This window comes from Ancylobacter pratisalsi (genome assembly GCF_010669125.1).
GTDB classification, from domain to species: Bacteria; Pseudomonadota; Alphaproteobacteria; order Rhizobiales; family Xanthobacteraceae; genus Ancylobacter; species Ancylobacter pratisalsi.
Genome location: NZ_CP048630.1, coordinates 1847260 through 1902826 on the forward strand (window position 1 = coordinate 1847260; position 55567 = coordinate 1902826).

The 55567-nt window shown below is 67.8% G+C and carries 56 protein-coding genes (2 of these 56 running past the window's edge); 29 read left to right on the forward strand and 27 right to left on the reverse strand.

Translation table 11 applies throughout. The features are described 5' to 3' along the window. From addB to trxA, 3 genes are all read left to right on the forward strand, one after another. Window positions 1-1722, forward strand: the 3' portion of a protein-coding gene (gene addB / locus G3A50_RS08745) for a double-strand break repair protein AddB (RefSeq protein WP_163074874.1). It extends 1347 nt beyond the left edge of the window; 1722 of the gene's 3069 nt are visible here — the last part of the coding sequence; the start codon falls outside the window, past its left edge; its stop codon occupies window positions 1720-1722. After that, a complete protein-coding gene (gene addA, locus G3A50_RS08750) occupies window positions 1719-5150 on the forward strand; it encodes a double-strand break repair helicase AddA (RefSeq protein WP_163074875.1) in 3432 nt (1143 codons plus the stop codon). The genes addB and addA overlap by 4 nt, the downstream gene beginning before the upstream one ends. 79 nt (window positions 5151-5229) lie before the next feature. Further along, window positions 5230-5550, forward strand: coding sequence for a thioredoxin (gene trxA, locus G3A50_RS08755; protein WP_163074876.1), 321 nt, complete (start codon window positions 5230-5232; stop codon window positions 5548-5550). 110 nt (window positions 5551-5660) lie between these two features. Here the strand turns inward: trxA and G3A50_RS08760 are convergent, their stop codons facing one another. The 5 genes from G3A50_RS08760 to G3A50_RS08780 form a co-directional block, all read right to left on the reverse strand. Continuing rightward, window positions 5661-8396 carry an HAD-IC family P-type ATPase gene (locus tag G3A50_RS08760; RefSeq protein ID WP_163074877.1) on the reverse strand — a complete coding sequence of 912 codons (2736 nt, stop codon included), beginning with the start codon at window positions 8394-8396 and terminating at the stop codon, window positions 5661-5663. A gap of 201 nt (window positions 8397-8597) precedes the next feature. Then, window positions 8598-9329: a DUF2076 domain-containing protein gene (locus G3A50_RS08765; protein ID WP_163074878.1), complete on the reverse strand. Its 732-nt coding sequence runs from the start codon at window positions 9327-9329 to the stop codon at window positions 8598-8600. A gap of 28 nt (window positions 9330-9357) precedes the next feature. Continuing rightward, a complete protein-coding gene (locus G3A50_RS08770) occupies window positions 9358-10080 on the reverse strand; it encodes a Bax inhibitor-1/YccA family protein (RefSeq protein ID WP_163074879.1) in 723 nt (240 codons plus the stop codon). A gap of 37 nt (window positions 10081-10117) precedes the next feature. After that, window positions 10118-10903: an anti-sigma factor family protein gene (locus G3A50_RS08775; protein WP_163074880.1), complete on the reverse strand. Its 786-nt coding sequence runs from the start codon at window positions 10901-10903 to the stop codon at window positions 10118-10120. After that, a complete protein-coding gene (locus G3A50_RS08780) occupies window positions 10887-11474 on the reverse strand; it encodes a sigma-70 family RNA polymerase sigma factor (RefSeq protein ID WP_163074881.1) in 588 nt (195 codons plus the stop codon). The genes G3A50_RS08775 and G3A50_RS08780 overlap by 17 nt, the downstream gene beginning before the upstream one ends. 156 nt (window positions 11475-11630) lie before the next feature. On the opposite strand from G3A50_RS08780, the gene G3A50_RS08785 reads away from it, so the two are divergent. Continuing rightward, window positions 11631-11873, forward strand: a complete 243-nt coding sequence (locus G3A50_RS08785; RefSeq protein ID WP_163074882.1) for a hypothetical protein — start codon at window positions 11631-11633, stop codon at window positions 11871-11873. Between the two features lie 149 nt (window positions 11874-12022). Here G3A50_RS08785 and G3A50_RS08790 read toward each other — a convergent pair whose 3' ends face one another. The 4 genes from G3A50_RS08790 to G3A50_RS08805 all read right to left on the reverse strand — a co-directional run bounded on the left by G3A50_RS08790 (window position 12023) and on the right by G3A50_RS08805 (window position 16332). Beyond that, on the reverse strand, window positions 12023-12217 hold the full coding sequence (locus G3A50_RS08790) for a DUF3008 family protein (RefSeq protein ID WP_163074883.1): 195 nt from the start codon (window positions 12215-12217) through the stop codon (window positions 12023-12025). Window positions 12218-12325: 108 nt separating this feature from the next. Further along, on the reverse strand, window positions 12326-12832 hold the full coding sequence (locus G3A50_RS08795) for a YciE/YciF ferroxidase family protein (protein WP_163074884.1): 507 nt from the start codon (window positions 12830-12832) through the stop codon (window positions 12326-12328). 450 nt (window positions 12833-13282) lie between these two features. Then, window positions 13283-14131, reverse strand: coding sequence for an endonuclease/exonuclease/phosphatase family protein (locus G3A50_RS08800; protein ID WP_163077467.1), 849 nt, complete (start codon window positions 14129-14131; stop codon window positions 13283-13285). A 2-nt stretch (window positions 14132-14133) separates the two neighbouring features. Further along, entirely contained in the window at window positions 14134-16332 is a 2199-nt protein-coding gene (locus G3A50_RS08805) for a VTT domain-containing protein (RefSeq protein WP_163074885.1), read from the reverse strand. A gap of 181 nt (window positions 16333-16513) precedes the next feature. Here G3A50_RS08805 and G3A50_RS08810 point away from each other — a divergent pair, with 181 nt between their 5' ends. Both G3A50_RS08810 and G3A50_RS08815 read left to right on the forward strand, forming a co-directional pair. After that, window positions 16514-17698, forward strand: a complete 1185-nt coding sequence (locus tag G3A50_RS08810) for a M20 aminoacylase family protein (RefSeq protein WP_210255255.1) — start codon at window positions 16514-16516, stop codon at window positions 17696-17698. 22 nt (window positions 17699-17720) lie between these two features. Next, window positions 17721-18959 carry an MFS transporter gene (locus G3A50_RS08815; RefSeq protein ID WP_163074886.1) on the forward strand — a complete coding sequence of 413 codons (1239 nt, stop codon included), beginning with the start codon at window positions 17721-17723 and terminating at the stop codon, window positions 18957-18959. A 13-nt stretch (window positions 18960-18972) separates the two neighbouring features. Here the strand turns inward: G3A50_RS08815 and G3A50_RS08820 are convergent, their stop codons facing one another. Together G3A50_RS08820 and tal are read right to left on the reverse strand one after the other, a co-directional pair. Next, the gene (locus G3A50_RS08820; protein ID WP_163074887.1) at window positions 18973-19731 is read right to left on the reverse strand and encodes a sulfite exporter TauE/SafE family protein; all 759 of its coding nucleotides are present in this window, start codon (window positions 19729-19731) and stop codon (window positions 18973-18975) included. 40 nt (window positions 19732-19771) lie between these two features. Continuing rightward, on the reverse strand, window positions 19772-20743 hold the full coding sequence (tal, locus tag G3A50_RS08825; protein WP_163074888.1) for a transaldolase: 972 nt from the start codon (window positions 20741-20743) through the stop codon (window positions 19772-19774). Window positions 20744-20943: 200 nt separating this feature from the next. On the opposite strand from tal, the gene G3A50_RS08830 reads away from it, so the two are divergent. From G3A50_RS08830 to G3A50_RS08840, 3 genes are read left to right on the forward strand one after another with little or no spacing between them, the layout of a single operon-like run. Then, window positions 20944-21786, forward strand: coding sequence for a hypothetical protein (locus G3A50_RS08830; protein ID WP_163074889.1), 843 nt, complete (start codon window positions 20944-20946; stop codon window positions 21784-21786). Window positions 21787-21796: 10 nt separating this feature from the next. After that, window positions 21797-22444 (forward strand): chromate transporter, encoded by a 648-nt coding sequence (locus tag G3A50_RS08835; protein ID WP_163074890.1) that lies wholly within the window; start codon window positions 21797-21799, stop codon window positions 22442-22444. Further along, window positions 22441-22986 carry a chromate transporter gene (locus G3A50_RS08840; protein ID WP_163074891.1) on the forward strand — a complete coding sequence of 182 codons (546 nt, stop codon included), beginning with the start codon at window positions 22441-22443 and terminating at the stop codon, window positions 22984-22986. Before G3A50_RS08835 ends, G3A50_RS08840 begins: the two co-directional genes overlap by 4 nt. On the opposite strand, the gene G3A50_RS08845 is transcribed toward G3A50_RS08840, so the two are convergent. Further along, complete coding sequence (locus tag G3A50_RS08845) at window positions 22977-23669, reverse strand: TIGR00266 family protein (RefSeq protein ID WP_163074892.1); 693 nt, start codon at window positions 23667-23669, stop codon at window positions 22977-22979. The two genes, G3A50_RS08840 and G3A50_RS08845, sit on opposite strands and share 10 nt — an antisense overlap. Window positions 23670-23944: 275 nt before the next feature. Between G3A50_RS08845 and G3A50_RS08850 the strand changes: the two genes are divergently transcribed. Then, the gene (locus G3A50_RS08850) at window positions 23945-24619 is read left to right on the forward strand and encodes a YoaK family protein (protein ID WP_163074893.1); all 675 of its coding nucleotides are present in this window, start codon (window positions 23945-23947) and stop codon (window positions 24617-24619) included. A 32-nt stretch (window positions 24620-24651) separates the two neighbouring features. On the opposite strand, the gene G3A50_RS08855 is transcribed toward G3A50_RS08850, so the two are convergent. Both G3A50_RS08855 and G3A50_RS08860 read right to left on the reverse strand, forming a co-directional pair. Beyond that, on the reverse strand, window positions 24652-24999 hold the full coding sequence (locus tag G3A50_RS08855; protein ID WP_163074894.1) for a hypothetical protein: 348 nt from the start codon (window positions 24997-24999) through the stop codon (window positions 24652-24654). A gap of 89 nt (window positions 25000-25088) precedes the next feature. Further along, complete coding sequence (locus tag G3A50_RS08860) at window positions 25089-25646, reverse strand: DUF6101 family protein (protein ID WP_246252275.1); 558 nt, start codon at window positions 25644-25646, stop codon at window positions 25089-25091. A gap of 256 nt (window positions 25647-25902) precedes the next feature. Between G3A50_RS08860 and G3A50_RS08865 the strand changes: the two genes are divergently transcribed. From G3A50_RS08865 to lpxK, 5 genes are read left to right on the forward strand one after another with little or no spacing between them, the layout of a single operon-like run. Beyond that, window positions 25903-26742 (forward strand): 3'(2'),5'-bisphosphate nucleotidase CysQ, encoded by an 840-nt coding sequence (locus G3A50_RS08865; RefSeq protein WP_163077471.1) that lies wholly within the window; start codon window positions 25903-25905, stop codon window positions 26740-26742. A gap of 44 nt (window positions 26743-26786) precedes the next feature. Next, the gene (locus G3A50_RS08870) at window positions 26787-27023 is read left to right on the forward strand and encodes a DUF4170 domain-containing protein (protein WP_163074896.1); all 237 of its coding nucleotides are present in this window, start codon (window positions 26787-26789) and stop codon (window positions 27021-27023) included. A gap of 15 nt (window positions 27024-27038) precedes the next feature. Next, window positions 27039-27758: a lysophospholipid acyltransferase family protein gene (locus G3A50_RS08875; protein WP_163074897.1), complete on the forward strand. Its 720-nt coding sequence runs from the start codon at window positions 27039-27041 to the stop codon at window positions 27756-27758. Between the two features lie 8 nt (window positions 27759-27766). Then, the gene (locus tag G3A50_RS08880; protein WP_163074898.1) at window positions 27767-29062 is read left to right on the forward strand and encodes a 3-deoxy-D-manno-octulosonic acid transferase; all 1296 of its coding nucleotides are present in this window, start codon (window positions 27767-27769) and stop codon (window positions 29060-29062) included. Window positions 29063-29067: 5 nt separating this feature from the next. Continuing rightward, window positions 29068-30072 carry a tetraacyldisaccharide 4'-kinase gene (gene lpxK / locus G3A50_RS08885; RefSeq protein ID WP_163074899.1) on the forward strand — a complete coding sequence of 335 codons (1005 nt, stop codon included), beginning with the start codon at window positions 29068-29070 and terminating at the stop codon, window positions 30070-30072. A gap of 23 nt (window positions 30073-30095) precedes the next feature. Here lpxK and G3A50_RS08890 read toward each other — a convergent pair whose 3' ends face one another. Together G3A50_RS08890 and xseA are read right to left on the reverse strand one after the other, a co-directional pair. After that, window positions 30096-30320: a DUF2093 domain-containing protein gene (locus G3A50_RS08890; protein ID WP_163074900.1), complete on the reverse strand. Its 225-nt coding sequence runs from the start codon at window positions 30318-30320 to the stop codon at window positions 30096-30098. A gap of 120 nt (window positions 30321-30440) precedes the next feature. Then, on the reverse strand, window positions 30441-31991 hold the full coding sequence (xseA, locus tag G3A50_RS08895; protein ID WP_163074901.1) for an exodeoxyribonuclease VII large subunit: 1551 nt from the start codon (window positions 31989-31991) through the stop codon (window positions 30441-30443). Between the two features lie 151 nt (window positions 31992-32142). Here xseA and G3A50_RS08900 point away from each other — a divergent pair, with 151 nt between their 5' ends. The 3 genes from G3A50_RS08900 to G3A50_RS08910 all read left to right on the forward strand — a co-directional run bounded on the left by G3A50_RS08900 (window position 32143) and on the right by G3A50_RS08910 (window position 35534). After that, window positions 32143-33087: a glycine--tRNA ligase subunit alpha gene (locus tag G3A50_RS08900; protein WP_163074902.1), complete on the forward strand. Its 945-nt coding sequence runs from the start codon at window positions 32143-32145 to the stop codon at window positions 33085-33087. Window positions 33088-33183: 96 nt separating this feature from the next. Then, complete coding sequence (gene glyS, locus G3A50_RS08905) at window positions 33184-35247, forward strand: glycine--tRNA ligase subunit beta (RefSeq protein WP_163074903.1); 2064 nt, start codon at window positions 33184-33186, stop codon at window positions 35245-35247. A gap of 122 nt (window positions 35248-35369) precedes the next feature. Further along, window positions 35370-35534, forward strand: coding sequence for a DUF3096 domain-containing protein (locus G3A50_RS08910; RefSeq protein WP_163074904.1), 165 nt, complete (start codon window positions 35370-35372; stop codon window positions 35532-35534). 87 nt (window positions 35535-35621) lie between these two features. Here the strand turns inward: G3A50_RS08910 and G3A50_RS08915 are convergent, their stop codons facing one another. Continuing rightward, complete coding sequence (locus tag G3A50_RS08915; RefSeq protein WP_163074905.1) at window positions 35622-36020, reverse strand: DoxX family protein; 399 nt, start codon at window positions 36018-36020, stop codon at window positions 35622-35624. A 289-nt stretch (window positions 36021-36309) separates the two neighbouring features. On the opposite strand from G3A50_RS08915, the gene ppdK reads away from it, so the two are divergent. Next, window positions 36310-38988 carry a pyruvate, phosphate dikinase gene (gene ppdK, locus G3A50_RS08920; protein ID WP_163074906.1) on the forward strand — a complete coding sequence of 893 codons (2679 nt, stop codon included), beginning with the start codon at window positions 36310-36312 and terminating at the stop codon, window positions 38986-38988. 88 nt (window positions 38989-39076) lie between these two features. Next, the gene (locus G3A50_RS08925) at window positions 39077-39628 is read left to right on the forward strand and encodes a cysteine hydrolase family protein (RefSeq protein ID WP_163074907.1); all 552 of its coding nucleotides are present in this window, start codon (window positions 39077-39079) and stop codon (window positions 39626-39628) included. A 16-nt stretch (window positions 39629-39644) separates the two neighbouring features. On the opposite strand, the gene mutS is transcribed toward G3A50_RS08925, so the two are convergent. Both mutS and G3A50_RS08935 read right to left on the reverse strand, forming a co-directional pair. Next, window positions 39645-42314, reverse strand: a complete 2670-nt coding sequence (gene mutS / locus G3A50_RS08930; RefSeq protein WP_246252410.1) for a DNA mismatch repair protein MutS — start codon at window positions 42312-42314, stop codon at window positions 39645-39647. 173 nt (window positions 42315-42487) lie between these two features. Then, on the reverse strand, window positions 42488-42982 hold the full coding sequence (locus G3A50_RS08935; RefSeq protein ID WP_163074909.1) for an MmcB family DNA repair protein: 495 nt from the start codon (window positions 42980-42982) through the stop codon (window positions 42488-42490). 139 nt (window positions 42983-43121) lie between these two features. Between G3A50_RS08935 and G3A50_RS08940 the strand changes: the two genes are divergently transcribed. After that, window positions 43122-43703 carry a chromate transporter gene (locus G3A50_RS08940; RefSeq protein ID WP_163074910.1) on the forward strand — a complete coding sequence of 194 codons (582 nt, stop codon included), beginning with the start codon at window positions 43122-43124 and terminating at the stop codon, window positions 43701-43703. After that, window positions 43700-44230: a chromate transporter gene (locus tag G3A50_RS08945; protein WP_163074911.1), complete on the forward strand. Its 531-nt coding sequence runs from the start codon at window positions 43700-43702 to the stop codon at window positions 44228-44230. The genes G3A50_RS08940 and G3A50_RS08945 overlap by 4 nt, the downstream gene beginning before the upstream one ends. 3 nt (window positions 44231-44233) lie before the next feature. Here G3A50_RS08945 and G3A50_RS08950 read toward each other — a convergent pair whose 3' ends face one another. Beyond that, window positions 44234-45655 (reverse strand): MATE family efflux transporter, encoded by a 1422-nt coding sequence (locus G3A50_RS08950; RefSeq protein ID WP_246252279.1) that lies wholly within the window; start codon window positions 45653-45655, stop codon window positions 44234-44236. Between the two features lie 267 nt (window positions 45656-45922). Between G3A50_RS08950 and argB the strand changes: the two genes are divergently transcribed. From argB to G3A50_RS08985, 7 genes are all read left to right on the forward strand, one after another. After that, window positions 45923-46840, forward strand: coding sequence for an acetylglutamate kinase (gene argB / locus G3A50_RS08955; RefSeq protein ID WP_163074913.1), 918 nt, complete (start codon window positions 45923-45925; stop codon window positions 46838-46840). A 13-nt stretch (window positions 46841-46853) separates the two neighbouring features. After that, window positions 46854-47567, forward strand: coding sequence for a pyrimidine 5'-nucleotidase (locus G3A50_RS08960; protein WP_163074914.1), 714 nt, complete (start codon window positions 46854-46856; stop codon window positions 47565-47567). Window positions 47568-47658: 91 nt separating this feature from the next. Next, window positions 47659-48501 (forward strand): 2,3,4,5-tetrahydropyridine-2,6-dicarboxylate N-succinyltransferase, encoded by an 843-nt coding sequence (gene dapD, locus G3A50_RS08965; protein WP_163074915.1) that lies wholly within the window; start codon window positions 47659-47661, stop codon window positions 48499-48501. Between the two features lie 110 nt (window positions 48502-48611). Continuing rightward, on the forward strand, window positions 48612-49838 hold the full coding sequence (gene dapE / locus G3A50_RS08970) for a succinyl-diaminopimelate desuccinylase (protein ID WP_163074916.1): 1227 nt from the start codon (window positions 48612-48614) through the stop codon (window positions 49836-49838). Between the two features lie 9 nt (window positions 49839-49847). Then, the gene (locus tag G3A50_RS08975; protein WP_163074917.1) at window positions 49848-50291 is read left to right on the forward strand and encodes an NUDIX hydrolase; all 444 of its coding nucleotides are present in this window, start codon (window positions 49848-49850) and stop codon (window positions 50289-50291) included. A gap of 136 nt (window positions 50292-50427) precedes the next feature. Continuing rightward, window positions 50428-50811 (forward strand): TIGR02301 family protein, encoded by a 384-nt coding sequence (locus G3A50_RS08980; protein WP_163074918.1) that lies wholly within the window; start codon window positions 50428-50430, stop codon window positions 50809-50811. Between the two features lie 140 nt (window positions 50812-50951). Continuing rightward, window positions 50952-51224: a hypothetical protein gene (locus G3A50_RS08985; RefSeq protein ID WP_163074919.1), complete on the forward strand. Its 273-nt coding sequence runs from the start codon at window positions 50952-50954 to the stop codon at window positions 51222-51224. Here the strand turns inward: G3A50_RS08985 and G3A50_RS08990 are convergent. The 7 genes from G3A50_RS08990 to dnaJ all read right to left on the reverse strand — a co-directional run. Then, window positions 51211-51693 (reverse strand): GNAT family N-acetyltransferase, encoded by a 483-nt coding sequence (locus G3A50_RS08990; RefSeq protein WP_163074920.1) that lies wholly within the window; start codon window positions 51691-51693, stop codon window positions 51211-51213. The two genes, G3A50_RS08985 and G3A50_RS08990, sit on opposite strands and share 14 nt — an antisense overlap. Window positions 51694-51796: 103 nt before the next feature. Beyond that, complete coding sequence (rpsU, locus tag G3A50_RS08995) at window positions 51797-52039, reverse strand: 30S ribosomal protein S21 (RefSeq protein WP_163074921.1); 243 nt, start codon at window positions 52037-52039, stop codon at window positions 51797-51799. A gap of 206 nt (window positions 52040-52245) precedes the next feature. Further along, entirely contained in the window at window positions 52246-52866 is a 621-nt protein-coding gene (locus G3A50_RS22980; RefSeq protein WP_163074922.1) for a DUF1330 domain-containing protein, read from the reverse strand. Between the two features lie 21 nt (window positions 52867-52887). Beyond that, window positions 52888-53604, reverse strand: coding sequence for an orotidine-5'-phosphate decarboxylase (gene pyrF, locus G3A50_RS09005; RefSeq protein WP_163074923.1), 717 nt, complete (start codon window positions 53602-53604; stop codon window positions 52888-52890). A gap of 30 nt (window positions 53605-53634) precedes the next feature. Further along, window positions 53635-54216, reverse strand: a complete 582-nt coding sequence (locus tag G3A50_RS09010) for an NADPH-dependent FMN reductase (protein WP_163074924.1) — start codon at window positions 54214-54216, stop codon at window positions 53635-53637. Between the two features lie 130 nt (window positions 54217-54346). Then, window positions 54347-54961 carry a class I SAM-dependent methyltransferase gene (locus G3A50_RS09015; RefSeq protein WP_163074925.1) on the reverse strand — a complete coding sequence of 205 codons (615 nt, stop codon included), beginning with the start codon at window positions 54959-54961 and terminating at the stop codon, window positions 54347-54349. Window positions 54962-55149: 188 nt separating this feature from the next. Next, window positions 55150-55567 carry the 3' portion of a molecular chaperone DnaJ gene (gene dnaJ, locus G3A50_RS09020; protein ID WP_163074926.1) on the reverse strand. 728 nt of this gene lie beyond the right edge of the window, so 418 of the gene's 1146 nt are visible here — the last part of the coding sequence; its start codon lies off the right edge, out of view; the stop codon is at window positions 55150-55152.

Here is a 55567-nt window from a genome sequence, read left to right on the forward strand (position 1 = left end):
GACGCGGCGGCAGATGTACTGGAACTGATGGTGCTGCGCGGTCCGCGCCCGGCGGGGGGCGCGCAGGGGTTGATCGCGGCGGTCGATGCCTTCGGCCGCAAACGCCTCCACCACAGCGATCCGCGAGCGGCCATTGACGAGACCGCGCGGGAGCGAGCGGCCGATCTCGCGGCCCGCATCGCCGACGCGCTCGCGCCGCTGCTCGCCCTCTCCAAGGGCGAACACCCGTTCGCCGCCCTGGTCGAGGCTCATTGCGAGGCGATCACCCGGGCCTGGAGACCACCGGAGGGTGACGAGGAAACCGAAACGGGCGCGGGCGAGGGAGCCGATGCAATCGCCCTCGCCGAGCTTGCCCGCGCCTTCGAGGAGATGGCCGAGGCGGCTTCCGAAGCCAGCGCGATGTCGCTCGCCCATTATGCCGCCGCTCTGCCGCTGCTGCTCGCCGACCGCCCGGTACGCCCGCCGATGGAGCCCGAGGCACGGCTGCGGATCCTCGGACCGCTGGAGGCTCGCCTTGTCTCGGTGGATCGCGTTGTTCTCGCGGGCCTTGTGGAGGACACATGGCCGGCCTCCGTGCGCACCGACCCCTGGCTCAGCCGACCCATGCGCGCCGCATTGGGACTGGAAGCGCCCGAGCGCCGCGTTGGCCTGTCCGCCCACGACTTTGCCCAGGGCTGCGGAGCGCGTGAACTCATCCTGTCCCGCCCGCGCAAACTGGGTGGCGCGCCCACCGTGCCCTCCCGCTTCCTGCAGCGCCTCGCCGCTGTCTGTGGGGACGAGCGCTGGCAGGCCGCATTGATGCGTGGCGACCGCTTCCGGCGCCTGGCGGCCCTCATCGACAAGGACCCGCCGGCCCCGCGGCTGACACGTCCCGCCCCCGCGCCAAGACCCGAACTGCGCCCCAGAAAGCTCAGCGTCACCGAGATCGAGACCTGGCTGCGTGATCCCTACACGATCTATGCCCGCCATGTTCTGAAGCTGCGCCCCCTCGACCTCCTTGACGAGGAGCCGGGAGCCGCGGAGCGCGGCACCGCCATTCATGACGCCCTCGGCGCCTTTGCGCAGGCCTTCCCGGAGGGGTTGCCCGAGAGTGCTGAGGACCGGCTGCTCGCGCTCGGCCGGGAAGCCTTTGCGCCGCTCCAGGCCTTTCCGGCCGAGCATGCCTTGTGGTGGGCGCGCTTCGAGCGGCTCGTCGGGCGTTACATTGCCTGGGAGCGTACGCGCCGCCCCGTGCTCAAGCGGGTGCATGCCGAAATCAGTGGCGCGCTCGTGCTGGCCGAGGGGCGTTTCAAGCTGACCGGAAAGGCTGACCGCATCGAGCAACTCAGCAGTGGCGGGCTGGCCATCGTCGACTTCAAGACCGGTGCCGTGCCGAGCCCCAAGCAGGTGAAGACCGGCCTTTCGCCCCAGTTGCCGCTGGAGGCCGCCATGGCCGCCGCCGGTGGGTTTGGCGACATCCCGGCAGAGGAGGCGGCCGCGCTCGCCTATGTGCATCTCGGCACGCGCGCACTCAAGGAAGGCTCCGCCGTCCTCAAGGAGCACACAGCCGCCGAACTGGCGAGCGAAGCGCGCAATCAGCTCGAGAAACTGGTGCTCGCCTTCGAGGATGAGGCGCGCGGCTATGTCTCGCTGCATAGCCCGATGTTCCGTGGGCGCTTCGGCGACTATGACCACCTCGCCCGGGTGCGGGAATGGTCGACCGGCCCGGAGGACGAAGCATGAGCGTACCCTCCGACAGTCCGGCGCTTCGCGCGGCGACCGATCTTCAGGCCCGTGCGTCCGATCCCGATATCTCGGCCTGGGTGTCGGCCAATGCCGGCTCGGGAAAAACCCACGTTCTGGCGCGCCGGGTGATCCGCCTTCTGATGCGCGGCGTCGAGCCCGGGCGAATCCTGTGTCTCACCTATACCAAGGCGGCAGCCGCCAACATGGCCAACCGCGTTCTCGGCGAGCTTCGCAAATGGGTCACGCTCGACGATGCGGCGCTTGATGCCGAAATCACCCGGGCGGATGGTCCGGGCCGCGGCGACCAGACCCCGGCGCAGCGACGCGCCCGGGCGCGTCGCCTCTTCGCACTGGCGCTGGAAACCCCGGGCGGGCTCAAGATCCAGACCATCCACGCCTTCTGCGGCGCCTTGCTGCATGCCTTTCCCTTCGAGGCCGGCGTTCCCGCTGGCTTCGGCGAGCTGGAGGACGCGACCCGGCTGGAACTGCTCGCACGGGTCCGCGCCGATGTGGTGCTGGAGGCTGCGGCCAGGCCGGAAAGCGGCCTCGGGCAGGCGCTGGGTCTCATCATCGGCGAGACCTCCGACGAGGGCATCGACAAGATGCTCGCGGAGCTGGTCGCGGACCCCGAGGCGCTGAACGCCAGCGAGGCCGAGCTTGCCGCCGCGGTCGGCCTTGCTGCGCCGGTGGCATCACGAGAAATCGAGAGCCGGATCCTTGATGAAGCGCTGATCGCGCGGGGGGCGTGGGAAGGGCTTGGCGCTCAGTTGGTCAGCGAAGGGGGAAACGGCGCCAGGCGTGGCTATGCGCTTCTTGCGGCCGCGCAGGCGCCGGAAGACAGCGTCGCCGACGCTTATGCCGGCGTGTTCCTCAAGGAAGACGGCAGCGCCTATGGCGATGCCCAGTTCGGCAAGGCCGAGATCCGTACGCGCTACCCGATGCTGCTGGAAGAGCGCGAGAGGCTCGCCCCGCTCGGCCAGTTGCTGGCGGCGGCGCGGGCTTTCGAACGGAGCCGGGCGGCGCTGGCGCTCGGACGTGAGGCGGCTACCCGCTACGCCCACGCCAAGACGGCGCGCGGAGTGCTCGATTTCGCCGATCTGATCGACGCGGCGCGGCGCCTGCTCGGCTCGGGTGCCTCGGCGTGGGTACACTACAAGCTAGACCAGGGCATCGACCATGTGCTGCTCGACGAAGCCCAGGATACCAGTCCGGAACAGTGGCAGGTCATCCGCCCGCTGGTCGCCGAGTTCCTCGCCGGTGCCGGCGCCCGTGACGTGCCGCCCGATCCGGCACGCAGTCTTTTCGTGGTGGGCGACGAGAAGCAGTCCATTTTCTCCTTCCAGGGCGCCGACCCGCGCCGCTTCGACGAGGTGCGCCAGGAACTGGCGGCGCTGGCGGCACAGGAACGCTTCATGCACGTGAAGCTGAAGCACTCCTTCCGCTCCGCGCCCGGCATATTGGAGGCTGTCGACGAAGTGTTCGCGCCGCAGGACACCCATCGCGGCCTCTCCGCGGAAGGCGGCCCGCCGGTGCACGAGCCGATCCACGGCGCGCTGCCGGCTCTGGTCGAGATCTGGGACACGGAACGACCCGAGGCGCGGCCCGATGAGGATGGATGGGAGCGCCCGCTGGACGCGCCGCCGACCGACGACCCGAAGGGCCGGCTCGCGCTCAAGATCGCGACCCATATCGCCGCGCGCATCGATGAAGGGTTTCCCGTCACCGGCCGGCACGGCACCCGACCGGCGCGGGCGGGCGATTTTCTCATTCTCGTACGCCGGCGCGACGGGCTGTTCGAGGCCATCATCCGCGAGCTGAAGCGGGCCCGGGTGGATGTCGCCGGCGCCGACCGGCTGGTGGTCGCGGAGCATATCGCGGTGCTCGACCTGATGGCGCTCGCCGACGCGCTGCTGATGCGCGAGGACGAACTGGCGCTGGCGAGCGCGCTCAAGAGCCCGCTCTTCGGCTTCGACGACGACGATCTAATGAAGCTCGCGCCCGAACGGACCGGCCTGCTGGAGGACACGCTGCGCGCCCGCGCGGACGAAAACCCGAAATGGCGGGCGGCGGTGGAGCGGCTCGACCGCCTGCGCCCCGAAGCGATGAGCCTGCGACCGTTCGATTTTTATGCGCGCGTTCTGGGGCGCGAGCGCGGCCGCGCCGCGATGCTGGCGCGGCTCGGCCCGGAAGCCGCCGATGCGCTCGACGAGATGCTGGCACTGGCGCGCGCCTACGAGAATGTCGAGCCGGCGTCCCTGCCGGGCTTCATCGCCTTTCTCCGGCGCGGCGGCGCGCAGGCCAAGCGCGATATGGAAGACGGGCGCGACCAGGTGCGAGTGATGACCGTGCACGGCGCCAAGGGGCTGGAAGCCCCCTATGTGATCCTCGCTGATACCACCAGCGGCCCCTCGACGCGGCGCCCCTCCGGCCTGTTGCGGGTGGAACGGGCGGGACGGCGCCTAGCGCTCCATGTCCGCTCCAAGGCGCTCGACACCCCGGCGATGGCCGAGGCCCGGCAACGCGCCGACGACGCGATCAAGGACGAGTACCGACGTCTTCTCTATGTCGCGCTGACGCGGGCCGAGACGGCACTGGTGCTGTGTGGCGCCGAGGGGAAGATCTCCGCGCCGGCGGATTGCTGGTACGCGCTTGTGCGCGGTGCGCTGCAGGGCGAGGCGGTTGAGCGCCCGGCCACCGGCTTCGACGGCACCATCCTGCAATGGCGCCCCCGAACGGGCGAGGCCGGCGCTGCGAGCCCCCCTCCCGCACCACCGGAACTCGTCGACCGCGAGACCGAACGCGCGCTTGCCGACCATCTGATGCAGCCGGTCGTCGATCGAACACCGGGCCGGCGGCTACGGCCCTCGACGGCTCGTCCCCGCGTGACCGTCAAGGACACGGGCTCCAGGGAAGACGCGGCGCTGCGCCGGGGCGAATGGCTGCACCGGCTGCTCGCCGCCCTCGCCCCGCTCTCCCCGGCACATAGGGCGGATGCGGGCCGGCGCTTTCTCGCCGCGGCGTCGGATTTGGATGAGGAAGCGCGCGAGACGCTGCTCGCCGAAGCGCGCGGCGTGCTGGCGCTGCCCGGACTCGCCGATCTGTTCGCCGAGAACGGGCGTGCCGAGGTGTCCCTGGTCGGCACGCTGGATGACGGCACCACCGTATCGGGCCGAATCGATCGGCTCTGCGTTGAGCCGGGGCGTGTGGTGATCGCCGATTTCAAGACCGATCGTCAGGTCCCGCGGCAGCCGGAGGCAATCCCCGCCGAACATCTGCGCCAGCTCGGGCTTTATGTCCGTCTGCTGCGAAAGCTGTTTCCTGACAAGGAGATCACTCCCCTTCTGGTCTATACGGCGGCGCCGTTGAGCCACACTCCGCACGCGGCGGCGCTCGAACGAGCGGTGGAGAGCGTCACGTCGGCGTGACGGCGCCTTGACGCGGCCGGGGGCGCCTTCCTACCTTCAGCTCAACTTTTGCTGAATTCTCAAGAATGTGAGGTGTCCCATGGGCGTCGAGAAGGTGTCGGACCAGAGCTTCGAGTCCGACGTGATCAAGTCCGAAAGCCCGGTTCTCGTCGATTTCTGGGCCGAGTGGTGCGGCCCGTGCCGCATGGTCGCCCCGGTGCTCGACGAAGTTGCCGGCGAACTGGGCGACAAGCTCAAGATCGTGAAGCTGAACGTGGACGAGAATCCCGCTACGGCCTCCAAGTACGGCATCATGTCGATCCCGACCCTGCTGCTGTTCAAGGACGGTCAGCTGGCTTCGCGCCAGGTCGGCGCGGCGCCGAAGGCCAAGATGCTGCAGTGGATCAACAGCGCGATCTGATGCCTTCGCGCCGATGATTTGGCGCAACTGAACCCACGATCCCGTACGTCATGAAACCCCGGAGCCCTGCTCCGGGGTTTTTGTTTGCGCCGCCGGGCACGCGACCCGCACTACATCTCGGCCGGATCGAAGACCCGGAAGCGTCGGAACACCGCCTTCTCGATCTCCAGTATCACCATCAGAAGCACGCCGACGCCGACAATCATCACTCCATCGAGCAAGGCCACGGGGCGGGTGTCAAACATCGCCTGCAGCGGCGGCAGATAGGTGAAGGCCAGTTGCGCCACCACCACGGCCACCAGCGCCGCCAGAACCGCTGGCGTGCCCAGCGCGCCGCGCCAGGTGATCGACGTCGCGTGCATGAAGCGCACACTGAACAGATAGAAGATCTCCATCACCACGACGGTGTTGACCACGATGGTGCGTGCCATCTCGATCTCCTGCCCCCGCGCCAGCGAAAGCCCGAACATCGCGAAGGAGGCGAGCATGAACAGGACCGACACCAGCGCGATCCGCCACAGCATGAAGCGGGTCAACAGGCCGCCCTCTGCCCGGCGCGGCGGGCGCTCCATGATGCCCGGTTCACTCGGTTCAAAGGCCAGCGCGAGACCAAGCGTGATGCTGGTCACGAGGTTAACCCACAGGATCTGCGTGGCCGACATCGGCATGGTGATGCCGAGCGTGATGGCGCCAATCACCGCCAGTGCCTCGCCGCCATTGGTCGGCAGCGTCCAGGCGATCATCTTCCGGATATTGTCGTAAACCGTCCGGCCCTCTGCCACCGCGGCGACGATGGAGGCGAAGTTGTCGTCAAGCAACACGACCTCGGCCGCCTGCTTGGCCGCTTCCGTGCCCTTTATGCCCATGGCGATGCCGACATCCGCCTGGCGCAGCGAGGGCGCGTCATTGACGCCGTCGCCCGTCATCGCCACGACCGCGCCGGTGGACTGAAGTGCGCGGACGATGCGCAGCTTGTTCTCCGGGCTGGTGCGAGCGAACACCGATGTACGCGCGACAAGCGCCACCAGTTCCTCGTCGCTCACCGCATCCACATCGGCGCCCGTGATCACGACGGGTTCCTCGGCGAGGCCGAGCTGGCGGGCGATGGCGCCGGCCGTGGCGGCGTGATCGCCGGTGATCATCTTCACGCCAATGCCGGCGCGGCGGCACTGGGCGATCGCCTCCATGGCCTCGCGGCGCGGCGGATCGATGAAGCCGGCGAGACCGAGCAGCTCGAAACCGTCCGCCACATGTTCGAAGCCCAACCGGGCCGGCGCCTCGTCAAGGCGTTTCATCGCAAGGCCGAGAAGTCGTTCGCCATCCGCCGCGAGGCTGGCGACGGCTGCGTTCCATCGCTCCAGTTCGCTCGGGGCAAGCCCGCACATGGCCAGGATCGGCTCGGGCGCTCCCTTCACGCAGATGATGACCTGCCCTCCTGGCCCCCGGTGAAGGCTCGCCATGAAACGATGGCCCGCATCGAAGGGAATTTCGTCCAACCGTACCCAGTCGCCGCGCTCAGCCACCGCGCTAAAGCCAGCCTTGGCCGCGAAGGCGACCAGCGCTCCCTCCATCGGATCACCCTCGGCACGCCAGCTACCCTCGCGCGCATGCAGGTGGGCATCGTTGCAAAGGAGCGCGCAGCGGGCGAACGCGGCGGCCGCGGCGGCGGGGTCGCCCGGATCCGACCAGCTCAGTTCCCCGACGGGCTCATAGCCCGTCCCCGAGACCTCGATCGAGACAGTACCTTCCTCGGCCGGCAGAACGATCCGGCGAACCGTCATCTCGTTGCATGTCAACGTGCCGGTCTTGTCCGAGCAGATCACGGAGGTCGCGCCCAGCGTTTCGACCGCAGGCAGGCGGCGGATCACGGCATGTCGCCGGGCCATGCGGCGAACGCCGATCGCGAGCGTTATGGTGATGACCGCTGGCAGCCCTTCGGGCACGGCCCCAACCGCGAGCGCCACCACCGCGATCAGCGCCTCGGTCCACCCATAATCGCGCACCAGCACGGCGAAGAGGAAGATCGCTCCGGAAACCAGGATCGCCGCCCAGGTGAAGCGGCGCGCAAAAAGATCAATCTGACGCAGCAGCGGCGTCGCCAGCGGCTCGACTTCCGAGATCAACCGACCGATGCGGCCGATCTCGGTCCGGCTGCCGGTCGAGACAACGAGGCCCGCTCCCTGACCGGCGGAAATTGTCGTGCCCGAGAACGCCATGGAATGCTGATCACCAAGCGGGGCGTTGAGTGCCGCCGGTTCTTCACGCTTGGAGGTGGCGACGGATTCGCCGGTCAGGATCGATTCGTCGATCAACATTCCCCGCGCGCGCAGCAGTCGGGTATCAGCCGGTACCCGATCCCCCGCCTCCAGCAGTACGAGGTCGCCCGGCACGAGGTCATGGGTGTGGACACTGAGGCGCTGGCGGTCGCGGATCACCGCGGCACGGGGCGAGATAAGGTTGCCGATGGACTGCAGCGCCTGTTCCGCGCGACCCTCCTGAACGAAGCCCACGACCGCATTGACCAGAACCACGGCGATGATCACCGACGCATCGACGATATGACCGAGGACGAAGGCCGCCGCCCCGGCTGCCAGCAGGAAATAAATCAGCGTGCTGTTGAACTGCGCGAGGAAGCGCCCGATCGGGCTCGGGCGCGGCGGCTCGGGAAGGGCATTCGGCCCATGCTGCGCGAGCCGCCGCAGCGCCTCCTGCTCCGAAAGCCCATCGGACGAGGCGTCCAGAAGGGTAGTGACCTCCTCCCGCGGCAAGGCGTGCCAGTGCGTTGGCGCGGACCCGGCCCCGCTGTCAAACCGGCGGCCAGATGTTGGGGAGGCGCTATCGTTCATTTTTCGGGAGACGCTCGCGAGAGAGGCAGGAAATCCTACGCTACCGACGCGCCCCTCAGGGGCATCCGAAATTTCCCCTAGGAAAGCGCCGAACGGCGAACAGCGACAGGAGAAAAGCGCGGGGAGCGCCATAAAGGAAGGGCCGGCCATGAGGCCGACCCTTCAAGTTACCCGTGATCAAAGGGGCGCCGATCCCGGATATCAGAGTTCGCCATCGCCGAACCAGCCGCCGCCATCGAACCAGCCACCCTCGTCGGAGGCGGAAATATCGTCATAGCCGGCATCGGTTGCCGGATCTGAAGCCGCGTCCGTCTCCTCGGCGGGAGCGTCCGCAGCCGATGCGGGTGAGCTCTCGGCCGCCTGAGCCTCGCTGCCCCTGAACATGCCGGCAATGGCGTTGCCGAGCAGCACGCCGCCCGCGACCCCCATCGCCGTCTGCGCCGCACCGGCGAGAAAGCCGCCACCACCCGCGCCGCCAAATCCCGGGCGGGGCGCCGCTCCCGGCGCAGGGGTACCAGGCCCGGCGGCACCGGGCGGCGGGACATTGAACGCACCGCCGGTCTGGCCCCACGCGCCTGAAGCGCCCGACGCCGCCCGCGGCATGGAGGGAACCGAGCCGCGCCGCGCGGGCGGCGCGCTGGAACCGAACAGGCCTCCAAGAAGCCCGCCCGATGCCGGGCGGGGCGCCTCGTCCTCAGCCGCCCGCGACTGGGCCGCCTGCCGTTCCAGTTCCTCGATGCGCGCCTGCGCCTGCTGCAGGGCGTAGTCCTGCATGACGATGGTCTGCGCCATGAGATAGGGCGCGGCCGGCTGGCGGGCGATGCACTGGGCGATGAAGCCCTCCGCCTCGCCGTCGCGTGGTCCGGTACGGCTCTCGGCTTCGGCGAGTTTGACGAAGAGCCCGTCAATGGCCTGGCGATCCTGCTCGTTCATCTCAGATCCTCCGTGGCGGCGCTCCTTCTCACTCCCGCTCGCCGGTGAAGTTGAGCAGAAGCTGGAAGATATTCACGAAGTTCAGATAGAGCGAGAAGGCACCGAATACAGCGAGCTTCTGCTGCGATTCGGAATCGAAATGATCGGCGTACTGCTCCTTGATGCTCTGCGTGTCCCAGGCGGTCAGGCCCACGAACACCAGAATACCGGCCACCGAGACGATGAACTGCAGCATGGTCGAGCCAAGAAACAGGTTCACCAGGCTCGCGATCACCACGCCGATAAGGCCCATGATCAGGAACGAGCCGAACTGCGAGAGGTCGCGCTTGGTCGTGTAGCCGTAGAGGCTCGTCGCCCCGAACATGGTGGCCGCGATGAAGAAGGTGCGGGCGATCGAGGTGCCGGTAAACACCAGGAAGATCGAGGCCATGGACAGCCCCATCACCGCACAGAAGGCCCAGAACATGGTCTGCGCCCCGCTGGCCGACATCGACTGCATGCGGAACGAGAAAAACAGCACGAAGGCGAGCGGCGCGAGCATCACCACCCATTTCAGCGGGCTGGAGAAGATCGGCACATAGAGCGCCGGCGTCGTGCCGACGATGAAGGCCACGGCCCCCGTCAGCACCAGACCAATCGCCATGTAGTTGTAGACGCGCAGCATATGGCGACGCAGGCCCTCGTCGAAGACGGCCCGGTCGGCGCCACGTGCGCCGGCCTGCCACTGGAAGCCTGAATTCGGCGTGTTCATGAAGTTCTCCCTTGGGAAAAGCGGTTCGAAGTCAAAATCAGTAGAGCGAGCGCGCCAGCCGCGCCGCGGTGCGGTCGAGCTCGCGCGGGGGCGCATGGGCGACAAGCGCATAGGCCACTTCGCCGACCTGCCAGTAGGCGGCGTTGAGTTCGCCGCGCGGCACGCTGGTGGCAGGCACCACATCGAAGCTGCCGGGACGCACCGCGAACAGCGAGACGGTGCCGAAGTCCTGCGTCTTTACGGACATCTCGACACTGGGGCCGAAAGCGGAGGGGAAGACCTGCACATCCTCCACCGCCCAGTCCTTCGGCAGGACCGGTAGCACGATGGCCGTGGCGGCCCGGATCTCGGCCGGGTCGTAGCCCGCCCCGGCCTGGGACAGCATGCCGGCACGCACCTGCGCGGTGCGATGGGCGCGGACGGCATCCTCGACATAGGCCGGCGGCAGGTCGGAGGCGACGACGCGGCTCACCCCCAGCGGACCGAATTCGGCATGAGCGAGCCACCCCGCCCCGACAAGCAGGCCCACCGCCGCGACCCGGCGCAGAGCGCGCATCCAGCGATCGCGCGACAGGGCGCCCTCAAGGCGCCGCGCGGCCTCGGTCGAGGCCAGCCGCGCGCCCGCCTGCGCGACATCGCGCGGCGTATCGGCGAGCGAAAGTCGCAATTCGTCGCGAATACGCAGATCCGCCATCACCCGCGACGCCGCGGCCGGATAGGCGCTCAGATAGGCCTCGACATCGATACGACGGGCCACGTCGAGTTCGTCGTCGACATAGGCCTGCAGGTCGTCGTCGGAGACAGGGTCAACGGGACGGGTCATCTGATCCTCCCACCACACGAAGTTGAGTGATCCGGGGGGCCTCCCCTTCCTCGATCGCCCGCAAAGCAGCGCGGGCGCGGGACAGGCGGGACATCAGCGTGCCCTGTGGAATCCCGAGCGTGCTGGCGGCCTCGGCATAGCCGAGCCCTTCAATGGCAACGAGATGAAGCGCGGCGCGCTGCTCTTCCGGCAGCGCCATGAAGGACTGGCGAACCTGCGCCAGCCTTACATGATGTTCCTGCGGGGCCGGCACAGCCTGATCGGCCAGCTCCACGCTCTCCGCGGCCCGCCGCGCCTCGGCAACATGGCTGCGGCGGCGGTCGATGAACACGTTGTGCAGGATCGACATCAGCCAGCCGCGCACACCGCGCGCCGGCTCGAAGCTGCCGCGCCGCTCATAGGCGCGCAGCAACGCGTCGTGCACCAGATCCTCGGCGTCCGCCTCGTTGCGGGTAAGGGCGCGCGCGTAGCGGCGAAGCGCAGGCAACTGCCCGAGCACGTCGAAGCGACCCGGATCGGAAGAACTTCCACCGGAACGGCCGTGAACGGATGTCGACGTTTCTCGCCTCATAACCGGTATACGGAGCGGCAGGTCTTCCTATTCCCGAAGGTCATGCATTATTCGCGAACGTGTGGCGAGGCCCCTATTCGATGGAACAGCCTGGGCATCGGCCCGTTGCCCTTTTGTCGGTCGCTTTCGTCGACGCCGCCGAAGGATCCCAACGAAATGCGTCGTCCTCCTGAAAAGTCCGCTCACACCCCTTCACCGCCATTCCGGCTGCTGTTCCAGGAGCCCCGCGATCCCGCGCCGGGCCTGTGCGGCATGATGAACGCACGCACCTTTACCCAGCTGGACGAAGCCAAGCGCCAGGCGCACGCCATGATGAAGGATGAGGCGCGCAGACCCGTTCAGATACAGGACGCAGATCACCGTGTGCTGTGGGATGAATATGAAAACGACCAGAGCTGAGCAGAAAACCCGGACACGCAGCCACATGCGCGCCGCCTCGGATGAATGGCCCGCAAGCATCTGAGCGCCTTCCGCCGATCGCGCGGCGGGCATCCCCGTTCCGGCGGCTCCGTCTCTCGCGGCATCCCGCCAAGCCGGCTTGGTGAACCCTACTTCTTGGTGTCCCCGACGTGGTCCGGCTTGCCCTTGCGGGGCGTGGAGGCGAGTTCCTCAAGTTCCTTCTCGGTCATTGATTCCATCATCGACTTCGATGCGCCCTGAAGCTCGCTCCTGGGCGTCTCGCCGCGCTTGGCGGAAAGGGCGGCACCGGCCGCCATCTGCTGTGCCTTGGATTTTGCCGGCATGACAAACCCTCCTCTGAACGAAAATCGGCAGCGCCGTGGCCCAAGGCCTCCGACACTGCCGATCGCGCGGTGCCGGGACGCGCCCAGCACCTGGCGGCTCGCTAACAGTTACTCGGCGGCCTGGAGGTTCACCCGCGATTCAGCCAGCTTGGTCAGCTTGGCATCCGCGTTGTGCTCCTCGGCCAGATTCTTCGCCAACACGCTGGCGCAATCCGAGCGGCCCAGCAGCTTGGCCCACGCCACCAACGTGCCGTAGCGCGTGATCTCGTAATGCTCCACGGCCTGCGCGGCGGCGATCAGCGCGGCGTCCAGCACCTGCTTGTCAGCGACCTCGCCGGCAATTTCATCGGCTTCCTTCAGGATGCCGTCGATCGCCGGGCAATCGACGGCCTTGGCCTTGGCGCCGTGCATCTTGAAGACCTCTTCCACACGCGTGATGTGGCCCTCGGTCTCGGTCAGATGCTTGGAGAAGTCGGCCTTCAGCTTCGCATCCGTCGTCTTGTCGATCATCTTCGGCAGAGCCTTCACAATCTGCTTCTCGGCGTAATAGATATCCTGAAGCTGATGAACGAAGAGATCATCCATGGTTTTGATGTCTTTGCTGAAAATACTCATAGTTCATTTCTCCCTATGGAGCTGACAGTTTATGATATCTGAGATTTTTGGCGGACATCATACCGACGCTCCGCGCTTCTCGCAGTAAAAACGGATCGAAAAGACAAACGTTCCATCCATTTTTACTTTACCTCCGCTTACATTCCGGGAGGAGATGCCGGCTCCGGGGGCGCGTCGCGCGGAGGCAGGTCGAGCGGCGGGGCGCCTGGCTCGTCACCGGGCTCATCAATCTCAGGCCGAATGTCGGAGTCCGGCGCCGGCGGCACAAAGGGATCCTCGATGAAGGGTCGCGGGCGGGGAACATCCGGTTCGCGTCGCACCGACATTGCGACGCCCCCGTCCGGAAATGTGGGCGGCGGTGGGGGTGCCGGCGGTGGATCACTGATGCCCGGCGGCTCAGGGTCGCGTATGCCCGGCACATCGGGATCGCGGACCGGCGGCCGCGCCGGATCACGTATGGGCGCGGGATCCGGCGTCGGCATCGGCGGGTTCGGGACCTGCTCGTTCGGGCTCATCATCTGCGCTTCCCGTCTCACGACCTGTCTTGCTGTGTGCAAGGTCAACGTGCCGCGACAGGAGGGGTTCCGCCTCCGCGCCGGCGGGAGCGGGCAGACGAATGTCCGCGATGACAGGCAGGTGGTCGGAGCAAAGCCTGGCCGAAGGGTCGCTGAACGCATCGGCCAGCATGCCCGGCACACCGCAATAGACGCGGTCGAGCCGCAGCGCGGGGCGGCGAGCGGGAAAGGTGCGAAGGCGCGTGCGCTCGGGAAGCTCCCGCCGCATCGCCCGGCTGACGTCACCGAAGGAAAACCAGTCGTTGAAGTCGCCGAGCATCACGGTCGAGATCCCGGGCTTGCTCCCCGCCATCGCGGCGAGTGCCCGGGCCTGGCGCCGACGCTCCGTGATGGCGAGGCCGAGATGGACCGCCACGAGATGCAAGGGGCCGTGCTCGGTGCCCAGCACGGTCTCGATGGCGATGCGCGGCTCATGCCGGCGGTGTGAGAGATCGTGGAGCACGACCTCCTCAGCCGGCCAGCGCGAGAACAGCGCGTGGCCGTAGTGTCCGTCCGGCACCGCGATGGTACGCGCCTCGGTGAAATGGCCGATGGCGAGGCCCTGGAGCGGCGCCAGCACATCGACGCTGCGCCCGCGGGTGTCGATTTCCTGCAAAGCGAGAATGTCCGGTGCGTGGCCGGCGATCAGCGCGGCGACGCGGTCCAGATCGAAGCGCCGATCCGGGCCGATGCCGCCATGGATATTCCACGTCATCAGCCGCAGCGTCCCCGCAGGGCGGGGCATGCTCAAGCCGTCCTCCGGAAACGGCTGACCAGCAATTGCAGGCCGAAGGAACACAGCACCCAGAGCATGATGACGCCGATCAGCGCAGCGACGCTGAGCAGCGACGGAGCCGTGACCAGCTCGACGATCTGCCGGCCCAGGGCCGTCATCACCACGAGACCGGGCAGCATCCCGATGGCTGAGCCCAGCATGTAGTCGATGAAGCGCAGCTCCGCCGCCCCGGCCACGAGATTGACGAAGGTGAACGGCGCGATCGGCACCAGGCGCATCGTCGCCACGGTGAGCACACCCTGGTCGGCAAGGCCGCGTCGGATGCGGCCGATGCGTGGGCCGATGAAGCGTCGCACCAGCCCGGCGCCGAGATAACGGCCGATTCCGAAGGTGACGGCGGCGCTCGCCAGTGCGCCGATCGCCGCGAGAATGGCACCGGACCAGCCACCGAAAACGGCAACCGTCGCCACCATGAGCACGGTGACCGGAAACACCACCAACCCGCCGAGCACGAAGATGACCACCATGAGCGCGGGCGCCCACGGGTGCTGGGAAAGGCCCTCCAGTGCCCCGATAATCTTCTCCGGCTCGGTGAAGGGCGAGTAGCTCCAGGCCAGCACGAGGGCCACGATCACGGCCACGGCCGCCACGACGGGGATGATCCATTTGAGGCGGCCAGGCGCCTCGGGTTCCGGGCGCTCGTCGTAGATCGGCTCGATCGGATCGGCGAGTGCGTCGATGGCGGGCATCGAGAACTCGTCGGAGCCGGCCGACGACGACACCTCAACCAGCCGGCGCGCCGCTTTCTCATCGCTGGCATCGAGCACCGCGGCAAGAGAGCCGGTACGCTCGACGATGGCACCGACCTCCTCGGGGCTCATGCCGACATGCTCCGCGAGCAGACGGTCACGCACCGCCGCCACCGCCGCGCGCTGTTTCTCGTCGGCGGCGTCGACCACGAGGTCGCACTCGCTGTCGAACCCCATCGACCTGTTGCACAGATTGGCCGAGCCGATGCGCAGGATGCGGTCGTCAATGATCGTCACCTTGGAATGGACCATGATCGGCGTCGCCTCGTTGGAGGCAACGGATTCGGGGTAGAGCATCCGCACCCGGCGCGCCATCCCCGCCGCCGCGAACTTCTCCAGCACACGCTGGCGCCCGATGCCCATGGCGCGATGCTCGAACCAGCCGCGATAGCCCTGCGGCATCACAATCACGACTTCAAGTTCCGGGCGCGCCGACATGCGTTCGACCAGACGCCCGGTGATGTGCTCGCAGGTGAAGAACTGGTTCTCGATATAGATGTAGCGCTCGGCGACATCGACCATATCGAAGAACAGGGTCTCGACCTCGCGAACCTCGGCGGCATCGGGATAGGCGGGGAGGGTGCGGGCAATCCCGATGCCGACGTCATGGAAATCGGGAACCAGCCTGTCCGGCCAGCGATCCGCCCCGCGATTGGGCCGGGAGGATGGCAAGCGCTCGCACGCCGCGCGCTGCCACCGCTGAAGGAACAGCTTCCCCAGCGCCCGCGCCGCTGGACCGTCGACCGCCATCTGTACGTCGTGGAACGGCGCATAGCGCGCCCCCGTCGGGTCGGTCCGACGTGGATCGTCCGGCAGATGCTCGCTGACGTCCCAGCGCCGCCGGGTCAGATCCAGCCCGCCAGAAAAGGCGATCGCGTCGTCGATAACGACGACCTTCTGGTGGTGCGAGGCGCCCAGCGGCAGGGCATCGTCGAGGCATAGTTCGATCTGCGCCGGCGTGCTCCACAGGAAGGAATAGAGCGGGGTGAGCTCGCGCTCGAAGGCGAACAGTACCGAATAGTCCCAGAGCAGCAGGCGAACCCGCAGACGCGGGTTGCGCTTCACGAGCGCCGACAGAAAATCGGCCAGCGTCTCCGGCAGACCATCCTTGGCCTCTCCGCTTTCGTCCACCAGCTTCATCCGGCTGTCGAGATCCCAGCCACAGATGTGGATGGTGTCGCGCGCCATCGTCATTGCCTGGCGCAGCGCGCCGAAATAGGCCCCGCCATCGACCAGGACGCTGGCGCGCGCCGCCTGCTCCACCTTCCACGTGTTGCGGCCGGGACGCAGCAAAGGTCCCTCGCCCAGCCGCTCTGGCGGCGCAACGGTGGGAGGTACCGGACGTTCGGCGAGGGCGCTCTCGACGAGATCTTCAGCGAGCTGGAGGGAATGCTGCGACATGAGCGATGGCGGTCTCCTTAGGGGCATGACGCATCGTCAACCGCCCGCCCCGTGCAAGGTTCCGAATTCTCCCGCACCCCGCCCCCGCATCGCGCGCATGCCGGCCCTGCGCTTGTTCCACCTCGGGACGCGGATTATAGACGCCACGCGACGGCGCGGGCACCGAACGGGAGCATGCAGAATGAGCGAGCAGCCACTTCCGGGCGTGGTGCCGGCGATCGCGGCCCGGGCGGACGAGATGACCGGCTGGCGGCGCACCCTTCACGCCATGCCGGAGACCGCCTTCGAGGAGCATCGCACCAGCGCCTATGTCGCCGAGAAGCTGGAGAGCTTCGGCCTGGAGCTGCATCGCGGCCTTGCCGGCACGGGTCTGGTGGCGACCCTTCACGGCCAGCGCGGGGCGGGACCCGCCATCGGACTGCGGGCTGACATGGACGCGCTCGACATCCATGAGGCCACGAACCTCGCCTATCGCTCCGATACGCCGGGCAAGATGCACGCCTGCGGCCATGACGGGCACATGACCATGCTGCTCGGCGCCGCGCGTCATCTCGCCGAGAACCCCGATTTCGCCGGCACGGTCCACTTCATCTTCCAGCCGGCGGAAGAGAACGAGGGCGGCGGCAAGGTGATGGTTGAACAGGGTCTGTTCGACCTGTTCCCGATGCAGCAGGTCTATGGACTGCATAACTGGCCCAATGCCCCCTTCGGCACCTTTCTCGGGCGGGTGGGACCGATGTTCGCCGCTTTCGACATCTTCGAGGTGAAGATCCTCGGCCGCGGCGCCCACGCCGCCATGCCCCAGCGCGGCATCGACCCGGTGCTGGCGGCCTCTCTGGTCGTTGCCCAGCTCCAGTCGATCGTCGCGCGCTCGGTGAGCCCGCAGGAGGCTGCGGTCCTGACCGTCACCCAGATTCATGGTGGCGAGACCTGGAACATCATCCCTGACGAGGTTGTGCTGCGCGGCACCGCGCGCACCTTCACGCCCGAGGTGCGCGATCTCGTCGAGCAGCGCTTTCGCGCCGTCGTCGAGGGTGTCTGCGCGGCGCAGGGGGCACAGGCGCAGATCCGCTACGAGCGGCGTTACCCGTCGCTGGTGAACTGGAAAGAGCCGTTCGGGACCGCCATCGAGACCGCCCGCGCCACGGCCGGTGATGACCGCGTGATTGCCGATTTCGAGCCCATCATGGCAGCGGAGGACTTCGCCTACATGCTGGAGGCGGTGCCCGGCGCCTATCTTTGCCTTGCCAGCGGTCCGGGGCCGAACCTTCACAACGCGGAGTACGACTTCAACGACGCATTGCTGCCGGTGGGGGCCAGCTACTGGGTCAATCTCGTCCACCAGGTCCTGGCACCCGCCAGCTGACACGACGAGGCGGCGCCCGACCGTGACCTACTCATCGCCCGCCGCCCCCCATCAGCCGCCACGCTCCGGCGGCCTGTTCATCAACGGGCTCGGCCTGGGTCAGCTCTGCTCCTGGGGTTCGCTCTATTACAGCTTCCCGCTGATCGCGCAGGCGATGAGCACCGATCTTGGCTGGTCCAAGACCGAGCTTTACGGCGCGGCGACGCTCGGCCTCGCGCTCGCGGGCCTCTGCGCCTATCCGATCGGGGTCGCCATCGATCGCGGCCATGGCCGATGGGTGATGGCCGGCGGATCGCTTGTGGCCGGGCTGCTCCTGATCCTGTGGGCGCAGGCCGACAGCCTCATCCTGTTCTATGGCGCGGTCGCCGGCATCGGTGCCATGCAGGCGGCGACCCTCTACGAGCCTGCCTTCGCCGTGGTGGCGCGCAAGTCCGGCCCGGCCCATGCGCGCGCGGGCATTACCGCGCTCACCATGTGGGGCGGCTTCGCCTCCACCGTCTTCATCCCCCTGATCCAGCTCCTTCTCGACCAGCTGGGCTGGCGGGATACGCTGCTCATCCTCGGCGCCATCAATATTCTGGTCTGCGGCATGGTGAACTTTGCAGCCATAGAAACCGTCGCCGATGCCCCGGTGCACCCGCCCAGAAATGGCGCGTCACCGGGCGGGCGATCGGCGATTGGCGAGGCGGTGCGCCAGCCGGCCTTCTGGGCGCTGGCCGTGGCCTTCACCGCCTATTCAGCGATGTTCTCGGGCTTCACCTTCCACGCCTATCCGCTGCTGATCGAACGCGGCTTCGACACCGCCACCGTGGTCGGAGCCATCGCGATCATCGGCCCGGCGCAGGTGACGGGTCGCCTGGCGATCTGGCTGCTGGCGCCGCGCGCGCCGGTGCGTGTGGTCGGCTCGCTGATCGTCGCGGTGTTTCCGCTGGCGTTCCTGGCGCTGGAATTCATGCCGCGCGACTTCGCGCTGGTGGCGCTGTTCGCCGTCAGTTTTGGCGCGGTCAACGGCATCCTCACCATTGTGCGCGGGCTGGTGGTGCCTGAATTGATCACGCGGCGGGCCTATGGCGCGGTTAACGGCGCGCTGTCCTTTCCCGCGACGATCGCCCGTGCCGTCGCCCCCATGGGCCTCGCCCTGCTCTGGACCACGACCGGAAGCTACGATGCGGTGCTGATGGCGATCGTGGCCGGCTCGATGGTCCTGGCCCTGGGGTTCTGGTGCGCCGCCGCGCTTGCCGGCGCGGGCCCGCAGGACTGAGCGCGCCGCGCGCTCACAAGCCCGCCATATGGGTAACGCCGTCATAGGTCAGCTTGAGCGACAGCAGGAACAGCGCCGACACCACCAGACGGTAGAAAAGAACCTCAGGCAGGATGCGGGTAACACGCACGCCGAAAAACGTCGACGCCACGGCGACCGGCAGCAGCAGCCCGGCGATCTTGAGGTTTGGCAGGCTGAGCTGGCCGAGTGCCCAGTAAGGTCCCAGCTTCAACGCATTGATCACCGCGAACAGAATGGTCGACGTGCCCGCGAAGACCATCTTCGGCAGGCGCTGGGGCACCACATACATCTGGAACGGCGGCCCGCCGGCATGGGTCACGAAGCTGGTGAAGCCGGCAACGACACCCCAGAACAGCCCGCGCGGCACATCAGCGGAACGCGCCGCGCGCGCCGCGCCACCAAACCAGCGGTTCAGACAGAAGGCGAGGCCGATCAGCCCGACCATCAGCGCCACAAGCGCATCGGTGACGATGGATGCCGTAGCCCAGCCGACCCCGATGCCAAGGGCGCCGGCGGGCATCAATATGGCAAGGTTTCGTCCAGAAAACTCGCGCCGATAGGCCCAGACGCCGAACATGTCGCTGACCACATAGACCGGCAGCAACAGCCCGGCAGCGGCGATGGGCGGCATCACCAGCGACATGATCGGCACGGAGAGGGTGCCGATCATCGGCACCCCACCCTTTCCCATGCCTACCGCCGCCGCCGCGGGCACGGCCGCGAGGGCGAAGACCAGTTCGGGACTCAGCATGGAAATCGGCCACAACAGGGAGAGAAGACAGCTCTCCCTATCAGGCTGCCGCGACGCCCTCCAGCCGCTTCGCCACCATGCCGCGAAGCGTCCGCAGGTCCTTCACGAAGAGACGGATGCCATCGGAGAGCTTCTCCGTCGCCATCTGATCCTCGTTGAGCGCGAAGCGGAACGCCTTCTCGTCAAGCTCGAGCTTGGCGGGCGCGGCCTCGACATTGGCCGGGTCCAGCCGGCGCACCAGCGTGCCCTCGTCGGCCGCAAGCTCGTCGAGCAGCGCCGGACCGATGGTGAGCCGGTCGCAGCCCGCCAGCGCTTCGATCTCGCCGGTGTTGCGGAAGGAGGCGCCCATGACCACGGTCTTGATGCCGTACTTCTTGTAGTAGGCGTAGATCTGGTGAACCGAGACCACGCCGGGGTCGGTTTCGGCCGTGAACGGGCCCTCTCCCGCCTTGACGTGCCAGTCGAGGATGCGGCCGACGAAAGGCGAGATCAGGAACGCGCCCGCATCCGCCGCCGCCACCGCCTGGACGATGGAGAACAAGAGGGTGAGGTTGCAGTCGATGCCTTCCTTCTGCAGCGCCTCAGCGGCGCGCAGCCCCTCCCAGGTGGAGGCGATCTTGATCAGGATGCGCTCACGCCCGACGCCCCGCGCCTCGTAGGCCTTGATGAAGGCGTGCGCCTTGGCAATCGTCGCCTGGGTATCGAAGGACAGGTCGGCATCGACCTCGGTCGAGACCCGGCCGGGAACGATGGAGGCGAGTTCGGCGCCGAAATTCAACGCCAGCCGGTCGCAGGTTGCCATCACCGCGCTCTCGCGCGAGCCACCCTGGCGCTTACCCCAGTCGATCGCTTCGTCGACAAGGTGGGCGTAGGCCGGCATCCCGGCCGCCTTGAGCAGCAGGGTGGGATTGGTAGTGCAATCCTGGGGCTTGAGGCGCCGCACCGTCTCGATGTCGCCGGTGTCCGAGACGACGACGGTCATGGCACGCAGTTGGTCGAGCTTTGAGGACATGGTTGTTTCTCTCTCTTGCGGAGCCCGATCGCCTCTCCCGCAGGCACCCGGACGGACCCCTTCTTGGACCACAGAACCGGGCCGCGCATCAAGGGCGCAGCATGGCATGACACCTCAGTGACAGGGCTCTTGTGACGGAAAGGGACTAGGCGTAAACCCGAAAATGGCGTGCCGCATGCACGTCCCCTCCGAGGTCGGCGATGGACGACATTCACTACCGCGAGTACAAGATATTGCTCCGCCCGGAGCGGTTCTTCGATCCCCATCAGTTCGAGGTCTACTGGCACAAGCTGTGCCTGATCGCGCCCGAATTCAAGGTCGGCGTCACCACGCACAAGGACGGCTTCAAGCGCCATGTCCGCGAGGTGCTGTTCTACGACACGCCCGAATACGACCTTTACCGAAACGCGTTCATCCTGCGCAAGCGCACCTTCTACACCGATGGCTGGCCCGACCCGGACCACGAGCTGACGCTGAAATTCCGCCACCCGGAACTCGAAACCGCGGCGGCGGTTGACGTGACCCCGCACATCCAGGGCTCAGCCAACATCAAGTTCAAGGAAGAGCTGCTGCCGCTGAAAGAAAAAGTGGGCGGCATGCGCTCGCTGTTCTCCCACAACTGCGTGCTGATGACGCCCGGCCTCGTGCTGAACGAAGGGCTGGAGCGCATCGCCCAGGTGTTCCCCGCGCTCAACGGTCACTGTCCGGCGGGGAAGACCGCGCAGATCTCGCTGGTGAACAAGCTGCCGGTGGTCGAGGTTCAGGTGAATGTCGGCGAGTTCGACTTTGGCCACGGGCTCGTCGCCAAGGCGACGATCGCCGTCTGGCGCGAGCGGGTCAGCGAAACATCCATCGTGGGCGAATTCGCCTTCCAGGCAAAGTTCGACCGCTACGATACGCTTCACGACAAGGCCCGCACCCGCTCGGAGGAATTTTTCAAGGCCATTCAGGAGCACGCGCCCGAATGGGTACAGCTTGGCACCACCAAGACATCGCTGGTCTACAATTTCGGCAAGCAGGTCGTGGCGAGCCAGGAAGGGTGAGCGCGCCGCGATGAGCAATCCACCGAAGGCCGACCCCATTGCCGGCACGCCAGCCGCCGCCCCGGCCGCTGCGTTCGCCATCCCGCGCGACGTCACGCTGTGGGAGATCTTTGTCACCTTTCTGTTCATCGGCGCGGTGAGCTTCGGCGGCGGCGTGGTCGCCTATTTGCGCGCGAGCCTGGTGCTGCAGAAGAAATGGCTGGACGAGGAGCGCTTTCTCTCGGCGCTTGAAATCGCGCAGGCGCTGCCGGGCCTCAATGCCACCAATATGAGCATCATCGTCGGTGACCGGCTGCGCGGCATTCCCGGCTCTGTCGTTGCCTTTCTCGGCATCACCCTGCCGGGCGCGACACTGGTGATGATCCTGGGCGTGCTCTACGCCTCGAACGCCAAGAACCCCTATGTCAACGCCACGCTGGTCGGCGTCGGCGCGGCGGCCGTCGGCATGCTGAGCGCGGTGACGCTGCAGATCGGGCGCAAGCAGTTCGGCAACCTGATCGACGTCGCCATCATCGCGGTGACGCTGATCATGGTCAGCGTGCTGCACATCTCACTGATCTGGGTGCTTCTCACCGTCGGACCGGCGGCAATCATCATCTACCGGCCGCGCAAGGCGTCCGGCTCCGGCCCGAGCGAACCTCCGGAATCCGTGGCATGAGCGAGAATCTTTCCGTCCTCGGCGTCTTCTCGCTGCTCTCGGTTCTCGCCGTGGGCGGGGGCGCAGCGGTGCTTCCTGAAACCAAGGAACTGGTGGTGGGCACCCATCACTGGCTCACAAACGACCAGTTCCGCGACATTTACGGCCTCGGGCAGGTGGTCCCCGGTCCGAACATGTTGATGGTGCTGGTCATCGGCTATCACGTCACCGGCTATCTCGGCGCGCTTCTGGCCTTTCTCGGCTTCTTTGTGCCGGCCGGGGCGATTTCCTGGGGTGCCTCGCGGGTCTGGGACCACTTCGAGGGCTCGCCCTGGCGTGAGGCGCTGCAGCGCGGCCTTGCTCCGCTGGTGGTCGGCCTCATGGCGGCAGGCACGGTGTCGATCGCGCGCACCGCGATCGAGGGCGCGACCACGATCGCCATCGCCATCGTGGTCTTCGGCGGGGTCTATTTCGTCAAACGGGTCAATCCCGCCCTCTTCGTCCTGGGCGGCGGCGTCGTGGGACTGATCCTGCTCAGCGGAACAGGCGCCGGTCAGCCCTGACGGCTGGGCAGATAATGGCTGAGCGCGTGGGCGAGGCCCGGCGCGGTCAGCGTCTGCAGCCACACCTTGCCCGGCCCCGAGAGTTTCGCCAGAAACAGCCCGTCCCCGCCGAACAGCGCGTTCTTGACGCCGCGCATGGTGGTGAGCTCAAAAGCCACGCTCGCCTCGAACAGGCCGACATGGCCGGGATGCACCAGCAGGACCTGGCCGGGCTGAAGTTCATAGGTCACGATCTCGCCGCCGAGTTCGATCCAGGCGGTGCCGGAGCCCGATAGCTTCTGCAGCACGAACCCTTCCCCGCCGAACACCGCGCCTCCCAGCGTCTGCTGGAATGCGCTGGCCACCTCGATGCCCGGCGTGCCGCAGATGAAGCCGTGGCGATGGACGAGATAACCTGCCCCGCCGACCTCGGTCGCCATGATGTTGCCGGGCAGCTTGGCGGCGAACGCCACATTGCCCGGGCCACGCTCGGCGTGGAATTCCGTCATGAAAAGCCCGCCACCGGAAACCGCGCGGCTCATGATGCCGAACAGCCCGCTGCTTCCGCCGCCGGCCATGGTGGTGGTCAGGCTGATATCGCCGGACATCCAGGAAAGCTGATCGGGAACGCCGATGACCTTTTCGCCGGCCTCAAGGCCGATTTCCAGAACCGGCATTGTGGTGCCAATGATCTTGTGACGCATGGATGCCTCTTGGGGAAACGGGACCATTCACGGGACGGCGCGCCGCACCTTCGCGGCGAAATCACCGAAGCTTGGCGATGAAACCGCAAATATTCTGTTATTGCACGCGCTCATGAGGGCTCCGCCGTGGCGGCACGCAGGCACGGTGTTATGCTGCCACGGTCGACCTCCTCGGCACGGGCCCCCAGTGGCGGCTCACGAGGCGCCCGATAGTCCCTCGTCCCGCGCGGGTTCCGGGCCGACCCCTATTATCCCGCCGCTGCCATTCCGGATCGATGCGCCCCTCCCTTCGCCGCTTCACCTTCGCCACCTTCGCCACGCTTATCGCCGGTTTCGTCGACGCGGTCGGCTATGCCCATCTCGGCGGGCTGTTCCTGTCCTTCATGAGCGGCAACAGCACGCGGCTCGGCATCCAACTCGCGGATGCCGACTGGGCGCATGTCGGGTTTACCGCTGGCGTGATCGGCAGCTTCGTCGGCGGCGCGTTCCTCGGAACCACGCTTTCCGACGCGGTGGGCGAGATGAAACTGATCCTTATCCTGTGCTGCGAGGTGGTGATGTTCGCCATCGCCTGGGCGCTGGTTTTCGCCGGGATCGGCTATGGCGCCCTGCTGCCGGTGGCTCTGGCCATGGGCATGCAGAACAGCGTCCATCAGGTGATCGCCGGCGCGGATGTCGGCAAGAGCTTCGTCACCGGCGCGCTGTTCGGTCTCGGCCAATCGCTGTCCCGCTTCGCGACCAGGCGTGAAACGCCGCAGGAAGCCGCGTCCTACGCCGCGTCATGGGCGTCTTTCGTCACAGGAGCCGCGATCGGGGCCCTGGTGCTGGCCTGGTCCAGCCTGTCGGTCGCCATGGGAGGCGCCTGCCTGCTTCTGGCGGGGCTGGCCGCACTCGCCTATGCCTTCCATGGCCATCTTCCCCACGCCGTCGGCCAGGTCGGAGGCGACTGAACGCGGAAGCGAGGGCGCGCGCCCGTCGAGTGCTATTTCAGACCGATGGCCTCGCGCGCCGCGGCCACTTCCTTTTGGCAGGCGTCCTCATTGCCGGCCGCGGCCGCCGCGCGGGCACGATCGAGTGCCTTCTGCGCGACTTCCGGCTGGGTCCCGTCTCCCAGCTCGGCTTCGGTCTGCGCTATCGAATTGGGGGTTGGCTCCTCGCTCAGGAGCGCATCGTCGCCTTCCGGCGCGCTCGGACCGTTCGCCGCAAGATCGGCCAGGACCCTGTCGAGCGCGGACTGAGCGTCCGCCGCAGCCTGGGCGCAATCATCCGCAAAGGCGGGCGCCGATCCGAGCAGAAGCAGCGTGGCGAGGGTGGCAAGGATCGGCTTCATAGAGATTTCTCCGCGACAGGCGAACGCGTCAGGCCCGCCACTCTAGCCACAAGACCCGCCTCATTTCGAGTACCATGGTGTGGCTATTCTCAGTCGGCGAGCGCGCCCTTGCCACCGACTGACAGGGCCGGCACGGCCAGCGGGCGACCGGCCGCACGGCGGCGGAACACGCTCGGGCGCCGGTCCTTCAAGGCGCCGCGGCGGCGGCGGCGCGCGAGAACGCCGGCCACGGTCAGGCGCCCGATCATGGGATAGGCGGGAGAACGCGAGCCATCGGCCTCGCTCACCAGCATGGGACGACCCAGCTCCGCGCTCCAGCGGCGCCACTCGGCGACGACGTCGTTGGCGTGAGGGGCGCTGTAGAGCGTCACCGACAGCGAGGGATCGGCATGAAGCAGCACCACGGCGACGCCCTCGCCATCCCCCTCGGGATCGAGGAGCGCCACGGCCAGCCCTTCATAGGCGGCCAGATCGAGGCGCACCTTCATCGGGATGCCGGCCATGCGTCGCCGAAGCACCAGATGGTCACGGTGCAGTTCGACACGCCGGGTGCCGCCATCCGCGGACGGGTCGATCGAGGAGAAGACGACCGGCCAGCTCTCGGGATCGGCGGGCATGTCGAGCGTCACAAAGCGATAGTCGGTCATGGGAGGCATCACCTCCCTCTCAAGCTGGCAACTCATCGTGCACCCCGCCGTCTGTTCGGGCTCTGGTGGCCCGGTGTTGCAGCAGAATTAGACCGGCGGACGTCGCGGACCGCTTAATCGACATGGTTGACTGTTTCTTGGCAGAGGGTTTCCCTGCTGCATGCTTGATGAAACCTTGTCGCAAAACGTCGCTTCCGGCGGATTTCATTACGACATACGACTTGCCACGGCGGTGGGTACCGCCTAATCCCCGATGATGAACACGCCCCCGACCGATGCGCCGGGCGGAAAGCCCGAGGGCCCGCTCCCGACGCCCCACGACCCGCTCGCCGATCCCGTCATCGCCGCCCGCCATCTCGCCGACGCCGTCGTCGCGGCGGGAGCGGTCGCGGTTGAGATGTTTCGCACCGGCGTCAAATCCTGGTCGAAGCACAACGACTCCCCCGTCACCGAGGCCGATCTCGCCGTCGATGTGATGCTGCGTGAGCGCCTCAGCCTCGTCGGGCCCGGCTATGGCTGGCTGTCGGAGGAGACGGTGGACGAGCCCTCGCGGCTGTCCCGGCGCCGGGTCTGGATCGTCGACCCGATCGACGGCACACGCTCCTACATGTCGGGCGGCATGGACTGGTGCGTGGAGGCCGCTCTGGTGGAGGACGGGCGGCCGATCGCCGGTGCGCTGTTCGCCCCTGTCACCGAAGAGCTGTTCGTTGCCGTGCGCGGTGGCGGCGCCACCCGCAACGGCCAGCCGATACGCGTCTCGGGGCGCCCCGGCGTCATCGGCGCGAAGGTCGACGGGCCCACGCAGTGGCTCGGCCATATAGCGGGGCACGACACCTTCGAGCGTGTAACGCGCATCCGCTCACTGGCCCTGCGCATTGCTCGCGTGGCCACCGGCGAGCTCGATGCGGCATTTGCGTCGCCCAACGGCAATGACTGGGACCTTGCCGCCGCCGACCTTTTGGTGCACGAAGCAGGAGGACGCCTGACAACGCTCGACGGCCACGCCCTCGCCTATAACGCGCCCGTGCCGCGGCACGGAGCGCTCGTTTCGGCCGGTTTGCGGCTGCACCCGTCTCTCACGGACGTGGCGCGCTGAGGCGGGTCGGCAGGATCGGTATGCAACGGGAATCGACTGGGAACATGAACAGCCCTCAGCTTCTCCATCTCGTCTTTGGCGGCGAACTCGAAGATATTGACGGCGTGACCTTCAAGGATCTCGACACGCTCGACATCGTGGGCATCTTCCCGAACTACGCCACGGCCCACGTGGCCTGGAAGGCCAAGGCGCAGCAGACCGTCGACAACGCGCAGATGCGCTACTTCATCGTTCACCTTCACCGTCTGCTGGATCCCGATACCAGCACCACGACCCGCTGAGCCCGGCACGGCTTCATGTGGCGTAAGTTGCGTACGTCGCAGACGGTCCGCACCGTGCTTGGGCGCGGTATGGCATCGTATCTGCGTTTCGTCTGGCGGACCCAGCGCGTGGTGATGGAACCGGCGGATCTGTATGATCTGGCCGAAGTGCAGCTGCCGATGATCCTGACCTTCTGGCATGGGCAGCACTTCCTCACCCCATTTCTGGTGAAGCCGCACCACAAGGCACGGGTGATGATCTCGCGCAGCGCCGACGCCGATGTGAACGCCATCGCGGCCGAAGCGCTGGGCATCGGCGCCGTGCGCGGCTCCGGCGCTCAGGGACGCGACTTCCGCACCAAGGGCGGGTTCAACGCCACGCTGGAAATGATCCGCCATCTATCTGAGGGCACCAACGTGGCCATGACCGCCGACGTGCCGAAGATCGCGCGCCAGGCCGGACTTGGGGTCGTGACCATTGCCAAGCATTCCGGGCGGCCGATCTACCCGGTCGCCATCGCCACCTCGAACCGCATTCTCGCCCGCAGCTGGGATCGCGCGGCGATCCACCTGCCGTTCGGCCGGGCGGCGGTCGTCGCCGGCGACGGCGTGCGCGTGTCGCCCGACGCCAATGCCGAGGAAATGGAAGCGGCCCGCAACGAGGTTCAGCGCCAGCTCAACGTCGCGACCGCGCGCGCCGAGGAACTGGTGGGCCGGCGTGAACCCGTCGAGCCTGCCGGCGACGCGCATGGCTAGACCCGCATATGGCTAGGCCGCGCTCCACTCTCCTCATCCGCCTCTACCGGATCGCCACCTGGGCGGCCACGCCGTTCGTACGCGTCCTGCTGTCGCGTCGTCTCAAGCGCGGCAAGGAAGACCCGGCGCGGCTGCGCGAGCGCTATGGCCATGCCAGCGCGCCACGCCCCAAGGGGCCGCTGGTGTGGCTGCATGGGGCGAGCGTGGGCGAGATGCTCGCGGTTCTGCCGCTGATGGACCGACTGCGCGCGCGCGGCTTCAAGGTTCTTCTCACCTCCGGCACGCTGACCTCGGCCAAGCTGGCCGCCAGCCGTCTGCCACCGGACATCGTCCACCAGTTCGTGCCGCTCGATTCACCGCTGTTCCTGCGCCGCTTTCTCAAGCACTGGCGTCCGGACCTGGTGCTGCTGGTCGAATCCGAGCTCTGGCCCAACATCCTGATCGAGGTGAATGCCCGCCGCATCCCGCTCATGCTGGTCAATGCGCGCATGTCGCCGCGGTCCTTCGCCAGCTGGCAGCGCATTTTCGGCAGCGTCGCGGCGCTGCTCGGCCGGGTGGATCTGTGCCTTGCCCAGGCGCCCGACGATGGCGAGCGGCTGACCAAGCTCGGCGCCCCGCGCGTGATTGTGACCGGCAATCTGAAATTCGATTCCCCCCCGCCGCCGGTCGACCTTGCCGCCTTCGACGTGCTGCGCGGCGCCTCGCAGGGGCGCGAAGTACTCATCGCCGCCTCGACCCATCCGGGCGAGGAAGAGATTGTCATCGAGGCGCATCAGCGGCTGGTCAAGGAACGGCCGAACCTGCTCACCATCATCGCCCCGCGCCATCCCGAGCGCGGACACGCGATCATCCAGCTGGCCAATGAGGCCGGGTGTCCTGCCGTGCTGCGCTCGGACGGCTACCTGCCCGATCGTGGCACGGCGATCTATGTCGCCGACACGATCGGCGAGCTCGGGCTGTTCTACCGGCTGGGATCGGTCGCCCTGCTCGGCGGTTCGCTGGTGCGCAAGGGCGGACAGAACCCGATCGAGCCCATCAAGCTCGACACCGCCATCCTTCATGGTCCCCATGTCACCAATTTCAGCGACCTCTATGGTGCCCTGGATGCCAGCCGGGGCGCCGCGCCGGTGACGGACGCGCGCTCGCTGGCCGCCACCGCCTTCACGCTTCTGGCGGAACGTGGCGTGCGTCAGCGTATGATCGAGGCCGGACAGACGACGATTTCGAGCTTCGGCGGCGCTCTGGAACGCACGCTCGTCGCCGTGGACCCCTATCTGGTACAGATACGGCTGGAGAGGCACTAGCGACCATGCAGGCGCCCGATTTCTGGTGGCGACGTGAGCGCAGCACGACGGCGAAGCTGCTCTCCCCGCTTGGCACCATGGTCGGGGCGCTCACGCTGGCGCGCATGCGCGGAACCGGCACCGCCGTAGGTCTTCCGGTGATCTGCATCGGCAACCCGACGGTCGGCGGCGCCGGCAAGACCCCCACCGTGATCCATCTTGCCCGGCGGCTCGCCCAGCAGGGGCGCCGCCCGGCGATCCTGACCCGCGGCTATGGCGGAAGCGAACGCGGCCCCGTGCAGGTCGATCCGGCCCGCCACCACGCCGGCGATGTCGGCGACGAGCCGCTGCTGCTGGCGCGCGCGGCCCCGACCTATGTGGCCCGCGACCGGCTGGCCGGCGCACTGACCGCCGCACAGGACACGGCGGACATCCTGCTCATGGACGACGGGTTCCAGAACCCGGCGCTGGCCAAGGAGCTCTCGATCCTGGTGGTGGATGCCGGCGTTGGGGTGGGGAACGGATTGTGCCTGCCGGCCGGACCGCTACGCGCGCCGCTCGCGCCGCAGTTCGCGCACGCCCAGGCCCTGCTCGTGCTCGGCGAGGGCGCGCCGGGCGAACGCGTCGCGCGCGACGGCTATGCCGCCGGCCTCGTGGTGCTGCGTGGCCGGCTGGCACCCGAAGCGCAGGCCGTCGCCCGGCTGTTCGGCCGGCGGGTGCTGGCCTATGCCGGCATCGGACGCCCCGCGAAGTTCTTCGAAACGCTGCGCAGCCTCGGCGTGCTGCCCGTCGTCACCCGCGACTTCCCCGATCATCATGTCTTCACGGCCGCCGAGATCGCTGAGCTTCGCCGGCAGGCGGACGCGGAGGACCTTCTCCTCGTCACCACGGAAAAGGACGCCGTGCGCCTTGCCGGCAGCCAGATGGGGCGGGAACTTCTCGCGGCGTCCGACGTGCTCCCGGTCCGCCTGTCGCTGGAGCCGCACAGCGCCAAGGCGCTCGACCGGATGCTCGCCGGCGTCACGCTCTAGAGCCGCCAGGGTATGGCAGGCCCTCAGAGCGCCTTGGCGCGCTCGGGATAGAGCCGCGCCAGCACGGCCTCGGGGGTCGCATAGGCTTCCTGGAGATCGACACTCCAGTAGCGCAGCTCATCGAGAGGAATGGACTGGCCGGTGACCGCGCACCGCACGAACGTGCCGGGACGCACGACACGGAAGTCGCCATCGAGATAGCGGACCTCGGCCTCGCCGGAAGCGGAAAATCGTTCGAAACGGTTCATCTTGTGTCGCGGAGCATGGCGCCGCCCTCCTGTGGCCGGCGATCACACCATAATGAAAGGCCCTGCCTCGCGGCAAGCCGCCCTATGGCGAATAGCGTCCGGTCGATGACATCGGACATTTCAGGTCTCGAACAAGGTGGGTTGCGCCGGCTCCTTCGGCAAGGTCCGGGAGGACTTGCGCGGCGCCCGCGCCGGTGGTGCGGGGGGCGGGGCGGCCCCTTCGCCCGCAGCCGTCGCGGAAACCCTGCCGTCGCCGAACTCGATTTCCAGCGCCTGCCCGGCCGCGACCTCGCGCGCGGCACGCACCGGCGCGCCGGAGGCATCGCGCACCAGCGCGAACCCCCGCGCCAGCACGCCCTTGTAGGACAGCGCCTGCATCAACTGCTCGAGCGCTCTGAGACGACGCGCGCGTTCTTCATGGCCACGCCGCAGCGTCGGTGCGAGACGGGCGTGAAGACCCTCCAGACGCTCGCGCCCCCGCGCCAGCGTCTGGCGATGGGCACTCGCGCTTGCCCTGAGCGCGCTGGCCAGCCGGCCCGCGACCAGATCGAAGCGTTCGCGGCGGCGTTCCACCAGCACGGCGAGGCGCTGCGGCGCCAGTCCGCCCTCGGCGCGGGTCAGCCGCAAGCGATGCGCGCCGGCATTGGCCTTGAGCGCGCGCGGCAAGCGCTGGCCGGCGACATCAAGGCGCTGGCGCGGCACGGCGAGCAGCGTGTCCGCGCTGGGCAGCAGGCGACCAAGCGCGCGCAGATCCGAGCGCCGGCGCTCCGCCCCGCGCGTGAGCCCGCCGACGAGCCGGGCATGCAGGCTTTCCACCTCGGCGATCAACTCCCCGCGCACCGGCACCGCCATTTCGGCGGCGGCGGTGGGGGTGGGGGCGCGCACATCGGCGGCGAAGTCGATCAGCGTCACGTCGGTCTCGTGGCCGACCGCCGAGATCAGGGGAATGTCGCTCTCCGCCGCCGCGCGCACCACCGCCTCGTCCGAGAAGCCGAGCAGGTCCTCCAGCGAACCCCCGCCCCGCGCGACGATCAGCACGTCCGGGCGCGGAATGGGTCCCCCCACAGGCAACGCGTTGAAGCCGCGAATCGCGGCGGCCACTTCCGGGCCGCAGGTGTCGCCCTGCACGCGCACGGGCCAGACCAGCACATGGCGCGGAAAGCGGTCGGCCAGGCGATGCAGGATATCGCGGATCACCGCCCCGGTCGGCGAGGTGACGACGCCGACAACGCGCGGCAGGAAGGGTGGCCGGCGCTTGCGCTCCGGGGCGAACAGCCCCTCAGCGGCCAGCCGCCGCTTGCGCTCTTCCAGCATCGCCATGATCGCGCCGGCCCCGGCGAATTCGAGCTGCTCGATGACGATCTGGTAGGAGGACTTGCCGGGAAAGGTGGTGATGCGGCCGATGGCGACGACTTCCAGCCCTTCCTCGGGCTTGAGCCGAAGCCTCCCGAAAACGCCTTTCCACACCACGGCATCGATCCGGGCATTGGTGTCCTTCAGGCTGAAGTAAGCGTGGCCGGAGGAGTGCGGCCCGCGATAGCCGGAAATCTCGCCCCGCACCCGCACATGGCCGAAGGCATCCTCCACGGTGCGCTTCAGCGCGCCGGAAAGCTCGGAGACGGTCCAGTCGGGCTGGTTGGAAGTCGGCGTCGCGCCGGGCAAATCGTCCATGCGCGATAATTAGTCGGATTTGGCCGGGACGGAAACCGAGAGAGCGGCGAAGTCACGCAATCGGAAGTCACGCAATCGGCTGTCGCGCTTGATCGGGCGCCGTGCCCGGCCTAGTTTGCGCGCCTTTCCAGCCAACCGCCGGCCTCATCCCATGATCGATCCCAGCCTGCCGCCGCATATGCGCCCCGACAAATCGTTCCAGGGTCTCATTCTCGCCCTGCACGCCTTCTGGGCGGACAAGGGCTGCGTCGTGCTGCAGCCCTACGACATGGAAGTCGGCGCCGGCACCTTTCATCCCGCCACCACCCTGCGTTCGCTGGGACCGCTGCCGTGGAAGGCCGCCTATGTGCAGCCCTCGCGCCGGCCGAAGGATGGGCGCTACGGCGAGAACCCCAACCGGCTTCAGCATTATTACCAGTATCAGGTGATCCTGAAGCCCTCGCCTTCCAACCTTCAGGACCTTTATCTCGGGTCGCTGGAAGCCATCGGCATCGACCTCAATCTCCACGACGTGCGCTTCGTCGAGGATGACTGGGAGAGTCCGACGCTCGGCGCCTCGGGGCTTGGCTGGGAGTGCTGGTGCGACGGCATGGAAGTCTCGCAGTTCACCTATTTCCAGTACGTGGCCGGCTTCGAGTGCTCGCCGGTCTCGGGCGAGCTGACCTACGGGCTGGAGCGCCTCGCCATGTATGTGCAGGGCGTGGAGAACGTTTACGATCTGAATTTCAACGGCCGCGAAGGTGACGAGAAGGTCACCTATGGCGACGTTTTCCTTCAGGCCGAGCAGGAATATTCCCGGCACAATTTCGAGCATGCCGACACCGACATGCTGTTCGAGCAGTTCAAGATGGCCGAGAGCGCGGCGGCGAAGTACCTCGAGGCCGGCTGGAGCGAGGACCGTACCCGCCACCTCATGGCCCAACCCGCCTATGACCAGTGCATCAAGGCCAGCCATGTCTTCAACCTGCTCGACGCGCGCGGCGTCATTTCCGTGACCGAGCGGCAAAGCTATATCCTGCGCGTGCGTGAGCTCGCCAAGGCGTGCGGCGCCGCCTGGCTGGCGACGAAAGCGGGCGGCACGCCGCCGGCGCCCTGAACCTCTCGCGGGTGGGCGGGGCTTGCCCTCACCCTCCCTTCGCGTGGCGCCGCATGCTAGAGCGGCCCGCATCCCTGACCCGAACGCCCGTGCCCCATGCCCGATCTCCTGCTCGAACTGTTCTGCGAAGAAATCCCCGCCCGCATGCAGGCGGGTGCTGCGGATTCCCTCAGGAAGCTCGTCACCGACGCGCTGGTGGAACGCGGCCTCATCTATGAGGGCGCCAAGGCGTTCGTCACACCGCGCCGCCTCGCGCTGGCCGTGCATGGCCTGCCCGCCAGCCAGCCCGACACCCACGAGGAGCGCAAGGGCCCGCGCGTGGGCGCCCCCGATGGCGCGATCCAGGGCTTCCTGAAGGCGGCCGGGCTGTCCTCCATTGAGCAGGCCACCATTGAGACCGATCCCAAGAAGGGCGATTTCTACATCGCGCGCATCCACAAGCACGGCCGTCCGACGCCGGAGGTGATCGCCGAGATCGTGCCCGCGATCATCCGCGCCTTCCCGTGGCCGAAATCGATGCGCTGGGGCGCGGATTCCGTGCGCCCCGGCACACTGCGCTGGGTGCGTCCGCTGCAGTCGATCCTGTGCACCTTCGGTCCGGAGACCGAGGAGCCGGAGGTGGTGCATTTCGAGGTCGACCAGCTGGTCTCGGGCAACACCACGCGCGGCCACCGCTTCCTTGCCCCGGGCGCGATCCGCGTCCGCCGGTTGGAAGACTGGATGGCCAAGCTGGAGACCGCCTTCGTCGTCGTCGACCGCGAACGGCGCAAGGACATCATCCTCGCCGACGCCAAGGACCTTGCGCTGGCGCAGGGACTCGAACTGGTCGAGGACGCCGGCCTGCTGGACGAGATCTGCGGGCTGGTGGAATGGCCGGTGGTGCTGATGGGCAGCTTCGACGAGAGCTTCCTCGATGTGCCCGACGAGGTGATCCGCGCCACCATCCGCGCCAACCAGAAGTGCTTCGTCCTCACCGATCCGGCCACCGGGCGCCTCGCCAACCGCTTCATTCTGGTGTCGAACCTCGAGGCCAGCGACGGCGGCGCGGCGATCATCTCCGGCAATGAGCGCGTCATCCGCGCCCGCCTGTCCGACGCCAAGTTCTTCTGGGACACCGACCGCAAGACCAACGCCACCGTGCCGCTGGAAGAGCGGCTGGCGAAGTTCGGCAACGTCACCTTCCACGAGAAGCTCGGCTCGCAGCTGGAGCGCATCCACCGCATCGCCGCGCTGGCCAGGACGCTGGCGCCCATGGTCGGCGCCGATCCGGAACTCACGGAGCGCGCCGCGCTCTATGCGAAGTCCGATCTGCGCTCCGAGGTGGTCGGCGAATTCCCCGAGGTGCAGGGCCTGATGGGCAAATACTACGCCCGGCTGGAGGGCCTGCCCGAGGAGATCGCCCTCGCGGCGGAAGAGCACTACAAGCCGCAGGGCCCCTCCGACCGCGTGCCCACCGCCCCGGTCTCGGTCGCCGTGGCGCTGGCCGACAAGCTCGACACGCTGGTCGGCTTCTGGGCCATCGACGAGAAGCCGACGGGTTCAAAGGATCCGTATGCACTCAGGCGCGCGGCGCTGGGCGTGGTGCGGCTGGTGCTGGAAAACGGGCTGCGGCTGCGGCTTGGGGAAATCGTCGAGCCGGATCTCCTCGCCTTCTTCGCCGACCGCCTGAAGGTCCATCTGCGCGATCAGGGGGCGCGGCACGATCTCGTCGACGCCGTCTTCGCGCTTCCCGGGCAGGTCGATCTCCTGCTCGTGGTGAAGCGGGTCGAGGCGCTCGGGCGCTTCCTGGCCACCGAGGACGGACGGACGCTGCTCGCCGGCTACAAGCGGGCGGCGAACATCCTGCGCATCGAGGAAAAGAAGGACGGCGTCTCCTATGAGGGCGGCGTCGATGTGGTGCTGCTGCACGAGCCGGAGGAGCGGGCGCTGGCCGAGACCATCGCCGCCCTCGGCCCCCGGATCGAGACCGCGCTGGAGGCCGAGGATTTCGAGGCCGCCATGGGTCTGATGGCCCAGCTTCGCGCCCCGGTCGACGCCTTCTTCGACAAGGTGACGGTGAACGCCGAAGACGCAGCCCTGCGCGCCAACCGCCTGCGCCTGCTCGCCGACATTCGCGGCGTCACGCGCAACATCGCCGATTTCGACCGCATCGAGGGCTGAGGGGGCGCCGGCGCGGCGCCTGTGACCCGGCTCGACTGACGCGCGATGAAACCCATGTGGCGCCGGGGGGAACCTTCTCCCGGCCCCGGCTCTTATGTGAGTACCACCACGCGGAGCGTCACATGGAAATCAACATCATCACCCTTCAGCCGATCATCGCTCTGATTGCGGGCGTCCTCATCCTGGTCATGCCACGCCTGCTCAACTTCATCGTGGCGATCTATCTCATCTTCATCGGCATCATCGGGCTTCTCGGCCATGGCGGTCTGGAACGCTTCACGTCGTGAAGGCGGATCGCCGTAGGCTGCGGCCATAAAAAATGCCCGGGCTCACACCCGGGCACATCGTCGTTTGCTCCCTCGGTGGCGAGGGGCTCAGGCCTTGTAGGCGCCGCGCACCTTGTCGACGCTCCACGGGCCGGGGCCGGCGAACACCAGATAGAAGAACACGAAGCAGTAGAGCGCCGCGAGTTCGCCCCCGTTCACGATCGGGAAGAAATCCTTCGGCGCATGCACCAGAAAATAGGCCACCGCCGTCATGCCCGAGAGGATGAACGCGGTCTCGCGGGTGAACAGCCCGATCACCAGCAACGCGCCCCCCACCAGCTCGATGATGCCGGCGATGCCCGGCATTGAGACAAGGCTGACCCCGCTCATCTGCGTGGTGGGAAAGCCAAGTATCTTGCTCGTCCCGTGCTGCATCACGAGCAGTCCGGACATGAGGCGCAGCAAGCTGAGTACATGCGGCGCGAGTCGGTTGAGAGTCGAAATCATTGTGAAGCCCCTTAGCGGCAATCGGTTCCCGGCGGAATGAAACTGCCCGAGCTTGTGCCGTGCGGCAATCATTGCCTGCTCACATTCCGGTGCGGGGCAACAATCAATGATGCGCTGCGAATGATGGATTGAATGAAAACCCTCAAACGGCTAGACCCTATTTGGGAAAGCGGTCCACGGATCGCCTCCAGTATACTCGAACCTATTGTCGGTGCTTGATATTTGCTCCCGTCGAAATTTCCATCAAATTGACGGGGCCCCAGCGCCTCACACCAACAGGGCTTCCGAAATGACGAAATGGGTCTACACCTTCGGCGACGGGACGGCGGAAGGTGCGGCGGAAATGCGCAACCTGCTCGGCGGCAAGGGCGCTAACCTCGCGGAAATGTCGAACCTTGGCCTGCCGGTACCTCCCGGCTTCACCATCTCGACCGAAGTCTGCACCTATTATTACGCCCACGGAAAGTCGTACCCCGACACGCTCAAGGCGGATGTCGAGGCGGCGCTCGCCCATGTCGGTGCGCTGAGCGGGCGCGTCTTCGGAGACCCGGTGAACCCTCTGCTGGTCTCGGTGCGCTCGGGCGCGCGCGCGTCCATGCCCGGCATGATGGACACGGTGCTGAACCTCGGCCTGAACGACGACACCGTCGAGGCCGTGGCGGCCTCTTCGGGCGATGCCCGTTTCGCCTATGACAGCTACCGCCGCTTCATCCAGATGTACTCGAACGTGGTGCTCGACTTCCCGCACCATCATTTCGAGGAGGTGCTGGACACCTTCAAGACCGACAACGGCTACATGCTCGACACCGACCTCTCCGCCGATGACTGGAAGGAGATCGTGGTCCGCTACAAGGCATTGGTGGCCCACGAGTTCGGCCGGCCGTTCCCGCAGGACCCCGCCGACCAGCTGTGGGGCGCCATCGGTGCCGTGTTCAGCTCCTGGATGAACCAGCGCGCCATCGTCTATCGCCGCCTCAACGCCATCCCCGAGAGCTGGGGTACGGCTGTGAACGTGCAGGCCATGGTGTTCGGCAATATGGGCGACACCTCGGCCACCGGCGTCGCCTTCACCCGCAACCCCTCCACCGGCGAGAACGCGCTCTATGGCGAGTTCCTGATCAACGCCCAGGGCGAAGACGTGGTGGCGGGCATCCGCACCCCGCAGAACATCACTGAGGCCGCGCGGATCGAGGCGGGTTCCGACAAGCCCTCGATGGAGACGGCGCTACCGGAGGTGTTCGCCGAGTTCAAGCGCACCGCGAGCGTGCTGGAATCGCACTATCGCGATATGCAGGACCTGGAATTCACCGTGGAGCGCGGCAAGCTTTGGATGCTGCAGACCCGTTCGGGCAAGCGCACCGCCAAGGCCTCGCTGCGCATCGCGGTGGAGCTTGCCAATGATGGCGTCATCACCCGCGAGGAAGCCATCGCCCGCGTCGATCCCACCGCGCTCGACCAGCTGCTGCACCCCATGCTCGACCCCAAGGCCGACAAGACCGTCATCGGCACCGGCCTCCCGGCCTCTCCGGGTGCCGCCTCGGGCGAGATCGTGTTCTCGGCCGACGATGCCGAGCTGCTGAAGAGCCAGGGCCGCAAGGTCATTCTGGTGCGGATCGAGACCTCGCCGGAAGACATTCACGGCATGCACGCGGCGCAGGGTATCCTCACCACGCGCGGCGGCATGACCTCGCACGCCGCCGTGGTGGCGCGCGGCATGGGCAAGCCCTGCGTCTGCGGAGCGGGCACCATCCGCGTCGATTACGCGGCCGGCACGCTCACTTCGGGCGGCGTCACGCTGAAGAAGGGCGACATCCTCACCATCGACGGGGCCACCGGCCAGGTGATCGCCGGCGCGGTGCCCACGCTTCAGCCCGAGCTGTCCGGCGAGTTCGGCACGCTGATGGGCTGGGCCGACGGCGTGCGCCGCATGAAGGTCCGCGCCAATGCGGAAACCCCGCTCGACGCCCGCACCGCGAAGAATTTCGGCGCCGAGGGCATCGGCCTGTCGCGCACCGAACACATGTTCTTCGAGGGTGACCGCATCCGCGCGGTGCGCGAGATGATCCTGGCCGACGACGAGAAGGGTCGGCGCGTCGCGCTCGCCAAGCTGCTCGCCGCCCAGCGCTCCGACTTCCAGGAGCTGTTCGAGATCATGGACGGCCTGCCGGTTACGATCCGCCTGCTCGATCCCCCGCTGCACGAGTTCCTCCCCCACACCGACGCGGAAATCGCCGAGGTGGCTGAGGGGCTCGGCGTGAGCGCGGCCAAGCTCGCCGCCCGCAAGCGCGAGTTCGACGAGTTCAACCCGATGCTCGGCTTCCGTGGCTGCCGCCTCGCGATCGCCTTCCCGGAGATCGCGGAAATGCAGGCCCGTGCCATCTTCGAGGCGGCCGTGGCGGCGGAGCGGACCACCGGAAAGCCGGTGGTGCCGGAAATCATGGTGCCGCTCATCACCGGTAAGAAGGAATTCGATCTCGTGAAGAACGACATCGATTCCATCGCCCGCGTGGTCGAGGCGGAAACCGGCGAGAAGCTGAACTACCAGGTCGGCACCATGATCGAGCTGCCGCGCGCCGCGCTGAAGGCCGGCGAGATCGCGGAGACGGCGGAGTTCTTCTCCTACGGCACCAACGACCTGACCCAGACCACCTACGGCATCTCGCGCGACGACGCGGGCACGTTCCTTGGCACCTACATCGCCAAGGGCATCTTCGAGGTCGATCCCTTCGTCTCCATCGACACCGACGGTGTGGGCGAACTGGTGCGGATCGCGACCGATCGCGGCCGGGCGGTGCGCCCCAAGCTCAAGCTCGGCATCTGCGGCGAGCATGGCGGCGACCCCGCCTCGATCGCCTTCTGCGAGGATGTGGGGCTCGACTACGTCTCCTGCTCGCCCTTCCGCGTCCCCATCGCCCGCCTCGCGGCGGCGCAGGCGGCACTGAAGGTCCAGGCCGCCAGCCAGGCGTGAGCGACACGTTCGGCGTGACATCAGAACGGCCGGGCTTTGTCCCGGCCGTTTTGCGTCTAGTGTCTCATCGGACGGGAGGTACGGCGCCATGCGGGACAATCCGGCACTGATCATCATCGATGTGCAGAAGGCCATCGACCACCCGAAATGGGCGATCCACGGCCCCCGCAACAATCCGGAGGCCGAGCAGGTCATCGCCCGCCTGCTGGACGCCTGGCGCCGCGCCGGGCGGGCCGTCTTTCACGTCCGCCACGAATCGGAAAATCCGGATTCGAGCTACCATGCCCTGGGCTCCGGCGCCCCGTTCAAGCCAGAGGCGATGCCGCGTGCGGGTGAGCCGGTGATCGTCAAGCGGGTTCACAGCGCCTTCATCGGCACCGACCTTGAGCAGCAGCTCCGCGCCGCCGGCATTTCCAGCCTCGTTGTCGCGGGCGTCATTACCAACAATTCGGTCGAGACAACGGTGCGGATGGCCGGCAATCTGGGCTTCGATGTCCGCCTCGTCGAAGATGGCTGCTTCACCTATCCCCGACTCGACTACGCCGGAAGGCTGCGCAGCGCCGAGGATGTGCACGCGCTGTCGCTCGCCAATATGAACGGGGAATATTGCACCGTCGTGCGGTCGGCGGACCTGCTTTAGGTAGAGGCGCCCGCCACTAGCCCCGCGCTGCCGCCTTCAGCCTGTACAGCGCCTCCAGCGCCTCGCGCGGGGTCATCTCGTCGGGGTCGATGCCCTCCAGCGCCGTCTTCACCGCCTGTGCCGCCGGATCGGCCTTTGCCGCGGGGGCCGCGTCCGCCGCCGGCGCACGGTTCAGCGCCGCGAAGAGCGGCAGGTCGTCGAGAATGCGCTGCGTGGGCGCCGCGCGATCGGCGTTCTCCAGCTCGGTCAGCACCGCCCGTGCCCGCGCCACCACGGCGGGCGGCAGGCCGGCGAGCTTGGCGACCTGGATGCCGTAGGAGCGGTCGGCCGCGCCCGGCACCACCTCGTGCAGGAAGATCACGTCGCCCTCCCACTCCTTCACCTTCACCGTCGCGTTGACGAGACGGGTGAGGCGCTGGGAAAGCGCGGTCAGCTCATGGAAATGGGTGGCGAACAGGCCCCGGCAACGGTTCACCTCGTGCAGGTTCTCAAGGCTCGCCCAGGCGATGGACAGGCCGTCGAACGTCGCCGTGCCGCGCCCGATCTCGTCGAGAATGACCAGCGAGCGTTCCGTCGCCTGGTTGAGAATGGCCGCGGTCTCGACCATCTCGACCATGAAGGTGGAGCGCCCGCGCGCCAGGTCGTCCGCCGCGCCGACACGCGAGAACAGCCGGTCCACCACGCCGATCCGGGCCGCCCGCGCCGGCACGAAGGCGCCGGCCTGGGCGAGAATCGCGATCAGCGCGTTCTGGCGCAGAAAGGTCGACTTACCCGCCATATTGGGGCCGGTGACCAGCCAGATGCGGCCCGACCGGGCGTTGTCGGGCGGGGAAAGCTCGCAGTCATTGGCGACGAAGGGGCCGCCATCGCGCCGCAGCGCCTGCTCGACCACGGGATGGCGCCCACCTGTGATCGAGAAGTCCAGCCCGCCATCCACCTCCGGGCGCACATGGCCCTCATCCACCGCCAGCCGGGCGAAGCCGGCGGCGACATCGATCACGGCCAGCGCCTCGGCGCAGGCGCGGATCGCATCGGCTTCAACCAGCACCGCGGCGGCCAGCGTGTCGAAGATGCCCTGCTCCAGCGCCAGAGCCCGCTCGCCGGCACTGGCGATCTTCGCCTCCAGCTCGGCCAGCTCGGTGGAGGTGAACCGCATCGCCCCGGCCATGGTCTGGCGGTGCACGAAAATCGCGTCGAAGGGCGGCTCGCGCAGCTTGTCGGCATTCTGCTGGCTGACCTCGACAAAATAGCCGAGCACCGCATTATGCCGGATCTTCAGCGATTTGACGCCGGTCTCCTCGGCGTAGCGGCGCTCCAGAGCGGCCACCACGCGCCGGCTTTCGTCGCGCATCGCCCGTGTGGCGTCCAGCTCCGCCGAATAGCCAGCACGGGTAAAGCCGCCGTCGCGGCGGTTGAGCGGAAGCTCATCGGCGAGCGCGGCGCCCAGCGTCAACGCCAGCGCCGGATCGACACCCACCAGGGCGCGCGCGGCGTTCGCCAGCTCGGCGGGGGCGGGCGAGGCACCGATCAGCTCGGCGATCGCCCCGCCTTCCGACAGACCGCGCCCGATGGCAGCGAGGTCGCGCGGGCCGGAACGGGCCAGCGCGACGCGCGACAACGCACGGGCGAGATCGGGCACGCCGGCGAGGCGTTCGCGCAGGCCGGTGCGCAACCCGCTCTCCTCGACCAGATGCTCCACCCCATCGAGCCGGGCGGCGATCCGGACCGGATCGGTCAGCGGCTCGGCAAGGCGGCGGGCAAGGAGCCGGGCGCCGGCGGCAGTCACCGTGCGATCCACCGCCGCGCACAGTGTCCCGGTCCGCTCGCCCGTGGTGGTGCGCAGGATTTCGAGATTGGTCCGGGTCGCGGGATCGATCACCATCGCGTCGGCGGCGGATTCGCGCTGGGGACGCCCCAAGGGGGGGCGGGCACCGAGCTGGGTGCGCTCGATATAGGCGACAATGGCGGCGGCGGCGGCGAGTTCGGCGCGGGTGAAGCTGCCAAAGGCATCCACCGTCGCCACCTGGAAGAAGCCGGCCAGCCGGCGCTCGGCACTGGCGCCGTCGAAGCTCTCCTTCGGCAGCGGCGTCACGGCCGGCAGGGTGCGCCAGATCGGGCGCAGCAGCGGTTCCTCGTACACGGCGTCGGCCAGCAGCAGCTCCGCCGGCTCGATGCGCGCAAGATCGGCGGCGAGGCGCACGGCATCGGTTTCCGCGACGCGGAACCCGCCGGTCGAAATGTCCGCCCAGGCCAGCGCATAGAGATAGCCGTCCTCGCCCTCGCTGCCGCGCACGCGGGCCACGGCGGCCAGCGCATTGTCGCGCCGGGCGTCGAGCAGCGCGTCCTCGGTCAGCGTTCCCGGCGTGACGAGGCGAACCACGTCGCGACGCACCACGCTCTTGGGACCGCGCTTCTTCGCCTCGGCCGGGTTCTCGGTCTGCTCGCACACCGAGACGCGGTGGCCGCAGGCGATCAGCTTGTTGAGATATTCCTCGGCGCGCTCCACCGGCACCCCGCACATCGGGATGTCCTCGCCCAGATGCTTGCCACGCTTGGTGAGCACGATGCCCAGCGCGCGCGAGGCGATCTCGGCGTCCTCGAAGAACAGCTCGTAGAAATCGCCCATGCGGTAGAACAGCAGGCTGCCCGGATTGGCGGTCTTGATCTCGATGAACTGCGCCATCATCGGCGTGACGCGCTCGGCCGCACCGTCCGTGCGGGGCGCAAGGCCGGCGGCAGCGTCGGTCGAGGCGGCCGGCGCCGCCGGGTCGGATCGGGTCTCTTTCACGCGCGCATCCATGAAACGACGCTGGCAGAGGCGCCCGCTGCGATGCAAGCGCGCGCGTCGGTTATCCCCGTCTAGAGTTCGATCCCGCGCATCCCGTCCGGGTCCATCAGCCCCATCAACCGGCCGGCGGCGGTACGGGCAAGGCGCAGCGTCACCGCGCGCCGGGTCGCGCCGGGCATGGGATGGTGCGGCGCCTCGCGCACCACGCCCGCCCCGAACTGATCGGCAATCATCACGCCCGCATCGGGGGGAAGGATATCAACCGGGAAATCCGGCCCGACGGCAAAGAACAGCCGGTCACAGTGCATCCGGTAGTCGGTCCATTTCCGGTCGGTGCGGAAGTCCACGACGGAGGACTTGATTTCGACCACCCACACCTCGCCCCGCCCGTCGAGCGCAGCGATGTCCGCGCGGCGCCCGGAGGCGAGCACGAATTCCGGCACGCCGACCAGCCCGCGCGCCGCGAGATAGCGCAGCGCGCCGCGCTGAATGGCGCGCGCGGTCTCGGACTGGCGCCCGTCCGGCGGCATGACGAAAGAGAGAGGGGAAAGACCCGTCTGATCCATCCGCGTACCCTATCCGTTCTCCCCAGCCGGTGGAAGTCGCACCGGTGCGCGCGCCGCAATCGAAAGTGAATGCGGATTGGCTTTAACAGCGGCGGGCAACTGGTCTATAGGCTCGGCCACCCCTCCCGTGATCGTCTCCATGATCGATTCTTCCCCTTCCGATGCGCCGCTCAGCCCTCCGCCCGGGCTGGCGCAGCTATTCGTCGGCTTCCTGTCGGTGACGGTGATCGCCTTCGGCGGCGTTCTGCCCATTGCCCGCCGCGCGCTGGTGGATCGCTATCGCTGGATCTCGCCGGACGAATTCACCGAGCTGATCGGGCTGGCGCAGTTTCTGCCCGGCCCGAACATCGTCAATCTGGCGATCGTCGTCGGGGGACGCTTCCGCGGACCCGCCGGCGCGGTGGCGGCCTTTCTGGGGCTGGTGCTGGCCCCGGCCGTGGGCGTGGTGCTGGCAAGCATCGCCTTCAGCCATTATGCCGACGTGCGGGCGATATCGGACATGCTGGCCGGGCTCGCCGCCGCCGCCGCCGGGCTCGTCATCGCCATGGGCCTGCGCATGGGCGAGCCGATGCTGCGCCGCCCCCGCGTGCACTCCATCGTGGTCGCGCTCGCCGCCTTCATCGCCATCGCCGTTCTCGGCCTGTCGCTGCCCGTGGTGATGCTCACGCTGGGGCCGGTCTCGGTCGGCCTCTCCTGGTGGGCCGAAAGGCGGGCGGGATGAACGATTCCAATCCGCTGTTCGCGCTCGCGATCCAGTTTCTCGCCATCTCGATCTTTGCCGTGGGCGGGGCGAATGTGGTGCTACCGGAAATCCACCGGCAGGTGGTGGATGTGGCGGGCTGGATGAACGACGTCCAGTTCGCCCAGACCTTCGCCATCGCGCAGGCCGCCCCCGGTCCAAACATGCTGGTGGTGACGCTGATCGGCTGGCACGTCGCCGGGATCTGGGGCGCGATCGTGGCGACGCTCGCCATGACCGGACCGACCTGCGTCATCGCCTATGTGGTCGGCGGCATCTGGCATCGCTTCCGCGCCGCGCGCTGGCGCCGCGTGGTTCAGGGTGCGCTGGTGCCGCTCACCATCGGGCTCATCCTGGCCAGCGGCCTGATCCTGGCCGAGGGCGCGGCGCGCAGCTATCCCACCGCCGCCTATACCCTCCTCACCGTAGCGGTGCTGCTCTTTACCCGCCTGAGCCCGCTCTGGATGCTCGCGGGCGGCGCCGTGCTCGGGGCGGCCGGGCTCATCTGACGCCTATCGAATGCCTTCCTGCTCGATCGCGCTGGCGCCCTCGCCGCGCGAGAAGGGCGGCAGTTCGGCGCCCACGAGCGGCGTGCCGCGTTCGGGTGGCCGGGCCTGGCGCTCCAGCCGGGCCACCAGTGAGAAGGCGAAGAAGAGCGCCGCGACGCCAAAGGCCACGGACCCCAGCGCCTGGCCACCGATCACCCCTTCCGCCCCGAACCAGTGCCCGCCGAGCCAGACCAGGGGAATCGTGCCGATGGTCGCGCGCGCCCAGTTGAACCCGGTCGACATCAGCGGCGCGCCAAGATTGTTGAAAGCGGCATTGGCCGTGAACAGCGCACCCTGGAACACGAAACTGCCGGCAGCGTAGAGACAGAAGAACACCACCAGCTCCTCGCCCTCCGGCGACAGCCCGAACAGGCCGGCCAGCAGGGTGCGGCCAAGCGCGAGCGCGAGCCAGATCAGCGCGACATAGCCCAGGATCAGCTTCAGGCTGTCACGAATCGACTGCCGCACCCGGTCATAGCGAAGCGCGCCGACATTCTGGCCAATCACCGGGCCGATGGCCCCGGTGAGCGCGAACAGCGGGCCGAAGGCGACGGGGATGATGCGTCCGATCACCGCCCACGCCGCCACCGCCGCGTCGCCATGGGGCGCCAGGGCGTAGGTGACGTAGGCATTGCCGACCGGGGTCGCGACATTGGTCAGGATCGCGGGCACAGCGATCGACGACAACGGGCCGACATCGGTCAAGAAATCGGACAGGCGCGGACGCTCGGCCAGCCTGTGGATCCGGATCACGGCGTAGAGGCCGTAGGCCGCCATCACGAGGCGCGAGATCACCGAGACGATCGCCGCGCCCTCGACGCCAAGCCCCAGGGCCAGAATGAGCAAAGGATCGAGCACCGCGGTGACAATCCCGCCGGACAGTGTCACCCACATGGCCCGCCGCGCATCCCCCACGCCGCGCAGAACACCGGACGTCGCCATTCCGAGGCCGAGCAGCGGCGTGGAGGGCAGCACGATCAGCAGGAACTGGCGCGCCAGATCCAGCGTGCGCCCGGAGGCGCCGAGCAGCGTCAGCATGGGTCCGAGACAGGGCAGCATGAGCGCCGCCAGCAGCACCGTGACCAGCGTCATGTAGATCATCGAGGAGGTGGAGAGCCGCCGCCCGTCCTGCGGCCGCCCGCTGCCCACCGCCCGCGCCACCAGTGCCGAGCCCGCGATCATCACCCCGATCGCGACCGAGGTGGTGAAGAACATCACCGTACCGGCATAGCCAATGGCCGCGGCAAGCTCCACCTCGCCCAATAGCGAGATGTAGAACAGGTTCAGCAGATCGACCACGAACACCGCGACCAGGCCGATGGACCCGGTGGCCGTCATCACGGCGACATGGCGCAGGGTCGAGCCCTCGACGAAACGTGGCTGCAAGACGGCGTGGGGCCGGGGGGATTTGGTGGCGGGAGCCTTCATGGTTGCGCATATGGCATCGAAACATGCCGTGTGACAGGCCGGGAGGCGCAATCACCCACTTGCGCGCGCGCCGGGGGCCGCCTCCGGCACCGAACCCGGTTCGGCATATTATTGAGAAGCGTCATCGAAATCGGCTAGAAGGGCACGCTCTCAACCGGTCGCCCCCAATCTGGGGACGGCCGCCGTCATTCCCAGCCCAGCGCCCACCCGCGAGACGGATCCGCCATGACCGCTGTCACGACCGCCGACGCCCCCGCTGACATCATCGACGACCACGCCAAGGCCCGCGTCCTCGTGCAGGCCCTGCCGCACATGCAGCGCTATGACGACGCCACCATCGTGGTGAAATATGGCGGCCACGCCATGGGCGACGAGCAGGTCGCGCGGGACTTCGCGCAGGACATCGTGCTGCTCGAACAGTCCGGCGTGAACCCGGTGGTGGTGCATGGCGGCGGTCCGCAGATCGGCGCCATGTTGGCCAAGCTCAACATCAAGTCGGAATTCGCCGCCGGCCTGCGCATCACCGACAAGGCCACCGTCGAGATCGTCGAGATGGTGCTCGCCGGCTCGATCAACAAATCCCTCGTCGGCTTCATCAACGAGGCCGGCGGCACGGCGCTGGGACTGTCCGGCAAGGACGGCAACATGGTCGTCGCCACCAAGGTGACGCGCAGCGTGCGCGATCCCGATTCCAACATCGAGAAGGTGGTCGACCTCGGCTTCGTCGGCGAGCCTGCGCATGTTGATACCACGGTGCTGGACCAGATCCTCGGTCGCGACCTCATCCCGGTGCTGGCACCCGTTGCCACCGGCAAGGATGGCGGCACCTTCAATGTCAACGCCGACACTTTCGCCGGCGCCATTGCCGGGGCACTGAACGCCAAGCGCCTGCTGCTGCTCACCGATGTGCCCGGCGTGCTCGATGCCGACAAGAACCTGATCAAGGAGCTCACCATCTCCCAGGCCCGCGCGCTGATCGCCGACGGCACGATCTCGGGCGGCATGATCCCGAAGGTCGAGACCTGCATCTACGCGCTGGAACAGGGCGTCGAGGGCGTGGTCATTCTCGACGGCAAGGTGCCCCACGCCGTGCTTCTGGAACTGCTGACCGACCACGGCGCCGGCACGCTGATCACACGCTGAGGCGGACCCCTTCATGACGATCACCGCCACGAGCCGCGCGGTCGACTTCACCCATGTCGAGACCTGGGTGTTCGACCTCGACAACACGCTCTATCCGCCGGGCCTCGACCTGTGGCGGCAGATCGACATGAAGATGCGCGCCTATATCGCCGACTTCCTCGGTCTGTCGCTGGAGGAGGCCTTCGCGCTGCAGAAGAGCTACTACCGGCGCTACGGCACCTCGCTGCGCGGGCTGATGATCGAGCATGCCATGGACCCCGACGCCTTCCTCGCCGAGGTCCACGCCATCGATCTCTCCGGCCTCGACGCCGCTCCCCTGCTGGGCGACGCCATCGGCGCGCTGCCGGGCCGCAAGCTGGTCTACACCAACGGCTCGCGCGGCCATGCCGAGGCGGTGCTCGCCAAGCTCGGCATCTCCGGGCATTTCGCCGATGTGCACGACATCGTCTCGGCCGAATTCCACCCCAAACCGCAGGAGGCCGCCTATCGCGGCTTCCTCAAGCGCTTCGACGTCGATCCCGCGCGGGCGGCGATGTTCGAGGATCTGGCGCGCAATCTCGAAGTGCCGGCGGATCTGGGCATGCGCACCGTGCTGGTCGTACCGCCCGGCCTCGCCGTCAACCCGGCCGATCGCGAGGCATGGGAGCATGAAGGCCGCGACGGCGCTCATATCGACGTCGTCACCGACGATCTGACCGGCTTTCTCAGGTCGCTCCCCGTGTCCTGAGGGGCGCGCGCCCGGCGCCCCCTCGCCTGACCCGTTGACAGAACCCGTCCGCGCCCGGACAAGACGCGCCGAACACAAGGAGAAGGCCCGGATGTCGAGCGAACTTAAGAGCATCATCGAGGACGCGTTCGAGAAGCGCGCCGAGGTCAATTTCGAGACCGGCGGCGCCGTGCGCCACGCCGTGAACGAGGCGCTCGCCCTGCTCGACGCCGGCAAGGCGCGCGTCGCCGAGCAGGGCCCGGACGGCAACTGGACCGTCAACCAGTGGCTCAAGAAGGCGGTGCTGCTGTCGTTCCGCCTCAACGACATGAGCCCCATTCCCGGCGCGCCGGGCGGGGCGCACTGGTGGGACAAGGTGCCTTCCAAGTTCGAGGGCTGGGGCGAGAGCGAGTTCCGCGCGGCCGGCTTCCGCGCCGTGCCCGGCGCCATCGTGCGCCGCTCGGCCTATATCGCGCCGAACGTCGTGCTGATGCCCTCCTTCGTCAATCTCGGCGCCCATGTCGGCGAGACCACGATGGTCGACACCTGGGCGACGGTGGGCAGCTGCGCCCAGATCGGGCGCAACGTCCACCTGTCCGGCGGTGTCGGCATTGGCGGCGTGCTGGAGCCGCTTCAGGCCGGCCCGGTGATCATTGAGGACGACTGCTTCATCGGTGCCCGTTCCGAGGTCGTCGAGGGCGTCATCGTGCGCAAGGGCTCGGTCCTCTCGATGGGCGTGTTCATTTCCGCGACCACCAAGATCGTCGACCGCGCCACCGGCGAGATCTTCGTCGGCGAGGTTCCCGCCTATTCCGTGGTGGTGCCCGGCGCGCTGCCCGGCAAGCCGCTGCCCGACGGCACGCCCGGTCCCTCTCTCTACTGCGCGGTGATCGTGAAGCGCGTCGATGCGCAGACCCGTTCCAAGACCTCGATCAACGACCTGCTGCGCGATTGACCCTCTCGCCCGCGCCCGCCCGCCGTCCTAAGCTGGGCCGCGGGCGGGCGCGTGGCGCGAGAGCAGGCGTGCAAGGGCCGGCACGGCCCGATGGCGCATGGAGTTGTCACATGGCCGACCTGAACCCTGTCCTCACCGGCCGCCAGCCGGCCAGCGCCGACCCCGTTGACATCGCGAGGGCGCTGATCCGCTGCCCCTCGGTGACGCCGGAAGAGGGCGGCGCGCTCGCCTATCTTGAGCCGCTGTTGCGCGCGGCCGGCTTCGTCGTCCACCGCGTCACGCTCACCAGCCCTGACACGCCGGACGTCGAGAACCTCTATGCCCGCTTCGGCACCAAGGGGCCGAATCTGTGCTTTGCCGGCCATACCGACGTGGTGCCGCCGGGCGACGCCGCGCGCTGGCGCTTCCCGCCCTTCGAGGGCGTGATCCATGGCGGGCTGCTCTACGGGCGCGGCGCCGTCGACATGAAGGGCGGGGTCGGCGCCTTCATCGCCGCGGGGCTCGACTTCGCCATGCGCCATGGCGGGCCGGATGGCGAGGGCGCGCAGGCGCCCGGCTCGATATCCTTCCTCATCACCGGCGACGAGGAAGGCGTTGCCATCAACGGCACCGAAAAGCTGCTGCGCTGGCTCGCCGATCGCGACGAGCGCATCGAACATTGCGTGCTCGGCGAGCCGTCCAGCCGCGCGGTGCTGGGAGACATGGTGAAGATCGGGCGCCGTGGTTCGCTCTCCGGCACGCTCACCGTGCACGGCAAGCAGGGCCATGTCGGCTACCCCCATCTCGCCGAAAACCCCATTCCCGGCCTGGTGAGGCTGCTCGCGGGGCTGCAGGCCGATGTGCTGGACCGCGGCAACGACCACTTCCAGGCGTCGAACCTCGAAGTGGTCTCGGTCGACGTCGCCAATCCCGCCTTCAACGTCATCCCGGCCGAGGCGACCGCGCGGTTCAACATCCGCTTCAACGATCTGTGGACGCCAGAGACCCTGGCGGCGGAGATCGAGCAGCGACTGCGGACCGCCGCCGGCAACGAGGTGCGCTGGAGCGTCGCCTTTGAAGCCCGCTCGTCCGACAGCTTCCTCACCGCGCCGGGCCCCTTCGTGGAACTGGTGGTCGATGCCATCGCCGACTCCACCGGCCAGCGTCCGGAGCTCTCGACGACTGGCGGCACCTCGGATGCACGCTTCATCAAGGATTACTGCCCGGTCATCGAGTTCGGGCTGGTGGGCTCCTCGATGCACGCGGTGGACGAATCGACCCCGGTCGACGAAATCCAGGCACTCACTCGCGTCTATGCCGGCATCATCGCGCGTTATTTCGCCACCTTCGGCCGCTGAGGCAGAACCATGAGCACCCTGCGCCCCGTCCTCGCCACCAGCGCCGCCGTGTTCCGCGACGGCCGCGTGCTCCTGGCGCGGCGCGGTCAGCGCCCCTCGCTCGGCCTGTGGACGCTGCCGGGCGGGAGGGTGGAGCCCGGCGAGACGCTGGCGGTCGCCGCCGCGCGCGAGGTGATGGAGGAGGTCGGCGTGAGCTGCGCCATACTCGGCGTCGCCGGCGCGGTCGATGTCATCCAGCGCGCCGAGGACGGCACGCTGGGCGCGCATTTCGTCGTGGTGAGCCATGCCGCGCGCTGGGTCGGCGGGGAGCCTCAGACCGGGCCGGAGGCGGCCGAAATCGGCTGGTTCGCACCCGGTGCCCTCCCCCCAGACACCACGCCCGGCCTCGGTTCCATCGTTGCCGCCGCCCATCTTCTCGCCATCGCCGACCGCACGCCCGAGGCCGACAGCTGACATCGGGCGTGCGCACGGTCTTGACGGGCACCGCACAGGGGACCACCAATCGGCCATGACTGTCCGCCCGAGACCGACCGCCTCCCCTAGATCGCCCGCCCGCTCCAGCCTCCCTTTCGGGGGCGGCAAGGCGCCGATGCGCGCGCCGGTGCTCGCCCTCATCGCCCTTGGCCTGCTCGCCGGCCCCGCGCACGCCCAGACAACGGAAGGCGGCGCCCCGCCCTATGAGGCCGATCTGCTGCGGCTGTCGGAGATACTCGGCGCGCTGCACTATATCCGGCCGCTCTGCGGCGCGGTCGAGCCGACACGCTGGCGCGACGAAATGGCGGGCCTGCTTTCCGCCGAGCAGCCCACCGATGCGCGCAGCGGCCAACTCATTGCGGCCTTCAACCGTGGCTATGAGAGCTACAAGCAGGTATACCGGACCTGCACGCCCTCAGCCGAACTTGCCAGCCAGCGTTATCTGGAGGCCGGCGCCAAGCTCTCCCGCGACATTGCGGCACGCTACGGCAGTAATTGAGGGCGTTAGGATGCGACGCAGTAGCACGTGTCGCATTTTCGCCGTCCCATATTAACCGTCCTTCAATTCTCGGGCGGACCGACCGATACGGCATGCTAAGGTTGAATCAGGTCGAGTCACCGTCGCGTGGAGGAAACATTTTGTCTCAGCTTCCAGAAACGCACGACATCGATGACAGGGCCGATCAGGCCCATGAGGATGAGCGTCACGCCGCGCTCGCCTATCTCGATGAAGCATGGAACGAGGCGGTCTATGACGGCCTCGACGAAGATTGCCTGGCCCAGGCCGCACTGTTCACGGCGATCCGTTCGCTGGTCGCCACCTATGGCGAGGACGCTGCCGCCGAATTTGCCGAGCGTCTCGCCGGCCGCATCCGCGCGGGCGAATACACCGTGCCGTTCAATCGGCAGTAAGAACTGACGGGCTGTCCATAGCGAAAACGTTCAGCCCCTCGACGTCTTCCTCGATCAAGCTCCATCCACGTTTCGCATAATAGGGCGTGTTTGCCGCGGTCGCGCACAGATGAACCCGCACGTGACCCGCCTTGAAGGCGGCGCGGGCGGCGTGCACGGCCAGCGCGGCGCCCACCCCCATGCGACGCTGCGCGGGCTCTACCCAGAGCGCCGCGACCCAGGGGCGGAGCGCGGGACGCGCGGCCAGATCGTTCTCGATCAGCACCACGGAGCCGAGATAGCGCGCGCCCTGATGCGCCACAAAGGTCGACGGGATCGCTTCGGCCCCAAGGCTCTCGTCAAACCGGGCGCGCAGTGCTTCACGCGCCACCCCCTGCTCCCGCCACCAGGCCCGCCAGACACGCTCCGTGACGGTCTCGACGAAAGAGCGCGCCTTGCGCAGGTCGGAGATGGTGATGGCGGCCCTCACAGGGTGGGTTCGCCAACGACAAAAGGCGCGGCGACACTCGTCACCACGCCTTGTGTGTTCATCAATGAGACAAGCCCCGACAAGCCGCCGGGACCTGACACCCTCAGCGAGCGCCGGGGCCGACGGGCCTGGGCTTCGAGGGCAGCAGGCCTTCGCGCTGCAGGCGCTTGCGAGCCAGCTTGCGGGCGCGGCGAACAGCCTCGGCGTCTTCGCGGGCGCGCTTCTCGGACGGCTTCTCGTAGTGGCCGCGCAGCTTCATCTCGCGGAAAATGCCCTCGCGCTGCATCTTCTTCTTCAGCGCCTTGAGCGCCTGATCGACATTGTTGTCCCGAACGAGAACCTGCACGGTGCTTCCTCTTCGTGCCTTCGCTTGCGCGTATGCGTTGATAATTCCGAGATCAAGGCGGGCGTCACACACGCTGGGCGTAGAGCCGCGGGCCACCGATCAAGGAAAGCGCACTTAGCAGACCGCGCCAGGCTTGTCCACAACAAGTCCCGGCGCACCCCGCATGGGCGGCGATTCAGCCCTGAATCACCCGCCGAAACGCACGTTCAGGCGCCCCGGATGGCGATCGCCTCGGCCACCGCCGCCCTGGCGCGGAAGCCGAAGGCCTCCTGATATTCGGGCGAGCGGTAGCAGGCCAGCGCGGTCTCGTAGTCCTTGAAGGCCAGCAGCACATTGCGCGAGCGGGCCTCGCCGTGCACCGCCTCGTGGCGCCCGCCGCGCACCAGGAACCAGCCGCGATAGGCCTCGATGGCGACCGCATCGGCCGCGATATAGGATTTGTAGGTCTCGGGGTCGTGCACGTCGATGCGCATCACCCAATAGGCCACGCCCGCCCCTTCGGCCGGTCCCTCGATCACGCCCGCCGCCGGCTGCGCGCCCTCATACCCCTCGATGATGAGGTGCTCGCCCTGCGAGGACGCCACGCGATGGACGTAGGCGGCCTGATAGGCTGGCGAATGGAAGCAGGCCAGCGCGGTGTCGTAGTCCTTGAACTCGACCACCACATTGCGCGCACGCGACGTGCCCTCCAGCGTCTCGAAGGCACCGCCGCGCACGAGGAATCGTCCGCCGAAGGCGGCGACCGCCGGCTCGGCAGCATCGATATAGGGCTTGTAGCCCTCGGCATCGGTGACATCGAGCCGGCTGATCCAGTAGCCCTTGGCCATGGCGGTACCTCGTATGTGACGTCAGGAAGCGGCAAGTGCCGAAGCGATTTCCACCTGAACGGCGCGCGCGGCGGCGGCGGGATCGCGCGCGGTGACGATCGGGCGGCCGACAACCAGGTGATCGGCGCCGGAGCGGATCGCCTCGAATGGGGTGGCCACGCGCTTCTGGTCGCCGGCGGAAGCGCCCTGCGGGCGCACGCCCGGCGTCACGATGGCCCGCTTCGGGCCCAGCGCGGCGCGCACCGCGGCGGCGTCGGTCGGCGCGCAGACGATGCCATCAATGCCGATCTCGCGGGCCTGCCGCACGCGCGCCGCCACCGTCGCGTCGACGCCCTGGGCATAGCCGGCCTCGTTGAGGTCGGCCTCGTCATAGGAGGTCAGCACAGTCACGGCGAGAATGCGCAGCGGGCTCGCGCCCTTGCCCTCCATCGCCGCCCGCATGGTCTGGGGATAGGCATGCACGGTGGCGAAGCTGGCGCCGAGCGCGGCAAGGCTGGCCACGCCGCGCGCAACCGTGTTGCCGATGTCGTGCAGCTTGAAGTCGATGAACACCTTCTTGCCGTCCGCGATCAGCTCGCGGGCAAAACCAAGGCCGCCCGCGAAGCCGAGCTCATAGCCGATCTTGTAGAAGGTGGCGGCGTCGCCGATACGCGCGACAACGCTCTCAGCCGCGCCGACCGAGGGCAGATCGAGCGCGACGATCAGCCGGTCTCGGGGATCGGAGGAAGCTGCGCTCATCGCTCAATGCCCATCGCTTGCGGTCACCGCTCAGGCGCGCAGACCCGCCCTGAGCGCCGCCTGCTCGATAAGCGTCCTCAGCGTGGCGCGCAACCTCTCTTGCGCGCGCTCATCCTTCAGGTCGCCATTCTCGGCGAACGCCTGCGCCGCTCCTGCAACCATCACCTGCTCGGCCAGCACCAGCGCGCCGAGCCCGAGCGCCAGCACCTGGCGCAGCATCATCGAGGCGCGGTAGCCGCCAAGGCCCCCCGGCGAGGTCGAGCCGATGCAGAACACCGGCTTGCGGAAGGCATCACCCTCGCCCTTGACGCGGCTGGCCCAGTCGATCGCGTTCTTCAGCAGCGGGGGCACGGCGGCGTTGTACTCGGGGGTGGAAATGAACACGCCATCGGCGTTGATCATCTGGTCGCGCAGCTTCTTGGCCGCCTCGGGCGGGCCCTGCTCGGCTTCCAGATCGCCGTCATAGATCGGCATCGGGTAATCGGCGAGCGAGATCAGCACCGGCTCGCATTCGAGCAGGGACAGCTCCTTGGCCGCCAGCGCGGCAAGGCTCGCGGAGTAGGATCCGGTGCGGATGGATCCGGCGAAGGTCAGGATTTTCGGTGCACGCATACGCATCCCCATGGCTGGCCGGCGGGCGCGGGGCCAGCATGTCCCTCGCGCACGATCCTTCTCTCAGAAGCAATCTAGGGCCCTGCGGGCGGGCTCGCCAGCCACGCCATCGCAACGAATGACAGGGCGTTCAGGCGGCGACCGCCTCGGCCTGCTTCGAACGGTACACCCACACCCGCGCCGGGGGCAGGTTGGCCCAGATGCGCGGGCTGCGGTGAGCGTCGAGAGTGCCGGTTTCCAGCGGCACCGGGGACACCACGGCATAGGTGAACTGGATGAAGGGCGCCCGCGAGCAGCACAGGCCGAATGCCTGCCGAAGCAGGCCGTGCCGCTGCTGCGCCGGGCGGGTGAACAGCGGAAGGCTGGACACCACGGCGGCCGCGGGAGCGTCCAGCCGACCCTCAAGCGTGCCCTTCATGTCGTAGGCGTCGCCCTGGATCACGGTCGCCTGCGGAAAACGCGCCTTCAGCAGGTCGCAGAATTGCGGGTTGTACTCGATCAGCACCAGCCGCTCCTGCGCCACGCCCCGTGCCAGCAGCGCGGCGGTCACCGGGCCGGTGCCCGGACCCAGCTCGATCACCGGGCCATCGGACTTGGGATCGACATAGCTCGCCATGGTTCGGGCCAGCGCCCGCCCGGAGGGAGATACCGCACCGGTGCGAAGCGGATTCTGCAGCCAGGACTGGAGAAAGCGGACTTCGTCGGGACGCGACTTCGGGCCATCAGGGGCGGGACGATGCAACATGCCACTTGGATTCCAATGAGCCGGATGGACGCGTGTCGAGCCGGAAGACCTATCGAGATGCTGAGCGACACTAAAGACCTTAGCTCGCGATGTTAAGTCCCTGTCGTGACGAGCCGATTACGATACGACAACATCAAGATCACACAGCCGTTTGGAAATGATTACCCGAAACGGCCGGCGCGGCATTTCTACTCCGCATCGCCGGCGAAGAAATCCTTCACCTTGGCAAAGAAACCGGCCGCCTCGGGATGGTTGTCCTTCGAACATTCGGCATCGAACTCGGCCAGCAACTCGCGCTGGCGGCGGGTGAGGTTCTGCGGCGTTTCGACCACGACCTGCACATACATGTCGCCGCGATTGCGCGTGCGCAGCACCGGCATGCCACGGCCGGAAAGCCGGAACCGGCGGCTGGACTGGGTGCCCTCGGGCACCTTCACCTTGGTGGTGTCGCCCTCGATGGTCGGCACCTCGGTGGAACCGCCAAGCGCCGCCGTCACCATGGAGATCGGCACCCGGCAGAACAGGTCGGCGCCGTCGCGCTGAAAGAACTCGTGCGGGGCAATCGACAGGAAGATGTAGAGGTCGCCCGGCGGCCCGCCGCGCATC

Bases quoted from the DNA above. Each gene is read 5' to 3' on its own strand.
- tal (WP_163074888.1), bottom strand. From the start codon at position 20,743: ATGTCCTCAAAGCTCGACCAACTGCGTGCCATGACCGTCGTCGTCTCG.
- G3A50_RS08980 (WP_163074918.1), top strand. From the start codon at position 50,428: ATGCGCGCGCCGGTGCTCGCCCTCATCGCCCTTGGCCTGCTCGCCGGC.
- G3A50_RS08860 (WP_246252275.1), bottom strand. From the start codon at position 25,646: ATGACCGACTATCGCTTTGTGACGCTCGACATGCCCGCCGATCCCGAG.
- G3A50_RS08935 (WP_163074909.1), bottom strand. From the start codon at position 42,982: ATGGATCAGACGGGTCTTTCCCCTCTCTCTTTCGTCATGCCGCCGGAC.
- G3A50_RS08810 (WP_210255255.1), top strand. From the start codon at position 16,514: ATGAGCGAGCAGCCACTTCCGGGCGTGGTGCCGGCGATCGCGGCCCGG.
- dapE (WP_163074916.1), top strand. From the start codon at position 48,612: ATGGCCGACCTGAACCCTGTCCTCACCGGCCGCCAGCCGGCCAGCGCC.
- G3A50_RS08865 (WP_163077471.1), top strand. From the start codon at position 25,903: ATGAACACGCCCCCGACCGATGCGCCGGGCGGAAAGCCCGAGGGCCCG.
- G3A50_RS08840 (WP_163074891.1), top strand. From the start codon at position 22,441: ATGAGCGAGAATCTTTCCGTCCTCGGCGTCTTCTCGCTGCTCTCGGTT.
- G3A50_RS09010 (WP_163074924.1), bottom strand. From the start codon at position 54,216: ATGCGTGCACCGAAAATCCTGACCTTCGCCGGATCCATCCGCACCGGA.
- dapD (WP_163074915.1), top strand. From the start codon at position 47,659: ATGTCGAGCGAACTTAAGAGCATCATCGAGGACGCGTTCGAGAAGCGC.
- G3A50_RS08845 (WP_163074892.1), bottom strand. From the start codon at position 23,669: ATGCGTCACAAGATCATTGGCACCACAATGCCGGTTCTGGAAATCGGC.
- addA (WP_163074875.1), top strand. From the start codon at position 1,719: ATGAGCGTACCCTCCGACAGTCCGGCGCTTCGCGCGGCGACCGATCTT.
- G3A50_RS08765 (WP_163074878.1), bottom strand. From the start codon at position 9,329: ATGAACGAGCAGGATCGCCAGGCCATTGACGGGCTCTTCGTCAAACTC.
- G3A50_RS08795 (WP_163074884.1), bottom strand. From the start codon at position 12,832: ATGAGTATTTTCAGCAAAGACATCAAAACCATGGATGATCTCTTCGTT.
- G3A50_RS08900 (WP_163074902.1), top strand. From the start codon at position 32,143: ATGATCGATCCCAGCCTGCCGCCGCATATGCGCCCCGACAAATCGTTC.
- argB (WP_163074913.1), top strand. From the start codon at position 45,923: ATGACCGCTGTCACGACCGCCGACGCCCCCGCTGACATCATCGACGAC.
- G3A50_RS08835 (WP_163074890.1), top strand. From the start codon at position 21,797: ATGAGCAATCCACCGAAGGCCGACCCCATTGCCGGCACGCCAGCCGCC.
- G3A50_RS08790 (WP_163074883.1), bottom strand. From the start codon at position 12,217: ATGCCGGCAAAATCCAAGGCACAGCAGATGGCGGCCGGTGCCGCCCTT.
- glyS (WP_163074903.1), top strand. From the start codon at position 33,184: ATGCCCGATCTCCTGCTCGAACTGTTCTGCGAAGAAATCCCCGCCCGC.
- G3A50_RS09015 (WP_163074925.1), bottom strand. From the start codon at position 54,961: ATGTTGCATCGTCCCGCCCCTGATGGCCCGAAGTCGCGTCCCGACGAA.
- G3A50_RS08875 (WP_163074897.1), top strand. From the start codon at position 27,039: ATGTGGCGTAAGTTGCGTACGTCGCAGACGGTCCGCACCGTGCTTGGG.
- G3A50_RS08820 (WP_163074887.1), bottom strand. From the start codon at position 19,731: ATGCTGAGTCCCGAACTGGTCTTCGCCCTCGCGGCCGTGCCCGCGGCG.
- pyrF (WP_163074923.1), bottom strand. From the start codon at position 53,604: ATGAGCGCAGCTTCCTCCGATCCCCGAGACCGGCTGATCGTCGCGCTC.
- G3A50_RS08925 (WP_163074907.1), top strand. From the start codon at position 39,077: ATGCGGGACAATCCGGCACTGATCATCATCGATGTGCAGAAGGCCATC.
- trxA (WP_163074876.1), top strand. From the start codon at position 5,230: ATGGGCGTCGAGAAGGTGTCGGACCAGAGCTTCGAGTCCGACGTGATC.
- G3A50_RS08880 (WP_163074898.1), top strand. From the start codon at position 27,767: ATGGCTAGGCCGCGCTCCACTCTCCTCATCCGCCTCTACCGGATCGCC.
- ppdK (WP_163074906.1), top strand. From the start codon at position 36,310: ATGACGAAATGGGTCTACACCTTCGGCGACGGGACGGCGGAAGGTGCG.
- G3A50_RS08780 (WP_163074881.1), bottom strand. From the start codon at position 11,474: ATGAGGCGAGAAACGTCGACATCCGTTCACGGCCGTTCCGGTGGAAGT.
- G3A50_RS08830 (WP_163074889.1), top strand. From the start codon at position 20,944: ATGGACGACATTCACTACCGCGAGTACAAGATATTGCTCCGCCCGGAG.
- G3A50_RS08760 (WP_163074877.1), bottom strand. From the start codon at position 8,396: ATGAACGATAGCGCCTCCCCAACATCTGGCCGCCGGTTTGACAGCGGG.
- G3A50_RS08910 (WP_163074904.1), top strand. From the start codon at position 35,370: ATGGAAATCAACATCATCACCCTTCAGCCGATCATCGCTCTGATTGCG.
- G3A50_RS08975 (WP_163074917.1), top strand. From the start codon at position 49,848: ATGAGCACCCTGCGCCCCGTCCTCGCCACCAGCGCCGCCGTGTTCCGC.
- G3A50_RS08945 (WP_163074911.1), top strand. From the start codon at position 43,700: ATGAACGATTCCAATCCGCTGTTCGCGCTCGCGATCCAGTTTCTCGCC.
- G3A50_RS08870 (WP_163074896.1), top strand. From the start codon at position 26,787: ATGAACAGCCCTCAGCTTCTCCATCTCGTCTTTGGCGGCGAACTCGAA.
- mutS (WP_246252410.1), bottom strand. From the start codon at position 42,314: ATGATGGCGCAGTTCATCGAGATCAAGACCGCCAATCCGGGCAGCCTG.
- G3A50_RS08855 (WP_163074894.1), bottom strand. From the start codon at position 24,999: ATGAAGCCGATCCTTGCCACCCTCGCCACGCTGCTTCTGCTCGGATCG.
- G3A50_RS08890 (WP_163074900.1), bottom strand. From the start codon at position 30,320: ATGAACCGTTTCGAACGATTTTCCGCTTCCGGCGAGGCCGAGGTCCGC.
- G3A50_RS08940 (WP_163074910.1), top strand. From the start codon at position 43,122: ATGATCGATTCTTCCCCTTCCGATGCGCCGCTCAGCCCTCCGCCCGGG.
- G3A50_RS08800 (WP_163077467.1), bottom strand. From the start codon at position 14,131: ATGCCCCGCCCTGCGGGGACGCTGCGGCTGATGACGTGGAATATCCAT.
- G3A50_RS08960 (WP_163074914.1), top strand. From the start codon at position 46,854: ATGACGATCACCGCCACGAGCCGCGCGGTCGACTTCACCCATGTCGAG.
- G3A50_RS22980 (WP_163074922.1), bottom strand. From the start codon at position 52,866: ATGGCCAAGGGCTACTGGATCAGCCGGCTCGATGTCACCGATGCCGAG.
- G3A50_RS08785 (WP_163074882.1), top strand. From the start codon at position 11,631: ATGCGTCGTCCTCCTGAAAAGTCCGCTCACACCCCTTCACCGCCATTC.
- xseA (WP_163074901.1), bottom strand. From the start codon at position 31,991: ATGGACGATTTGCCCGGCGCGACGCCGACTTCCAACCAGCCCGACTGG.
- G3A50_RS08915 (WP_163074905.1), bottom strand. From the start codon at position 36,020: ATGATTTCGACTCTCAACCGACTCGCGCCGCATGTACTCAGCTTGCTG.
- G3A50_RS08775 (WP_163074880.1), bottom strand. From the start codon at position 10,903: ATGACCCGTCCCGTTGACCCTGTCTCCGACGACGACCTGCAGGCCTAT.
- lpxK (WP_163074899.1), top strand. From the start codon at position 29,068: ATGCAGGCGCCCGATTTCTGGTGGCGACGTGAGCGCAGCACGACGGCG.
- G3A50_RS08805 (WP_163074885.1), bottom strand. From the start codon at position 16,332: ATGTCGCAGCATTCCCTCCAGCTCGCTGAAGATCTCGTCGAGAGCGCC.
- G3A50_RS08850 (WP_163074893.1), top strand. From the start codon at position 23,945: ATGCGCCCCTCCCTTCGCCGCTTCACCTTCGCCACCTTCGCCACGCTT.
- G3A50_RS08770 (WP_163074879.1), bottom strand. From the start codon at position 10,080: ATGAACACGCCGAATTCAGGCTTCCAGTGGCAGGCCGGCGCACGTGGC.